Source organism: Streptomyces sp. NPDC005393 (assembly GCF_040606675.1).
Lineage (GTDB): Bacteria > Actinomycetota > Actinomycetes > Streptomycetales > Streptomycetaceae > Streptomyces.
In genome coordinates, this window is record NZ_JBEXFG010000020.1 from 1 (window position 1) to 55,913 (window position 55,913).

General features: G+C 72.2%; 56 protein-coding genes and 1 pseudogene (1 of these 57 running past the window's edge). 29 read left to right on the forward strand and 28 right to left on the reverse strand.

The genetic code is table 11. The features are described 5' to 3' along the window. Positions 1-1,125, reverse strand: a 1,125-nt coding sequence (locus tag ABZS71_RS18345; RefSeq protein ID WP_356211456.1) for a TerD family protein, incomplete at its 3' end; no start/stop codon positions are given. A gap of 256 nt (positions 1,126-1,381) precedes the next feature. Between ABZS71_RS18345 and ABZS71_RS18350 the strand changes: the two genes are divergently transcribed. Further along, positions 1,382-1,882, forward strand: a complete 501-nt coding sequence (locus tag ABZS71_RS18350; RefSeq protein ID WP_355848677.1) for a DUF6643 family protein — start codon at positions 1,382-1,384, stop codon at positions 1,880-1,882. Between the two features lie 409 nt (positions 1,883-2,291). On the opposite strand, the gene ABZS71_RS18355 is transcribed toward ABZS71_RS18350, so the two are convergent. Both ABZS71_RS18355 and ABZS71_RS18360 read right to left on the reverse strand, forming a co-directional pair. Continuing rightward, a complete protein-coding gene (locus ABZS71_RS18355) occupies positions 2,292-3,008 on the reverse strand; it encodes a response regulator transcription factor (RefSeq protein ID WP_356211254.1) in 717 nt (238 codons plus the stop codon). Positions 3,009-3,134: 126 nt separating this feature from the next. Further along, the gene (locus ABZS71_RS18360) at positions 3,135-3,584 is read right to left on the reverse strand and encodes a cyclic nucleotide-binding domain-containing protein (RefSeq protein ID WP_355848683.1); all 450 of its coding nucleotides are present in this window, start codon (positions 3,582-3,584) and stop codon (positions 3,135-3,137) included. A gap of 246 nt (positions 3,585-3,830) precedes the next feature. On the opposite strand from ABZS71_RS18360, the gene ABZS71_RS18365 reads away from it, so the two are divergent. From ABZS71_RS18365 to ABZS71_RS18385, 5 genes are all read left to right on the forward strand, one after another. Next, positions 3,831-4,256: an ATP-binding protein gene (locus tag ABZS71_RS18365; protein WP_355848686.1), complete on the forward strand. Its 426-nt coding sequence runs from the start codon at positions 3,831-3,833 to the stop codon at positions 4,254-4,256. A gap of 101 nt (positions 4,257-4,357) precedes the next feature. Next, positions 4,358-5,239, forward strand: coding sequence for a universal stress protein (locus ABZS71_RS18370; protein WP_355848688.1), 882 nt, complete (start codon positions 4,358-4,360; stop codon positions 5,237-5,239). A 575-nt stretch (positions 5,240-5,814) separates the two neighbouring features. Beyond that, positions 5,815-7,563 (forward strand): GAF domain-containing sensor histidine kinase, encoded by a 1,749-nt coding sequence (locus ABZS71_RS18375; RefSeq protein ID WP_356211257.1) that lies wholly within the window; start codon positions 5,815-5,817, stop codon positions 7,561-7,563. An 88-nt stretch (positions 7,564-7,651) separates the two neighbouring features. After that, positions 7,652-8,254 carry a hypothetical protein gene (locus ABZS71_RS18380; protein ID WP_356211259.1) on the forward strand — a complete coding sequence of 201 codons (603 nt, stop codon included), beginning with the start codon at positions 7,652-7,654 and terminating at the stop codon, positions 8,252-8,254. A gap of 202 nt (positions 8,255-8,456) precedes the next feature. Continuing rightward, positions 8,457-10,892, forward strand: a complete 2,436-nt coding sequence (locus ABZS71_RS18385) for a right-handed parallel beta-helix repeat-containing protein (protein ID WP_356211261.1) — start codon at positions 8,457-8,459, stop codon at positions 10,890-10,892. On the opposite strand, the gene ABZS71_RS18390 is transcribed toward ABZS71_RS18385, so the two are convergent. After that, positions 10,862-13,108, reverse strand: coding sequence for a hypothetical protein (locus ABZS71_RS18390; protein WP_355848891.1), 2,247 nt, complete (start codon positions 13,106-13,108; stop codon positions 10,862-10,864). The genes ABZS71_RS18385 and ABZS71_RS18390 overlap by 31 nt on opposite strands. 323 nt (positions 13,109-13,431) lie before the next feature. Between ABZS71_RS18390 and ABZS71_RS18395 the strand changes: the two genes are divergently transcribed. After that, positions 13,432-14,277 carry a DeoR/GlpR family DNA-binding transcription regulator gene (locus ABZS71_RS18395; protein ID WP_355848699.1) on the forward strand — a complete coding sequence of 282 codons (846 nt, stop codon included), beginning with the start codon at positions 13,432-13,434 and terminating at the stop codon, positions 14,275-14,277. 24 nt (positions 14,278-14,301) lie between these two features. Further along, complete coding sequence (locus ABZS71_RS18400; RefSeq protein ID WP_356211459.1) at positions 14,302-14,772, forward strand: SRPBCC family protein; 471 nt, start codon at positions 14,302-14,304, stop codon at positions 14,770-14,772. Here ABZS71_RS18400 and ABZS71_RS18405 read toward each other — a convergent pair. Next, positions 14,769-15,893, reverse strand: a complete 1,125-nt coding sequence (locus tag ABZS71_RS18405; RefSeq protein ID WP_355848702.1) for a PLP-dependent cysteine synthase family protein — start codon at positions 15,891-15,893, stop codon at positions 14,769-14,771. The genes ABZS71_RS18400 and ABZS71_RS18405 overlap by 4 nt on opposite strands. Before the next feature lie 172 nt (positions 15,894-16,065). Here ABZS71_RS18405 and ABZS71_RS18410 point away from each other — a divergent pair, with 172 nt between their 5' ends. Next, the gene (locus ABZS71_RS18410) at positions 16,066-16,404 is read left to right on the forward strand and encodes a hypothetical protein (RefSeq protein ID WP_355848704.1); all 339 of its coding nucleotides are present in this window, start codon (positions 16,066-16,068) and stop codon (positions 16,402-16,404) included. Positions 16,405-16,589: 185 nt separating this feature from the next. After that, on the forward strand, positions 16,590-17,189 hold the full coding sequence (locus ABZS71_RS18415) for an ATP-binding protein (RefSeq protein ID WP_356211264.1): 600 nt from the start codon (positions 16,590-16,592) through the stop codon (positions 17,187-17,189). 183 nt (positions 17,190-17,372) lie between these two features. Here the strand turns inward: ABZS71_RS18415 and ABZS71_RS18420 are convergent, their stop codons facing one another. Beyond that, the gene (locus tag ABZS71_RS18420) at positions 17,373-18,602 is read right to left on the reverse strand and encodes an ROK family protein (RefSeq protein ID WP_355848710.1); all 1,230 of its coding nucleotides are present in this window, start codon (positions 18,600-18,602) and stop codon (positions 17,373-17,375) included. A gap of 74 nt (positions 18,603-18,676) precedes the next feature. On the opposite strand from ABZS71_RS18420, the gene ABZS71_RS18425 reads away from it, so the two are divergent. The 5 genes from ABZS71_RS18425 (at position 18,677) to ABZS71_RS18445 (ending at position 22,394) form a co-directional block, all read left to right on the forward strand. Further along, positions 18,677-19,852, forward strand: coding sequence for an MFS transporter (locus tag ABZS71_RS18425; RefSeq protein ID WP_356211266.1), 1,176 nt, complete (start codon positions 18,677-18,679; stop codon positions 19,850-19,852). A gap of 80 nt (positions 19,853-19,932) precedes the next feature. Next, complete coding sequence (locus tag ABZS71_RS18430) at positions 19,933-20,667, forward strand: maleylpyruvate isomerase family mycothiol-dependent enzyme (RefSeq protein WP_356211269.1); 735 nt, start codon at positions 19,933-19,935, stop codon at positions 20,665-20,667. A gap of 53 nt (positions 20,668-20,720) precedes the next feature. Further along, entirely contained in the window at positions 20,721-21,221 is a 501-nt protein-coding gene (locus ABZS71_RS18435; protein ID WP_356211271.1) for a DUF4442 domain-containing protein, read from the forward strand. A gap of 22 nt (positions 21,222-21,243) precedes the next feature. Then, positions 21,244-21,489 carry a DUF6332 family protein gene (locus ABZS71_RS18440; RefSeq protein WP_355848720.1) on the forward strand — a complete coding sequence of 82 codons (246 nt, stop codon included), beginning with the start codon at positions 21,244-21,246 and terminating at the stop codon, positions 21,487-21,489. Next, the gene (locus ABZS71_RS18445) at positions 21,471-22,394 is read left to right on the forward strand and encodes a DUF2797 domain-containing protein (RefSeq protein WP_356211273.1); all 924 of its coding nucleotides are present in this window, start codon (positions 21,471-21,473) and stop codon (positions 22,392-22,394) included. Before ABZS71_RS18440 ends, ABZS71_RS18445 begins: the two co-directional genes overlap by 19 nt. A gap of 36 nt (positions 22,395-22,430) precedes the next feature. On the opposite strand, the gene ABZS71_RS18450 is transcribed toward ABZS71_RS18445, so the two are convergent. The 3 genes from ABZS71_RS18450 to ABZS71_RS18460 all read right to left on the reverse strand — a co-directional run bounded on the left by ABZS71_RS18450 (position 22,431) and on the right by ABZS71_RS18460 (position 25,196). After that, a complete protein-coding gene (locus ABZS71_RS18450; protein ID WP_356211275.1) occupies positions 22,431-23,096 on the reverse strand; it encodes a response regulator transcription factor in 666 nt (221 codons plus the stop codon). 9 nt (positions 23,097-23,105) lie between these two features. Then, positions 23,106-24,362 carry a sensor histidine kinase gene (locus ABZS71_RS18455; protein WP_356211277.1) on the reverse strand — a complete coding sequence of 419 codons (1,257 nt, stop codon included), beginning with the start codon at positions 24,360-24,362 and terminating at the stop codon, positions 23,106-23,108. A 102-nt stretch (positions 24,363-24,464) separates the two neighbouring features. Beyond that, a complete protein-coding gene (locus tag ABZS71_RS18460; protein WP_356211279.1) occupies positions 24,465-25,196 on the reverse strand; it encodes a TetR/AcrR family transcriptional regulator in 732 nt (243 codons plus the stop codon). Positions 25,197-25,325: 129 nt separating this feature from the next. Here ABZS71_RS18460 and ABZS71_RS18465 point away from each other — a divergent pair, with 129 nt between their 5' ends. Further along, positions 25,326-25,781, forward strand: a complete 456-nt coding sequence (locus ABZS71_RS18465; RefSeq protein WP_356211281.1) for a nitroreductase/quinone reductase family protein — start codon at positions 25,326-25,328, stop codon at positions 25,779-25,781. 36 nt (positions 25,782-25,817) lie between these two features. Here the strand turns inward: ABZS71_RS18465 and ABZS71_RS18470 are convergent, their stop codons facing one another. Next, positions 25,818-27,023 carry a geranylgeranyl reductase family protein gene (locus ABZS71_RS18470; protein ID WP_356211283.1) on the reverse strand — a complete coding sequence of 402 codons (1,206 nt, stop codon included), beginning with the start codon at positions 27,021-27,023 and terminating at the stop codon, positions 25,818-25,820. Between the two features lie 148 nt (positions 27,024-27,171). Between ABZS71_RS18470 and ABZS71_RS18475 the strand changes: the two genes are divergently transcribed. Next, positions 27,172-28,533, forward strand: coding sequence for a dipeptidase (locus ABZS71_RS18475; RefSeq protein ID WP_356211285.1), 1,362 nt, complete (start codon positions 27,172-27,174; stop codon positions 28,531-28,533). Positions 28,534-28,739: 206 nt separating this feature from the next. On the opposite strand, the gene ABZS71_RS18480 is transcribed toward ABZS71_RS18475, so the two are convergent. From ABZS71_RS18480 to ABZS71_RS18495, 4 genes are all read right to left on the reverse strand, one after another. Beyond that, a complete protein-coding gene (locus ABZS71_RS18480) occupies positions 28,740-29,774 on the reverse strand; it encodes an NUDIX domain-containing protein (protein WP_355848738.1) in 1,035 nt (344 codons plus the stop codon). Positions 29,775-29,935: 161 nt separating this feature from the next. Next, entirely contained in the window at positions 29,936-30,853 is a 918-nt protein-coding gene (locus ABZS71_RS18485) for a carbohydrate ABC transporter permease (protein WP_355848741.1), read from the reverse strand. Next, the gene (locus ABZS71_RS18490; protein ID WP_356211287.1) at positions 30,850-31,764 is read right to left on the reverse strand and encodes a sugar ABC transporter permease; all 915 of its coding nucleotides are present in this window, start codon (positions 31,762-31,764) and stop codon (positions 30,850-30,852) included. Before ABZS71_RS18490 ends, ABZS71_RS18485 begins: the two co-directional genes overlap by 4 nt. 12 nt (positions 31,765-31,776) lie before the next feature. Further along, positions 31,777-33,060, reverse strand: coding sequence for an ABC transporter substrate-binding protein (locus ABZS71_RS18495; protein WP_355848747.1), 1,284 nt, complete (start codon positions 33,058-33,060; stop codon positions 31,777-31,779). 211 nt (positions 33,061-33,271) lie between these two features. On the opposite strand from ABZS71_RS18495, the gene ABZS71_RS18500 reads away from it, so the two are divergent. Then, positions 33,272-35,341 carry an NPCBM/NEW2 domain-containing protein gene (locus tag ABZS71_RS18500; RefSeq protein WP_356211290.1) on the forward strand — a complete coding sequence of 690 codons (2,070 nt, stop codon included), beginning with the start codon at positions 33,272-33,274 and terminating at the stop codon, positions 35,339-35,341. A 162-nt stretch (positions 35,342-35,503) separates the two neighbouring features. Here the strand turns inward: ABZS71_RS18500 and ABZS71_RS18505 are convergent, their stop codons facing one another. Beyond that, positions 35,504-36,478 (reverse strand): ROK family protein, encoded by a 975-nt coding sequence (locus tag ABZS71_RS18505; protein WP_356211293.1) that lies wholly within the window; start codon positions 36,476-36,478, stop codon positions 35,504-35,506. A 131-nt stretch (positions 36,479-36,609) separates the two neighbouring features. Between ABZS71_RS18505 and ABZS71_RS18510 the strand changes: the two genes are divergently transcribed. Next, positions 36,610-37,683 (forward strand): LacI family DNA-binding transcriptional regulator, encoded by a 1,074-nt coding sequence (locus ABZS71_RS18510; protein ID WP_356211295.1) that lies wholly within the window; start codon positions 36,610-36,612, stop codon positions 37,681-37,683. 90 nt (positions 37,684-37,773) lie between these two features. Beyond that, the gene (locus tag ABZS71_RS18515) at positions 37,774-38,226 is read left to right on the forward strand and encodes a hypothetical protein (RefSeq protein WP_356211298.1); all 453 of its coding nucleotides are present in this window, start codon (positions 37,774-37,776) and stop codon (positions 38,224-38,226) included. Between the two features lie 21 nt (positions 38,227-38,247). On the opposite strand, the gene ABZS71_RS18520 is transcribed toward ABZS71_RS18515, so the two are convergent. After that, positions 38,248-38,631, reverse strand: coding sequence for an SHOCT domain-containing protein (locus ABZS71_RS18520; RefSeq protein ID WP_356211300.1), 384 nt, complete (start codon positions 38,629-38,631; stop codon positions 38,248-38,250). A 184-nt stretch (positions 38,632-38,815) separates the two neighbouring features. Here ABZS71_RS18520 and ABZS71_RS18525 point away from each other — a divergent pair, with 184 nt between their 5' ends. Beyond that, complete coding sequence (locus tag ABZS71_RS18525) at positions 38,816-39,448, forward strand: GAP family protein (protein ID WP_356211303.1); 633 nt, start codon at positions 38,816-38,818, stop codon at positions 39,446-39,448. Between the two features lie 22 nt (positions 39,449-39,470). On the opposite strand, the gene ABZS71_RS18530 is transcribed toward ABZS71_RS18525, so the two are convergent. From ABZS71_RS18530 to ABZS71_RS18560, 7 genes are all read right to left on the reverse strand, one after another. Then, positions 39,471-40,682: a hypothetical protein gene (locus ABZS71_RS18530; protein ID WP_356211307.1), complete on the reverse strand. Its 1,212-nt coding sequence runs from the start codon at positions 40,680-40,682 to the stop codon at positions 39,471-39,473. A 76-nt stretch (positions 40,683-40,758) separates the two neighbouring features. After that, positions 40,759-42,054 (reverse strand): aldolase/citrate lyase family protein, encoded by a 1,296-nt coding sequence (locus tag ABZS71_RS18535; RefSeq protein WP_356211310.1) that lies wholly within the window; start codon positions 42,052-42,054, stop codon positions 40,759-40,761. Between the two features lie 149 nt (positions 42,055-42,203). Beyond that, on the reverse strand, positions 42,204-43,166 hold the full coding sequence (locus ABZS71_RS18540) for an electron transfer flavoprotein subunit alpha/FixB family protein (protein WP_355848775.1): 963 nt from the start codon (positions 43,164-43,166) through the stop codon (positions 42,204-42,206). 54 nt (positions 43,167-43,220) lie between these two features. Further along, positions 43,221-44,006 (reverse strand): electron transfer flavoprotein subunit beta/FixA family protein, encoded by a 786-nt coding sequence (locus tag ABZS71_RS18545; protein WP_356211312.1) that lies wholly within the window; start codon positions 44,004-44,006, stop codon positions 43,221-43,223. 213 nt (positions 44,007-44,219) lie between these two features. Continuing rightward, positions 44,220-44,726 (reverse strand): flavin reductase family protein, encoded by a 507-nt coding sequence (locus ABZS71_RS18550; protein ID WP_355848781.1) that lies wholly within the window; start codon positions 44,724-44,726, stop codon positions 44,220-44,222. 55 nt (positions 44,727-44,781) lie between these two features. Beyond that, positions 44,782-44,922 carry a putative leader peptide gene (locus tag ABZS71_RS18555; protein ID WP_356211315.1) on the reverse strand — a complete coding sequence of 47 codons (141 nt, stop codon included), beginning with the start codon at positions 44,920-44,922 and terminating at the stop codon, positions 44,782-44,784. After that, a complete protein-coding gene (locus tag ABZS71_RS18560; RefSeq protein WP_356211317.1) occupies positions 44,919-45,278 on the reverse strand; it encodes a thioredoxin family protein in 360 nt (119 codons plus the stop codon). Before ABZS71_RS18560 ends, ABZS71_RS18555 begins: the two co-directional genes overlap by 4 nt. Positions 45,279-45,486: 208 nt before the next feature. On the opposite strand from ABZS71_RS18560, the gene ABZS71_RS18565 reads away from it, so the two are divergent. Beyond that, positions 45,487-46,218, forward strand: coding sequence for a lysophospholipid acyltransferase family protein (locus ABZS71_RS18565; protein WP_355848786.1), 732 nt, complete (start codon positions 45,487-45,489; stop codon positions 46,216-46,218). A gap of 40 nt (positions 46,219-46,258) precedes the next feature. On the opposite strand, the gene ABZS71_RS18570 is transcribed toward ABZS71_RS18565, so the two are convergent. The 3 genes from ABZS71_RS18570 to ABZS71_RS18580 are packed head-to-tail and all read right to left on the reverse strand — an operon-like array spanning position 46,259 to position 49,568. Further along, entirely contained in the window at positions 46,259-47,323 is a 1,065-nt protein-coding gene (locus tag ABZS71_RS18570; protein ID WP_356211319.1) for a low specificity L-threonine aldolase, read from the reverse strand. After that, positions 47,320-48,105, reverse strand: coding sequence for an SDR family NAD(P)-dependent oxidoreductase (locus tag ABZS71_RS18575; protein ID WP_356211321.1), 786 nt, complete (start codon positions 48,103-48,105; stop codon positions 47,320-47,322). The genes ABZS71_RS18570 and ABZS71_RS18575 overlap by 4 nt, the downstream gene beginning before the upstream one ends. 47 nt (positions 48,106-48,152) lie before the next feature. Further along, a complete protein-coding gene (locus ABZS71_RS18580; protein WP_356211323.1) occupies positions 48,153-49,568 on the reverse strand; it encodes a DUF6421 family protein in 1,416 nt (471 codons plus the stop codon). A 264-nt stretch (positions 49,569-49,832) separates the two neighbouring features. On the opposite strand from ABZS71_RS18580, the gene ABZS71_RS18585 reads away from it, so the two are divergent. Then, positions 49,833-50,516, forward strand: coding sequence for a glycerophosphodiester phosphodiesterase family protein (locus ABZS71_RS18585; RefSeq protein WP_356211325.1), 684 nt, complete (start codon positions 49,833-49,835; stop codon positions 50,514-50,516). 6 nt (positions 50,517-50,522) lie between these two features. Here the strand turns inward: ABZS71_RS18585 and ABZS71_RS18590 are convergent, their stop codons facing one another. Beyond that, a complete protein-coding gene (locus ABZS71_RS18590) occupies positions 50,523-51,080 on the reverse strand; it encodes a GNAT family N-acetyltransferase (protein WP_356211327.1) in 558 nt (185 codons plus the stop codon). Positions 51,081-51,198: 118 nt separating this feature from the next. Here ABZS71_RS18590 and ABZS71_RS18595 point away from each other — a divergent pair, with 118 nt between their 5' ends. After that, positions 51,199-51,585: a VOC family protein gene (locus ABZS71_RS18595; RefSeq protein ID WP_355848805.1), complete on the forward strand. Its 387-nt coding sequence runs from the start codon at positions 51,199-51,201 to the stop codon at positions 51,583-51,585. A gap of 333 nt (positions 51,586-51,918) precedes the next feature. Here ABZS71_RS18595 and ABZS71_RS18600 read toward each other — a convergent pair whose 3' ends face one another. Next, the gene (locus ABZS71_RS18600; protein ID WP_356211462.1) at positions 51,919-52,338 is read right to left on the reverse strand and encodes a PPOX class F420-dependent oxidoreductase; all 420 of its coding nucleotides are present in this window, start codon (positions 52,336-52,338) and stop codon (positions 51,919-51,921) included. 362 nt (positions 52,339-52,700) lie between these two features. Here ABZS71_RS18600 and ABZS71_RS18605 point away from each other — a divergent pair, with 362 nt between their 5' ends. The 5 genes and pseudogenes from ABZS71_RS18605 to ABZS71_RS18625 form a co-directional block, all read left to right on the forward strand. Further along, on the forward strand, positions 52,701-53,456 hold the full coding sequence (locus tag ABZS71_RS18605) for a DUF5134 domain-containing protein (protein WP_356211329.1): 756 nt from the start codon (positions 52,701-52,703) through the stop codon (positions 53,454-53,456). 85 nt (positions 53,457-53,541) lie between these two features. After that, entirely contained in the window at positions 53,542-54,477 is a 936-nt protein-coding gene (locus tag ABZS71_RS18610; RefSeq protein ID WP_356211332.1) for a M56 family metallopeptidase, read from the forward strand. Between the two features lie 59 nt (positions 54,478-54,536). Further along, complete coding sequence (locus ABZS71_RS18615; protein ID WP_356211335.1) at positions 54,537-55,220, forward strand: phosphatase PAP2 family protein; 684 nt, start codon at positions 54,537-54,539, stop codon at positions 55,218-55,220. Beyond that, positions 55,217-55,360: pseudogene (locus ABZS71_RS18620) on the forward strand (pirin family protein); the annotation flags it as partial. The gene ABZS71_RS18615 and the pseudogene ABZS71_RS18620, both read left to right, overlap by 4 nt. A 445-nt stretch (positions 55,361-55,805) precedes the next feature. Then, on the forward strand, positions 55,806-55,913 hold the 5' end (the start) of the coding sequence (locus ABZS71_RS18625) for a helix-turn-helix domain-containing protein (protein WP_356211338.1). Its footprint extends 519 nt past the window's final position; only the first 108 of its 627 coding nucleotides appear in the window; the start codon lies at positions 55,806-55,808; the stop codon falls past the right edge of the window.

A 55,913-nucleotide genomic window follows, 5' to 3' on the forward strand; every position in this document is an offset into this window, starting at 1 on the left:
GAAGACGAGGATGCGCCGGAACGCCTCCTTGTGGTCGAGGTTGATGGTGAGGTTCTCACCGTCCGCCCGCGCACCGGTCCGGTCGTCGGCGTCGAGCTGGATGAACGGCGGCTGGTGCAGGGAGCCGAAGGAGTTGCCGAGCGCCTGCACCACGCCCTTGCTGCCGTCGGCGAGTTCGAACAGCGCCCCGAGGTCGAGATCGAGATCGCTGTGCATGGCCATGGCCCTGCCGAGCTTGGCGCCCCACCCCTTGAACTGCTTGTGCACCTGCCAGTTGAGGTTGACGCGCATCGCGCCCGAGGTGCCGCCCTGTTTGCTGAGCGAGACGGCGGGCGCCTCCTTGGTCAGCGTGACCTTGCTGAGGCTCACGGGCGCCGGGGCCGCCGCGGGACCCGGGGCAGGGGCCGCCGGAGCCGCGGGCGGCGGGAACGGCGTGGAGACGGCGGAGGGCGGGGGCGGGTACGACCCCGTCGGCGGCCCGGACGGTGGAGGAGGTACGGGCGGCACGGGGACCGGCGCCGGGGCGGCGTACGGGGACGGCGCCGTATACGGAGCCCTACCCGGCGGCGGGGCAGGAGCAGCAGGGGCCGGGGCCGGCGTCTGCTGCGGCTCGTCGACGCTGATGCCGAAGTCCGTGGCGAGCCCCGCGAGCCCGCTGCTGTAGCCCTGGCCGACGGCGCGGAACTTCCAGGCGCCCTGCCTGCGGTACAGCTCGCCGAGGACGAAGGCGGTCTCCACCGTGGCGTCCTCGCTGTCGAAGCGGGCGATCTCGGCGCCGCCCGCCGCGTCCACCACCCGGATATGCAGACCGGGCACCTGCCCAAACGTTCCGCCATCCGCGGACCCCGCGAGCACCACCGTCTCGATCTGGGGCTCCACCCGGTCGAGGTCCACCGACAGGGTGTCCGTCACGGCGTCACCCGCGGTCCGCTTCCCCTCGTGGCGCACCGCGCCCGAGGAGTGCGCCGCCTGGTTGTAGAACACGAAGTCCGCGTCGGAACGGACCTTTCCGGACACAAGCAGCAGCGCCGAGGCGTCCATGTCCGGCACCCCGGGGCCGGTGCGCCAGCCGAGCTCGATCCGCACCGTGGCCGCCGGTACCGGCGTGTTGCTGCCCTTGCGCATCGCCATCCTGTTTCCCCCTGCCTTCCCGTCTCACTCGGTCACCGGGTCACTCGGCCGCCGGACGCACCCCTCGGGACGCGTCCATTGAACCGCGGGTAACCCTCTGAAAACCCGCTCTTTACACGATCTCAACGTACCCTGACGACCGTTTTTCCCGGGTTCGCTCTGATTGGTGATACACGACCGCTCCGAACACTGAAAACAACCCTCCTACCGGACTCCCCAATGAGCACATGGTGGGCTTAACTTATGGTCTATGACCTCCCCCCGCAGCACCTACGGCGGCGGCTACTACTCCTCGCCGTCCTTCCCGGACACCCCCATCTACGACAGCCTCGTCGCCGAGCGGGGAACACCGCAGATCGCACCCATCCGGGTGCCCTCCGCATACGACACCGGAAGTCATCTTCCAGCGCTGCCCTCGGCGCTTCCCGCGCTGCCGCCCGGCCCCTCCCACCAGCCCCCGCCGCACGGCTATCAGCAGCCCATGCCGCAGCCCGCCGGGCTGCAGCAGGCGCACGCCCCGTACATCCCGCCGCAGGCGACGGGGCCGCGGGGCTACCCGGGGGCGCAGCAGCAGCAACAACAGCCGCGCCAGAACCCGGCCGCGCCGATGGGATACGAGGCGATGCGCCCGGCGATGACGCGCCCCGCGGCGCCCCGTCCGGCGGCCCCCGCGCCGTCGCCGTACGAGGACCCGTACGGGCGTCAGCAGTACCCGGGCGGCCGACCGCCGCAGCCAGGGGGCGGCTACTGAACTCTTTCGGGAGGTGCGCGGCCGGGGCTTGGCCCCAGCCATGGGAAGGACTGGGCCGGATGGGACATTCCCATCCGGCCCCTGACCTGAGGGGCCCTGACCTGAGGGGCCCTGACCTGAGGGGCCCTGACCTGACGGGCCTCTGATCTGAGGGCCGTTCGGCCCCTCGCGGGCGGGTACGCGCACCGCGATGCCGGACCGAACAGTTCCGCGAGCCATCCCGGCCACCGGGGGCGGACCGGACTCTCACTCCACCGCGGTGACGAGACTGCGGTGACGAGCGCTATGACCGGCCCCGCCCACCCGGCGTGGGGTGCGAGGCCGGAAGGGGAGCCGGCCTCGCGCTCCACGCGATGCGCAACTCCCCCTCATACGCGCCCCTCAGGCGCCGGCTCCGGCAGCCCCGGGCCTACTGGCCCGTCTCCCGCTCCCTGATCCGCTCGGCGATGACCGCGGCCTGAATGCGTCGTCCCACCCCGAGCTTCGACAGGATCGAGGAGATGCGGTTCTTGACGGTCTTCTCGGCCAGGAACAGCCGCTCGGCGATCTGGCGGTTGGTCAGCCCCTCGCCGATGAGCTGAAGGATCTCCCGCTCGCGCGGTGACAGCCGCTCCAGCTCGACGGGCCCGCTGGGCTGCGGACCGCGCAGCCGGGCCATCACCCGCGCGGTCGCGCCGGGGTCGAGCATGGACCGGCCGCCCGCCACCGTCCGTACGGCCGACACCAGGTCGGAGCCGTTGATCTGCTTGAGCACATAGCCCGCGGCCCCGGCCATGATGGCGTCGAAGAGCGCCTCGTCGTCGTCGAAGGACGTGAGCATCAGACAGGCGAGTCCGGGCAGCCGGGCCCGCAGCTCCCGGCAGACCTCGATGCCTTCGTGGTCCCCGCCCGCGCCCGAGGAGCCGAGCCGCACATCGAGCACCGCGACCCGGGGCCGTACGGCGGGGGCGCGGGCGATGGCCTCGCGGGCGTTCCCCGCCTCGCCGACCACCCGGAGATCGGGTTCGGCGTCGAGCAGGTCACGCAGTCCGCGCCGCACCACCTCGTGGTCGTCGAGCAGGAACACCCCGATGGGCTCGGCCGGCTCGGCGGCGTCGGACCCGGCGGGGTCGGCTGTCTCGGGCACTGCAGTCCTCCATGGCGCACGGGGCGCCGGTCGTCCGGCTGCCCAGCTTTACGTCCCGCCGCGGGAAGCGATAAGGGGCCATTCGGCCCCCGTGTGGCGCGACGACGGTACGCGGTGCGCCCTCGCTCACGGCGACATGCCGCCGGCGTACGGCCCGTACAGGTCCAGCAGCCGGGTGCGGGCGCTCTGCAGCCGGCGCCCGATCACCTGGGCACAGGCGAGCGCGAGGGCGTAGCCGAGCTCCGGGTCCTCGTCGCACAGCCGGCGCACCGCCTCGGCGTCGAACTCGTGCGCGCGCACCGGGCTGAGCGCCTCCGCTCCCAGATGCCAGGTGTCCGGCGGGAAGAGCCAGGACCAGCCGATGAGCTCGCCGGGGCCGAGGGTCTCGATCACCGCGGCCCGCCGGCCCGGGACATGCAGATCGAGGGTGACCGCGCCGGTGCGGATGATCCAGAAATGGTCGGCCTTGCGGCCCTCCTCGAAGATGCGGCCGCCCGACGGGAAGGACACGTCGCGGGCGAGGGCCATCAGCCGCTCGCGGTGGTCGGTCTTCAGCGCGCCGAGAAGTCCCATCATGTCCTCACTCTGCCGTTTCCTCTCCCCCCTCGCCGCTCAGCGATGACCGTGCGTGCGAGAGGCGGTCGATCCCAAGCGATACGCCGATAAACAGGTGTCGACTCACCCTTACCCATTTCCGGTCACGTTCCTGATATGACACGTCATTTATGGTCGCGATCCATGATGAGGGGCTGGTCCCCGTACCCTCGGCTGCTTCACCGACCCTGTGATGTCGCTCGTCCTTGTCACCAACGGGAGGCACTGGTGCTAGCCGACCCTCGTCGTCGGTCCGCCGATCGAGCCGGAGAACACCTGCTCCTGCGCCGTTTCACCGCCCGCGAGCTGCCCCGGCTGCGGGTGCAGGTCGAGGAGTGCGCGGCCCTGGCCGGGCTCAGCGAGTCCCGCCGCGGCGACTTCGTGCTGGCCGTCGACGAGATCGCCAGCAACGCCATCGAGCACGCGGGCGGCACCGGCTCCCTGCTGCTGCGGCGGGTCGGCGACGAGCTGGAGTGCCGGATCAGCGACTCCGGCCCCGGCTTCTCCGAAGACGTCATCCCGCAGATCCTCCCCGGCCTGGACGGCGCGACCAACGGCCGCGGGCTGTGGCTGACCCGCCTGGTCACCGACCGGCTCGTGATCAGCGCGGGGGCCGTCGGCGCCGTGGTGACGCTCGCCATGAGGCTGCGCTGAAACCGACCCGGAGACCGTCGACCGGATCCCTCGGCCACCGCCTGGGCAGGACAATAGGCAAGGAACACATCCATGTGCCGACATGAGAGGCGGTAGGCACGGTGGAACTTCCCGTGGTCGTCGGGGTCGACGGTTCGGACGCTGCCTCCGACGCACTGGACTGGGCGGCCGGGATGGCCGGGCGGCGCGGGCTGCCGCTGCGCATCGTGCACGCCTCCCTGTGGGAACGGTACGAGGGCTACATCCCGCAGACCGCCGCCGACCGCCCCGCCGAGCGCCTCCACAGCGAGACGGTGCTGGCCACCGCGGCCGAACGGGCCGGGCGGCGCGCACCCGCCGTCAAGGTGATGACCGATCTGGCGGCCGACGACGCGGTCACGGCCCTGCTGCGCGCCGGGCAGAGCGCGGAGGCGATGGTCGTCGGATCGCGCGGGCGCGGTGAGTTCGCCTCCCTGCTGCTCGGCTCGGTGGGGCTGGGCATCGCGGCCCGGGCGCACTGCCCTGTGGTCGTGGTGCGCGGCCGCCCGGAGAGCATGCGCGGCGAGATGAACCGGGTGGTCGTGGGGATCGCCGAGCGCGAGCGCCCGGGTGAGCACGAGCCCGCCCCGCCCTCCGCCGCCGTCGCGTTCGCCCTCCGAGAGGCGCGGCTGCGCGGCAGCGAGCTGGAGGCGGTGCACGCGTGGCGCTGCGCGGGCGCCGACGACCACGGGGCGCGCGAGGACCATGGACAGCACGCCGCGGAGCTGCTGGACGAGGCGCTGGGCGGCGCGGCGGCGGCCGGGCTCCCACCGGTTCCGGTCGCGCACCGCCCGGTGGAGGCGCCCGCCCGCAAGGCGCTGCTGGACGCCTCCGCGCACGCCGATCTGCTGGTCGTGGGGGCACGGCGGCGGCAGGGGCACTTCGGGATGCAGCTGGGGCTCGTCAATCACGCCGTACTGCACCACGCGCGGTGCCCGGTGGCAGTGGTGCCTGCTTCTCTTTAAGGGCTCGGTTCGCCTCTTTTAGGGCTCGGTTCGCCTCCGGGGCGCTCAAGCCACTGTCGACGGTCGACCGTGCTCGACCCCTCGTTCCTCGGGGCCTCCGCGCGCTCTCCCTTTCGACAGCGGCTCGCCCCTTCGGCTCACTCGCCGCCGGGCACCCCAAACCGATGGGAACCCGAGGGGCCTCCGCGCGCCCTTACGACTGCGGCGCGACGACAGCGGCTCGCCCCCAGCCACTGCTGGGAGGTGCCCCCAGCCGGGGGCCGGGGGCACCCCAAACCGGATGGGAAGCCGAAGGGCCTCCGCGCGCTCTCCCTTTCGACAGCGGCGCGCCCCTTCGGCTCGCCCCCAGCTACCGCTGGGAGGTGCCCCCAGCCGGGGGCCGGGGGCACCCCAAACCGGATGGGTACCCGAGGGGCCTCCGCGCGCCCTCCCTTACGACTGCGGCGCGACGACAGCGGCGCGCCCCTGCGGCTCGCCCCCAGCCGCCGCTGGCCGAGTTCCGCCGATGGCCGTCACGACGGGACTCGGCCCCGGCTACCCTGCTGGTGAGGGGCGCATAGGGGTATGGAGGGCACGTGTCGGGCACCGGGCATCAAGGGCGCCATCCGGCATTGCCCCAACTCCGGCTTGACCAGCTGCTCGATGAGCTCCAGGCGCGGCTCGACGCCGCCCGGGCCACTCAGGACCGGATGCACAACCTCCTGGAGGCCGTGCTCAGCGTGGGCCGCGAGCTGGATCTGGAGCAGGTGCTGCGGCGGATCGTGGAGTCCGCGGTGGTGCTGGCCGACGCGGAGTACGGCGCGCTGGGCGTGGTGGACCGGCACCGGCTCTCGCAGTTCCTGCCGGTGGGCATATCCGAGGAACAGGCGCACCGCATCGGCCCGTTACCCAGCGGCCACGGTCTGCTCGGGGAGCTGATCCGCCATCCGCAGCCCCTGCGGCTGACCGATCTGTCCGAGCATCCGGCGAGCCACGGCTTCCCCGAGCACCATCCGCCGATGCGGTCGTTCCTGGGGGTGCCGATCCGGGTCCGCGACGAGGTCTTCGGCAATCTCTATCTGACCGAGAAGCGCGGCGGCGCCCAGTTCGATCCCGATGACGAGGCGGTGCTCACGACCCTGTCGGTCGCCGCCGGGGTGGCCATCGACAACGCCCGGCTGTACCACGAGAGCCGCCGCCGCGAGCAGTGGCTCGAGGCACTGGGCGTCATCACCCGTACGCTGCTGGCGGGCACCCCGTCGGGCGAGGCGCTGAGCCTGATCGCCCGGCTCGCCCTCCAGGTGGCCCTGGCCGACTCGGCGGCGATCCTGCTGCCCGCCGCGGGCACCGACTCCCTGGTGGTGGAGGTGGCCGAGGGGCATGACGCGGAGCGCATCGAAGGGCTCGTGGTGCCGTCCGACGGCTCGCTGGCCGGGCTCGCCGCCCGCACCGGACACCCCGCTGTCGCCACGGACGTACGGATCGACTCCCGGGCGCGGTCCTGGCCGCTGCCGGCCCAGGAGAGCGAGTTCGGCCCGCTGGTCGCCGTACCACTGGTGGCGAACGAACGTTCCTCGGGCGCGCTGCGGCTGTACCGGCTCGCCGGGCGGCCGCCCTTCGACGACAACGAGGTCCATCTGCTCTCCGGCTTCGCCGCCCAGGCGGCGCTCGCGCTGGAACTGGCCCGGCACCGCGCCGAGTCCGAGCACATGGCGCTGCTCCAGGACCGCGACCGGATCGCACGGGACCTTCACGATCTGGCCATTCAGCGGCTCTTCGCGACCGGGCTCACGCTGCAGAGCGCGGGCCGGCTGATCGAGCGCCCGGAGGCGGCCGAGCGGGTGGGGCGGGCTGTCGACGACCTGGACGAGACCATCAAGATCATCCGCTCCACGATCTTCGCCCTGCGCGCGGTCGGGGACGAGGACGGCGAGCCCACCGGTCTGCGGCGGCGTCTGGTGAAAGCCGTAAGGTCGGCATCGGACGCGCTGGGCTTCGCGCCCTCGCTGCTGATGGACGGTCCGGTCGACACCGATGTGCCGGACGAGACCGGCGATCAGGTGCTCGCGGTGCTCGCCGAGGCGCTCAGCAACACCGTGCGGCACGCCCACGCGCAGCGGGTCGATGTGCGGCTCACCGTCGGCGCCGACATCACCCTGACGATCACGGACAACGGCGTGGGCCTCGGCGGCGCCACTCCCAGCGGCGGGCTGGTGAATATGCGCTCCCGGGCCGAACTCCTGGGCGGCACGCTGGACATCGAGGCGCCCGAGGCGGGCGGCACGCGGCTGGTCTGGCGCGTGCCGCCGGCCGCTGACGGCCCGCCGGTCCCGGGAAGGACCTGACCCCGTGATATTGCTCTCTCTTCACCGAATGAGCGCATATCCGGCCCGCTATGCGGTATTCACGGACGGGGAAGGGGGTGCGTGACACATGCGAATGATCCGGGGGCTCTGGCGATGGCGGCACAATCCGTTGCGCCGTAAGACCGACGTCGTGGAGTCGTGTGCGGCGCTGATCGCGGCGCTGATCATCCTGCTCGCCGCCCCGGCCGTCGGCTGGGCCACGGGGTCCCTCGCCCAGGGGGCGCTGGTGAAGGCCGCGCGCGAGCAGCGCGCCGAGCGCCACCTGATCTCGGCGACCGTGGTGAAGGTGCTGCCCCATCCGCCCATCGACTCCGACCCCGAGACCGCCACCGCCTCGGACGCCCACCGCCGCGTCTTCGCCCACTGGACCGGGCCCGACGGCAGCAGACACGTGGGGGCGCTCGGTACCCACCCCGGCGCCGACCCCGGTGAGCGGTTCCACCTGTGGACCGACGGCCACGGCCGCCCGATGAGCCGCCCCCTCGACACGGCCACGGCCACCACCCACGCCGTGCTGGCGGGCATCGGCGCGGGCGCGGCGACGGCCGGCCTGGTGGACGGCGCCCGGCGGCTGGTCGTATGGCGGCTCATGCGCCGGCGCTATGCGCAGTGGGACATCGCATGGGAGCGGGCCGGTCAGGACTGGGGCCGGGCGGACGCCGACAGCTGACGCGCCGATACCTCGCACAGCGTACGTATACGTTTTGTCATATGGCCACCGGGTCCATTGTCATAAGAACACCAAGTCCAGGTGGGCCTCACGGGGAGGTCAACTCCTCGCGCCGCGCGCACGCTACGGTGGGGCATCCACATGCGCAGCGCCACAGTCGCGCACATCCGGCTTGACCACGAGGTGGGGGCACAACAGCACCATGGCACAGGGCTCGGTCGTCCAGGTGACGCACAGCGGAACGTCGCGGTGGCGGCGCCGCACCGGAGAGTACGCCTCCCTCACGGCGGCCCTGGAGGCCGCCGGGGACGGCGATGTCCTCTCCATCTCGCCCGGCACCTACCGCGAGAATCTGGTGGTGGGCCGGGCCGTCACCCTGCGTGGCCCCGAGGGCTCCTCGCGCGGTTCGGTGCGGATCGCGCCGGCCGACGGAGTCGCCCTGACGATACGCGCGTCCGCGGTGGTTCAGGATCTGCATGTCGAGGGCCAGGACTCGGCCGCCCCCGCGCTGCTGGTCGAGGACGGTACTCCGGAGCTGACGGATGTGCGGGTCGCGACGCGCTCGGCGGTCGGCATCGAGGTGCGCGGCGGCGCCCGGCCGACCGTGCGGCGCTGCACCGTGGACAATCCGGCGGGCATCGGGCTCAGCGTGCTGGACGGCGCGGGCGGGGTGTTCGAGGAGTGCGAGGTGGTGGCGGCCGGACAGTCCGGGGTGGCGGTCCGCGGCGGTGGCCGCCCGCGCCTGGAGCGCTGCCGTATCCACCACACCTCCGGCGCCGGGCTCTCGCTGACCGGCGAGGGCAGCTCGCTGGAGGCCATCGGCTGTGAGGTGTACGAGATCAGGGGCGCCGGGGTTCAGGTCTCCTCGCGCGCGACCGGCCATCTCACCGACTGCCGGGTGCACCGCACGACGGGCGACGGGGTGAATCTGGACACCGACGCGGTGCTCACCCTCGCCGACTGCGAGATCCATGACGTCCCGGAGAACGCGGTGGACCTGAGGTCGCGTTCGGTGCTGACCATGACCCGCTCGACGGTGCGCCGGTTCGGGCGCAACGGGCTGTCGGTGTGGGACCCGGGCACCCGGGTGGACGCCAACCAGTGCGAGCTGCACGAGAGCACGGGCGACTATCCGGCGGTATGGGTGAGCGACGGCGCGACGGCCGTCCTCGACTCGTGCCGGCTGCGCGATGTACCGGACGCGCTGTTCGTCCTGGACCGCGGCTCGCGCGTCGACGTCGTCGACAGCGATCTGTCCCAGGTGCGCAACACCGCGGTGTCGGTGAGCGACGGGGCCACCGCCCAGCTGGACGACTGCCGCATCCGGGAGGCAGCCACCGGGGCGTGGTTCCGCGACCACGGCAGCGGCGGCACGCTCGCCAACTGCACGATCGACGGCGCCGCGACCGGGGTGATCGTCACCAAGGGCGCCGATCCGACGGTCGAGCGCACCACGGTCTCCGGGCCGACGGAGGCCGGGTTCTATGTGTCCGCCGAGGGCCGCGGCACCTTCAACGGCTGCCGGGTGACGGGCAGCGGGGGCTATGGCTTCCACATCATCGACGGCTGCCGCTCCACCCTGACCCGGTGCCGTACGGAGCGGTGCGCGCGCGGCGGCTACGAGTTCTCGGAGACCGGCCCGGTCGTCGAGGACTGCACCAGCGACGAGAGCGCGACCACGGCCCTCGCCGCCCCCGGCGTACCGGGCCTGCCGGCCGCCACCACGCCCGCCGTGGAGACCGCCACCGCGACGGGCGGGCTCCTGGGCGGGGTCCCCGCGCAGCGCGCCGTCCAGACCCCGGCGCCGGCCGAGCCACCAGTGGCCGTCCGCCCGTCCCCGGCCGTCCTGGGCGAACTCGACGCGCTGGTCGGGCTGGAGAGCGTCAAGCGCGAGGTGCGGGCCCTCACCGACATGATCGAGGTGGGCCGGCGCCGTCAGGAGGCCGGACTCAAGGCCGCCTCCGCCCGCCGCCATCTGGTCTTCACCGGCTCCCCCGGCACCGGCAAGACCACGGTCGCCCGGCTCTACGGCGAGATCCTGGCCTCCCTCGGGGTGCTGGAGCGCGGCCATCTGGTGGAGGTCTCCCGGGTCGATCTGGTCGGCGAGCACATCGGCTCGACGGCGATCCGTACCCAGGAGGCGTTCGACCGGGCGCGCGGCGGGGTGCTGTTCATCGACGAGGCGTACGCGCTCTCGCCGGAGGACTCCGGCCGGGACTTCGGCCGCGAGGCCATAGACACCCTGGTGAAGCTGATGGAGGACCACCGGGAGGCGGTGGTCGTCATCGTCGCCGGGTACACCGCCGAGATGGAGCGGTTCCTGTCCGTCAACCCCGGTGTGGCGTCCCGCTTCTCACGCACCATCACCTTCGGCGACTACGCCCCCGAGGAGCTGCTGCGGATCGTCGAGCAGCAGGCCGAGGAGCATGAGTACCGGATCGGCGAGGGGGCGGCCGAGGCGCTGCTGAAGCACTTCACGGCGCTTCCGAAGGGCCCGGCGTTCGGCAACGGCCGCACCGCCCGGCAGACCTTCGAGGCGATGGTGGAGCGGCACGCGGGCCGGGTCGCCCAGCTGACCGACCCGACCACAGACGATCTCACCCTGCTCTATCCGGAGGATTTGCCGGAGCTGATCTGACCGGCTTCCCGCGGAGGCGAGCACTTCTGCTCCGGGAGCCGGGCCAGCAGTCCGGCCCGCTCCCGGGCGAAGGCGGGGTCGGCCTGGTACTCCGAATGCCCCAGGATCGGCGCGGGCAGCGGGTGTTCGGGCGTACGGCCGTAGGCGAGCGGATCCTTGAGCGCGCCGCAGTCGACCTCGGGCCCGGTGCCGTCGGGCAGCCGGATGGGGCCGCCGATCGGGTCGGTGTACCGCCACAGATTGCGCCAGCACCGCACCTCGCCATGGAGCGAGAGCAGCTGCGCGGGGCCGAAGTAGGCGGGGAACCAGCGCCCGTAGAGCCGCTCCAGCGGTGAGCCGTAGGTCAGCAGCGCCACCTGGCCGCGGGTCCGTGGATCCAGCTGCCACACCGCGGCGGCGGCCAGCACGCTGCCCTGGGAGTGGCCGGAGATGACGAGCCGGCCGCCGTACTTACGGGTCCAGGTCTCCATCCGCCAGGTCAGATCGGGGACCGCCCGCTCGGCGTAGCACGGGGGCGCGAAGGGGTGGGCTGCGCGTGGCCAGAAGGTGCCGACGTCCCACAGGATGCCGATGGTGCGGCGGGCGGCGGGGCTGCGGTAGGCGCGGCGGGCCCAGGTGACCAGCGCCAGGAAGGCCAGCCCCATCAGCCAGGAGCCGAGTGCCTGCGCGGTCTGGGCGGCGGCGTCCACGATGCCGGGGGTGTCCTCGGCGGCCCGGCCCGGGACCTCCTTGGTGAGCCAGGCCCCGGTGACGGCGAGACCGCCGAGCAGCAGGATGAACAGGGAGACGGGGCCGACGAGCCACGGGGTGGAGTCGGTCAGCCCGGCGCGGGCGATGGTGCCCGCGATCCGGCGGGTGCGCACGGCGTCGGGCCGCTCCCCCGGATAGCCGTCCATGATGGTGGGGAGCAGCCGGTTGCGCACCCGCCACACCCGGGCGGTGAAGATCAGGGCCAGGCCGAGCAGCACGAGCAGTATCGCGGGGATGGCCGTGGCCAGCCAGGACAGCAGGACCGGCGGTGCGACGCCCGTCCCCTCACCGGGGGTGGCGCCGCCGTCCAGCCAGTCGGCGATGCGCTGGGCGACGCCGCCGGAGAGCACCGCGCCGAGCCCGCAGGCGAGCATCGCGACGGCGGGTCCGGCGAGCCCGTACAGCGGCGTCCGGCCCCGCGGCGCGGCCCGGTAGAGGAGCAGGGCGCAGACGGCCATGGCGACGATCAGCACCCCCTCCCCTATGGCGATGACGCAGAAGGTCTGGTTGCCGGGCAGCTTTCCGCCGGAGACCCAGCCGGGGCGGGACCAGCCGGCGTGCACGACGGAGAGCGCGAGCACGCCGAGCGCGGCGCCGGGCAGCGCGGTGACGGTGACCCGGTCGAGCTTTCCGTCGACCGTCGTCTCACTGCGGCCGCGGTGGCACACCACGAACACCACCGCGATCGCGCCCAGGACCAGCAGCGTCAGCAGCGCCCAGCCGAGGGCCTCCAGGATGCCGCTGCCGCCGGGCTCGCGGTCGTAGGTGGTGGTGGCCGCGGTCACAGCCGCCGCGATGGTGAGGAAGCCCGCGGCGGTGTGCGCGGCGCGCAGCCGGGCGACGAGCCTGCGGCCGTACCAGAAGCCGGGCAGGCACAGCGCGGGGCGGTTGCCCGCCTCGGGCGCGGACTCGTCCACCGGCCGCTCCATCGGCGGCTGCGACTCGTACGCGCTCCAGGTGCGGTTGGACAGGTACCACAGCAGCCCGGTGAGCGCAGCGGGCAGGAGCGCGGCGAGCGCGAGCCGGCGGCCGGGCCGGCTCCACCAGCCGTGGTTCCCCGGGGACAGAAAGCCGAGCCAGGACGTATCGCCCGAGCAGTCGTCCGAGCCCGCGCACTGCCAGGCGATCAGGTCGAGGGCCACCTCGCAGGCCCCGGCGATCAGCAGCACGGTCAGGCTGAGCGCGACCAGCCGGACGAACAGGCCGTAGGTGCGCACCGTCCGCTCGCTCCGGTCGGCCGCGGGCCGCATCCAGTGGGCGAGGTTGGCGATCATGAAGGGCAGTAACAGCAGCCACAGGGCGCGGGAGCTGTTGCCGGAGGTCAGATTGCACCAGACATACGCCTCGGGGACCGGGCGCTCGCGGTAGTCCTGCGGGCGGTCCTCGGCGTCGGCGTCCTCGACCCTGCGGTAGACCCCCGCGGTCTCGTCGCCGGTGACCCGGGTGGTGCGCGGATCGTCCAGCATCTCCGGGGGCGTGGTCCCGCCGACGCCGTGGACGAGGAGCTCCAGATCGGGTGGCGGCGCCCCGCCCCTCCCCGTCTGCTCGGCCGTGTCCGTCGCGTCGGCCGGCGCGCCTGTGCCCATCGTCGATGCCACCGTGTCCCCCGATCCCGGTGTGGTGCGGTCGTTCTGCTCCAGGATTGTGCCCAGGGACCCGGGGGCCCGACCCTGACAGGCCGCCCGTGGCGAAATCGTGACCCTCGGACGCTCCTCCGATCGGGTGTGCTTCCCGCATGCGAAGATGAGCGCGCGGGTGACGCGGGCCGGACGGAGGGAGACGAGGCAGGGTGAGCGACAACCAGAATCTCCTCGCGGAGCAGCGGCGCGCCCTGATCCTCGATGAGGTCAGGCGGCGTGGCGGGGTGCGGGTCAACGAGCTCACGCGCAAGCTCAATGTCTCGGACATGACGGTCCGTCGCGATCTGGACGCGCTGGCCCGGCTGGGTGTGGTGGAGAAGGTGCACGGCGGCGCGGTGCCGGTCGCCGAGGCGAGCACGTACGAGCCGGGGTTCGAGGCCAAATCGGGTCTTGAGCTGAGCGCCAAGGAGGACATCGCGAAGGCGGCGGCGGCGATGGCCACGCCGGGCACCGCGATCGGCCTGGCGGGCGGCACCACGGCCTTCGCGCTGGCCCAGCAGCTGCTGGACGTTCCGGATCTGACCGTGGTGACGAACTCGGTCCGGGTGGCCGATGTGTTCTACAGCGCGCAGCGGTCGGCGGCGCTCGGCGGTCCCGGTCCGCGCCCGGGGGCGGCCACCGTCGTGCTCACGGGCGGAGTGCGGACCCCCTCGGACACGCTGGTGGGGCCGGTCGCGGACGCCGCGGTGCGCTCGCTCCACTTCGATGTGCTGTTCCTGAGTGTGCACGGCATATCGGTGGAGGCGGGCCTGTCGACGCCGAATCTGGCCGAGGCGGAGACCAATCGCCACTTCGTGCGGGCCGCGCGGCGGGTGGTGGTGGTCGCCGACCACACCAAGTGGGGCATGGTGGGCCTGAGTTCCTTCGCGACGCTGGACGAGGTGGACGCGCTGGTGACGGACCCGGGGCTGCCGGAGCAGGCGCGGGCGGAGATCTCGGAGTATCTGCCGGAGCTGGTGGTGGCGGGTGCGCCGGCCGCGGCCGCAGACATCTGACGGCCCGACAGTTATCGTGTGTCCATGACACACCGGCTGCGTTCCGTCGGGCTGGACTACACCGAGACCGCCCCGGTGCGGCTCGTCTTCACCGCCGAGGCGTCCGCGGCGCCGGAGGCGGTGTTCCACGCCCTAGCCGATGTCGAGGGCTGGCCGCGGTGGTACCGGCAGGTGACCGAGGCCCGGTCCACGGACGGTGGCAAGGGCAGGGAGATCCGCCTCAAGGGCGGCACCCGCTTCCGCGAGACGGTCATGGCGGCGGATCCGTGCGAGCGCTACGCCTACCGGATCGACGAAACGAACGCGCCGGGGCTGCGGGCGCTCCTGGAGGAGTGGACGCTGAAGCCGTCGGGCCCGGGCACGCTGGTGCGGTACGTCTTCGCGGTGGACGGCACGGCGCTGCTCCGCGGCGCGGTGCGGGCGCTGCGCCCGGGCCTGCGCCGGGCGTTCGGCGACGCGGTGCGAAGGCTGGACCGGCAGCTGACGGCGGCCTAGCTGTCGGGCCAGTGGCCCGTCGTGAGGAAGATGTCGAGCGTCTTCGCGTACGGCTCGATGTCCAGGCCCTGCTCCTCCAGCCACGCGTCCGAGTAGTACTTGTCCAGATACCGGTCACCCGGATCGCACAGCAGCGTCACCACGCTTCCGGTCCGGCCCTGCTCGACCATCTCGGCGACGATCCGCAGCGCGCCCCACAGACCGGTCCCCGTGGAGCCGCCCGCCTTACGGCCGATGGCCCGCTCCAGGGCGCGTACGGCCGCGACGCTCGCCGCGTCCGGGACCTTCATCATCCGGTCGATCGCGCCGGGCACGAAGCTGGGTTCCATACGGGGGCGGCCGATGCCCTCGATGCGTGAGCCGTGGTCGCTGGAGGCGTCCGCGTCGTGGTGGACCCAGCCGTCGAAGAAGCATGAGTTCTCGGGGTCGGCGACGCACACCCGGGTGTCGTACTGCATGTAGTGGACGTAGCGCGCGAGGGTCGCGGAGGTGCCACCGGTGCCGGCGGTCGCGACCACCCACGCCGGTTCGGGATAGCGCTCCAGACGGAGCTGCTGGTAGATCGACTCGGCGATGTTGTTGTTGCCACGCCAGTCGGTCGCCCGTTCGGCGTAGGTGAACTGGTCCATGTAGTGGCCGCCGGACTCCGCCGCGAGGGCCGCGGACGCCTCGTACATCGTCCGCGGGTCGTCCACGAAATGGCACTGGCCGCCATGGAATTCGATCAGGCGGCACTTCTCCCGGCTGGTCGTGCGCGGCATCACCGCGATGAAGGGCACGCCGATCAGCTTCGCGAAGTACGCCTCGGATACGGCGGTCGAGCCGCTGGACGCCTCGATGACCGGCTTGCCGGGCCGGATCCAGCCGTTGCACAGCCCGTACAGGAACAACGAGCGGGCCAGCCGGTGCTTGAGGCTCCCTGTGGGGTGGGTCGACTCGTCCTTGAGGTAGAGGTCGATCCCCCACCGCTCGGGCAGCGGGAAGCTCAGCAGATGCGTATCGGCCGAACGCTGGGCGTCGGCCTGCACCCTGCGGACGGCCTCCTTCAGCCACCCCCGGTAGCCGTGGTCGCTGCGGTCCACGTCGACCGTGCCGACGCCCCCGCGCGCTGTGCTGTCCAAGGCCGCTCCTCGTACTCGTGCCCGGCCCGGGTTGCGCACCCGGGCCATTTCGATCCTAAGTGGACCCTGGTGCGCCCTGGTGCCCCGGGCCCGTCCCGGGCACACTGCGCAGCAGGGAGAATGAGAGGCAGCGGCACGCGTGCCAGTCGGAGCCACCGGGGAGGCGGTCGTGATGGCCGATACCGAGTTCAACGCCACGGGAGTGCGGATCGAGCGGTTTCTGCGCTCGGTGACCCGCGCCGGACAGGTCTTGATCAAGGACGGCAGGCTCCAGTTGCTGACCAGCTACGGCAGCGAGATCGACAGCGCCCCGGTGCAGTCGGTCCGCGCCAGCAAGCCGTGGTTCGTGGACGGCGACCAGGCCATGGCCACCGTGAACGGCACCCGCTACCGCCTCACCCTCGGTGAGCAGGACGCCGCGGCCACGCCGGCCAAGTCCAGCGGATCCGGCGCCGCCGGCCGTTTCCTCGACGCCGTCCGATCCGCTCGGGGGCATGTCCAGAAGAAGTGAGGCGGCCGAGTTGCGCATGCGCGCGGGGGGACCGACCCTGGACGAGTATCAGTATCACTGAGGGTCAACGAGCGGTGACGCTGAGAACCGGCCCACCGGTCGCGCACAGCAGCCACCACTGCTGAACGTGTTCGTCGCCCGCATCTGAATCAGGCTAGCCCCAACTTCTTCAGGGAGTCGCAGCCGTGATCAGTCGTCCTAGCAGGCATTGCACGGTGGAGCTGCAAGCCCTGCCGTCGCGGATCGGTCAGGTCCGCAGAATCGTGTCGGCGCAACTGCGCTACTGGCATATGGATCCGCTCATCGACCCGGCGGCGCTCGGTGTCACCGAGCTGCTCACCAATGTGCACCGGCATGCCGAGCCGGACAAGCAGTGCACGGTGGAGATCGTCCTCATGCTGGACCGGCTGACCGTCTCGGTCCGCGACCAGGACCCCCGGCTGCCCCGGCTCCGCGCCTGTGATCCCGTCTCCACGCACGGCAGGGGGCTCGCGCTGGTCGCGGCGGTCAGCCAGAGCTGGGGAATGCATGCCCGGGACGACGGCAGCGGCAAGGTCGTATGGTTCACGCTGGCCGTGCCGCAGCCCACCTCCACCGCCAAGTCGCCCTTCGCGGCGTACGGAGCGGGCCGCACCGCGCCGCCGCACCGCGCGGACCTCACCCGCCCGGCGCCCGCGCCTGCAACCCCCGCACCCGCCCCCGCGCTGGCGCCCGCTCCGGCTCCGGCGCCCGCGCCCGCGCTACGGGAGCGGGCACCCGTCGCCCGGTCGGCCGTACCCCACTGATGTCCGGGCCGTCCCGCCTCATGACAGGCGGGGCGGCCGTCCTGCGCGCTATACCGACTGCGCCCCCGGCTGGAACTGACCCTGGGCGCGGACACCGTTCGCCACATGCTCACGGTCAACCCCGCCCGGGCCCTGTCGGTGAGCTGGCGCCCCGGCCAGGCACGGCCGCCGGGTTCGCCTGCGCTACCCCGCCGCCCCCAGCGCCGCCAACGGGTCGTCCAGCACGGCCTGCCAGGCCAGCTCCGCCGCCCCCACCAGGCTGTTGTGGTCCAGCGTGCACGGCAGGATCGGCACGCCCCCGCTCCGCCCCCACAGGCTCCGCTCCGCCACGACCGCCCGCAACCGCTCCGGATCGGACTCGAGAAGCTCGCGGTGCAGACCGCCGAGAATGATGCGGTCCGGGTTGAGGATGTTGACGAGGCCGGCGAGGCCGAGGCCGAGGCGGTCGATGAGGAGGTCGGCGGCGGCCCGTACGGAGGGGGCGGCGTACTCGTCGCGCAGCAGGTCGCGGGCCTGCTGGAGCAGGGAGACCTCCGGGCCCGGCTCGCGTCCGGCGGCGGTGAGGAAGGCGAGCGGATCGGCCTCGATGTCCAGGCAGCCTCGGCTGCCGCAGTGGCAGGGCGGGCCCTCGGGGTTGACCGTCAGGTGGCCGAGCTCGAGGGCGAGGCCCGCGCTGCCCGTGTGCAGCCGTCCGTCGAGGACCAGCGCGCCGCCGACGCCCCGGTGCCCGGTGGCGACGCACAGCAGGTGCTGGGCGCCGCCGCCGGCGCCGTGGCGGTGTTCGGCGAGGGCGGCGAGGTTGACGTCATTGCCCGCCAGGCCCGCCACCGGCTCTCCGTCCGCGCCGCGGATGCCCGCCTCGGCCAGGCTCCGGGTGAACAGCTCGCGCACGGGCGCGCCCGCGGGCCACGCGATGTGCAGCGGGTTGAGCGCGGTGCCCTCCGGTTCGGCGACCGCGGACGGGACGGCCAGACCGGCGCCCACACAGCGGCGGCCGGTCTCGCGCAGCAGTTGGGCCCCGGCCTCGACGACCGCGTCGAGGACATGGGCCGGGTCGGCGGGCACGGTCATACAGCCGGGGGCGGTGGCGACGATCCGGCCGCCGAGCCCGACGAGCGCGGCACGGAATCCGTCGGTGTGCACCTGGGCGGCGAGCGCGACGGGCCCGCGGGGCGCGATCGTGAGCCGGTGCGAGGGCCGGCCCTGCGATCCGGCGGAGCCCAGCGGCCGCGAGTCGACCTGGATCAGGCCGAGCGCCTCCAGTTCGGCGGCGACGGCGCCCGCGGTCGCGCGGGTCACGCCGAGTTCGGCTGTGAGCACCGCGCGGGTGGGGGCTCGGCCGGTGTGTACGAGCTCCAGTGCCGGGCCAAGAGCGCTTCGGCCGCGCTCGAGCCTTGTCCGTGTCTGGGTCACGCCCCTATTCTCACTTTGTGCCGACGCCAAACAAAACACGGACGGCCATTCCGGGGAGGCGGCGCTCCGGCGCCATGGATCGCGACCTCACCCAACTCCGTGCCGCCATCACCGCCTTCTTCGCCCTCGACGGCTTTGTGTTCGCCGGGTGGGTAGCCCGTATTCCCGCGATCAAGGACCAGACCGACGCCTCCGCCGGTGCGCTCGGGCTGGCTCTGCTCGGCGTGTCCGCGGGCGGGGTGGCCACCATGATGGCCACCGGACGGCTCTGCCGCCGCTTCGGCAGCCATCCGACGACGGTGGCGGCCGGGATGCTGTTCTCGCTCAGCGTCGCGCTGCCTCCACTGGCCCACTCCGCACCGGCCCTCGGCCTGGTGCTGCTCGTCTTCGGCACGGGGTTCGGCGCGCTCAATGTCGCCATGAACAGTGCGGCCGTCGACCTCATCGCCGCGCTCCGCCGCCCCGTCATGCCCGGCTTCCACGCGGCCTTCAGCCTGGGCGGCATGGCCGGGGCGGGGCTGGGCGGGATGATCGCGGACCAGCTCTCCCCCACCCGCCATCTGGTGCTGCTCGCGGCCGTCGGGCTGGCGCTCGCGGCGGTCGCGGGCCGGACGCTGATCCGTCTGCCGGTGCCCGTGCCGTCCGAGGCGGGTGCGCCCCCGGCGGAGGGACCCCGGTCCGCGTCCGCCACGAACCCCGGGCGCCGGCTCGTCGCCGTCTTCGGTCTGATCGCGCTGTGCACGGCGTACGGCGAGGGCGCGATGGCCGACTGGGCCGCGCTCCACCTCCACCAGGACCTCGACGCCTCCGCGGGGGTCGCCGCCGCGGGCTACTCGGTCTTCGCCCTGATGATGGCCGTCGGCCGGCTGTCCGGCACCGCCCTGCTCGAACGGCTCGGCCAGACGCGGGCGTTGATCACGGGCGGCGCCACGGCCGCGGTCGGCATGCTGCTCGGCTCGCTCGCGCCGACGATCTGGCTCGCGCTCCTCGGCTTCGCGGTGACCGGGCTCGGGCTGGCCAATCTCTTCCCGGTCGCAGTCGCGCGGGCGGGCGCGCTGACCGGGCCGGGCGGGGTCGCGGCGGCCTCCACGCTCGGCTACGGCGGAATGCTGCTCGGCCCGCCCACGATCGGCTTTCTCGCGGACTGGTTCTCGCTGCCCGCCGCGCTCACCACGGTCGCGGCGCTGGCGGCCGTGGCGGCGATCGTCGCGTACGGAACGCGCAACGCCACACGAGCGACCGGAGGCTGAACTTCTCGTTCGCTCTTTCCTGTTCGGACTTTCTTGTTCGCCGGGCCCCGGCTGTCAGTGGCGGCTGGCAGACTTCCGGCATGGAGACCGCTGAGCTGATCGAGATCGTGGACCGCGAGGGCCGGCTGCTGGCCGACACCGCGGCCAAGGCCGGGGTGGCCGCCCCGGTGCCCACCTGTCCCGACTGGCGGGTCCGTGACCTGCTGTCCCACCTCGGCCGAGTACACAGCTGGGCCGCCCGGTTCGTCGGCGAGGGCCTGACGGACCCGGTTCGGCCGTCCGTGGAACCGGCGCCGGCCGACGCCGAGCTGGTGCCGTGGTACCGGGAGACCCATCGCCGGCTGGTCGAGACCCTCACCGAAGCCGATCCGGAAGTGGAGTGCTTCACCTTCCTGCCCGGGCCCGCTCCCCTGGCGTTCTGGGCCCGGCGGCAGGCCCATGAGACGGCCATCCACCGGGTGGACGCGGAATCCGCGGCGGGCATGGACTTTTCGCCCCTCGACCCGGCCTTCGCTGCGGACGGGATCGATGAGCTGCTGTCCGGCTTGCACAGCCTGGAGCGGAGCCGGTTGCGTACGGACACCCCGCGCACCCTCCGCTTCCGGGCCACCGACCAGGACGCGGTCTGGACGGTATGGGTGTCGGACGGCGTGCCGCGGACCGAGCTCAATGACGACGGGGTGGCGGACTACGAGCTCAGCGGGCCGGTCGCCGATCTCTACCTCGCCCTGTGGAACCGGCTGCCGCACTCCGCGCTGAGCGGTAAGGGCGATCTGGAGCTGGCCGCGCTGTGGCGTGAGCGGGGAGCCATCTGAGGCCCCGGCCGCTGCGGTTACCAGCGAGTAACAAGTCGTGTTAGCTTCACACCATGTCTCGACGAACGATGTCCGCGCGGACCCTGCGCCGCGCCATGAACTGGTGGCCGCCGTATCTGTTCGCCGGCGTACGAGTGCTGCACCTCGCCGACGACTGGAGCAGCGCCCGGGTCCGGCTGCGGCTGCACCGCTTCAACACCAACTATGTGGGGACCCACTTCGGCGGCTCGCTCTTCGCGATGGGCGACCCGTTCTGGATGCTGCTGACGATGAACCGGCTCGGCCGGGAGTACGTGGTGTGGGACAAGGCCGGCGAGATCGAGTTCGTCTCGCCCGGCCGCGGCGATGTGTTCGCCGACTTCAAGCTCACCGAGGACCGGCTGGAGGAGATCCGCGAGGCGACCGAGGACGGCGGCAAGGCGCTGCCGTGGTTCGAGAACGACGTGGTCGCCGCGGACGGCACGGTCGTGGCGCGGGTACATAAGCAACTCTATGTGCGCCGCAAGCGTCTGGACGGACAGCAGGACAGGGCCGAGAGGACCACGACCGGCTGACCAGACAGAGGGCTGATGCCAGATGACCGGACCCCGCTCACAGGCCGACCGTGACGCGCTCACCGTCGAGATCGTCTTCGCCGTCGTCACGGCCGGTCTGCTGGCGGCCGTCCTCTTCTTCGCCATCGCGAGCCCCGCGCTCTTCGGCGATCCGGGCCGGACCCAGGAAGCGGCCTGGCTGACAGCGGCCACCGCCGCGGCCACCGCCGGATTCGCCCTCCGCATCGTGCACGTTCTGTGGTATCTCCCGTGGAAGAGACGCGAATGACCATGGACCGGCGGCAGGGGCCATGGCAGTGCGCGGGGGTGCGCTGGGACCCCCGCTCCGGGCCCGCGCTTATCTGGCGCCATCCGGTCCGCGGTGAGCGGGTCTCCCCGCTGGCACCCGACCGCCCGCTCGCCTTCACCACCGGACCACGGCGCACGTGCGTCGGCGTCCGCAGGGGCGCCCGGCATACGCCCTGTCCGGCCGGGGCCGAGGTCTCGGCGTCCGCCGTCTCGGCCCAGTGCCCGGACTGCGCCCGGCTGGACCGCTCGTACTCTGTCGCCGCCGACACCCGCACGGACGATCCGCGCCCGTACGACGTCTATCTCGCCTGGTTCGGCCCGGAGCTGATCAAGGTCGGCATCACCGCGGCCGAGCGCGAGGGCGCACGGCTGCTCGAACAGGCCGCGCTCTCCTACGCCCTGCTCGGCCGCGGCCCGCTGATGGCCGCGCGCCGCGCGGAGGCCGTGCTGGGCGCCGCGCTCGGCGTCCCGGACCGCTTCCCCTACGCCGCCAAGCGCGGCGCCCGAGAGGCACCGCCGCCCCTGGAGCGCCGCGCGGCCGAGCTCGCCGCGCTCCATGAGCGGGCGCGCGCCCTGGGCGTCCTGCCGGAGTCGCTGACCCGCGCGGCGTTCGAGCCGGTGCACCACGACGCGGCGTTCCATCTGGACCGGGTGCGCCCCGCGCACGGGGTGATCCTGCTCGCCGCCGAGAGCACGGTGGCGGGCCGGATCGAGGCGGTGGCGGGCCCGGACATCCATCTGACCGCGACGGACGGCCGGACCCTGCTGCTGGACGCCCGCCGGCTGGCGGGCTGGCCGCTGGCGGCCGCCACCGCGGACGCCGTGACGACGGCGCCGGTGGCCGTACCCGAGCGGGCGCCCGAGGGCCCCGACGCGCTGTTCTGACGATCGGGGCCCCCACCGCGGGATACCCGGCCCGGGTCAGCCGAGCCAGCCCGGCCGCACCAGCCCCGTCTCATAGGCGAGGACGACGAGTTGGGCACGGTCACGCGCGCCCAGCTTGACCATCGTCCGGCTCACATGGGTCTTGGCGGTGAGCGGGCTCACGACGAGCCGCCGGGCGATCTCCTCGTTCGACAGGCCCATGCCGACCAGGGCCATCACCTCCCGCTCGCGCTCGGTCAGTCCGGCGAGCACCGACGCGGGCGCGGGCGCCTTCGAGCGGGCCGCGAACTCGGCGATGAGGCGGCGGGTGACCCCGGGCGACAGCAGCGCGTCTCCGTCGACGACGGCGCGCACGGCGCGCAGCAGCTCCTCCGGCTCGGTGTCCTTGACCAGAAAGCCGGAGGCGCCCGAGCGGATCGCCTCGAAGACGTACTCGTCGAGCTCGAAGGTGGTCAGCATGACCACCTTCACCGCGCCGAGCGCCGGGTCCTCGGTGATCCGGCGGGTCGCGGCGAGGCCGTCGAGCAGCGGCATACGGATGTCCATGAGGACGACGTCGGGGCGCTGTTCGCGCACCATACCCAGCGCCTGCTCCCCGTCGGCGGCCTCGCCGACCACCTCGACATCCGGCTGGGCGGCCAGCAGGGCACGGAACCCGGCCCGGACCAGGATCTGGTCATCGGCGAGCAGTACGCGCATCACGTTGTCTCCTCACACTTCCTCCCTGTTCACCCGGGTCACCAGCGGAATCCTCGCGCGGACGCGGAAGCCGCCGTCCGGGCGGGGGCCCGCCTCCACCGTGCCGCCGAGGGCGGCGGCTCGCTCGCGCATGCCGACCAGGCCGTTGCCGCCGCCCGTCGGACCGTCCGCGGTCGCCGGGCCGTCGTCGTCCACCCGCAGCTCCAGCTCGCCCGGGGCGTAGCGCAGCAGGACGCGGGCGGTCCGGGAGCCGGAGTGGCGGACGATATTGGTCAGCGCCTCCTGGACGATACGGAAGGCCGCGAGGTCGGTGCCGGGCGGCAGGGCGGTGCGTTCGCCCGCCACCTCCACCCGCACCGCGAGCCCCGCGCTCGCCGCCTGTTGGGTCAGCTCCTCCAGACGGTCCAGACCGGGCGCGGGCGAGCGCGGCGCGGCGCCGGACGACCGCAAAGTGTCGAGCACCTGGCGGACCTCGCCCAGCGCCTCCTTGCTGGCCGCCTTGATGGTGGTCAGCGCGGTACGGGCCTGCTCGGGGTCCTGGTCGAGGAGAGCGAGGCCGACCCCCGCCTGCACATTGATGACCGAGATGCTGTGGGCGAGCACGTCGTGCAGCTCACGGGCGATCCGCAGCCGCTCCTCGTCCGCCCGGCGCCGCGCCGCGGCCGCCCGCTCGGCCCGGTCGCGGGCCCACTGTTCACGCCGTACGCGGACGAGTTCGGCCGCGGCGACGACCGCCACCGCCCAGGCCGCGATCCCCAGCTCCTGCCCCCACGCGGCGGGCCCGTCGCCCGCCGGGGGGAGTCGGCGGTAGAGCCAGTGGCCGATGAGCAGATGGCTCAGCCAGAGCAGTCCGAGGGCGCTCCAGGCGGCGATCCGCTGCCCGGCGGCGACGGCGGCCACGCACGCGGCGACGAGGCTGAGGAAGACCGGGCCGTACGGATATCCGGCGGCGAGGTAGACCGCGGTCACCGCCGCCGTACCGAACACGGCGATCCGGGGGTGGCGGTGGCGTACGAGCAGCAGCGCGGGCCCGGCGAGGAGCAGCGCGTAGCCGTACGGGGCGAGATGCGCCCGGGCGGGCTGGCCATGGGCGGCGAACTGGGTTCCGACCACTTGGAAGACCGCGAGGGCCAGCGACGAGCGCCAGGGCGGCCGGGCGGTGGCCGGCGGCTCGGCGCCCTCGCCGCGCCACGGAGCGCGGGCCGGCCACCGGCGCCGCCGGTCCGGCCCGACGCACCACTGTGCCCGCAGGGCCGGGAAATCGCGCATACCCGTAACGCTAGACGGCCCCGGGCGGCGCGGCGTCCGCCCGCGGCGGTGGCCGGGCGTACTCCCGGCGGAGTAACCCGCGACGATCCCGCCGGACAGGGCTCAGCCCCGGTCCGCCGCGCCGCCCAGCCCGGCGGCGCGGGCCAGCGCGGCGGCGGCCTGGCCGAAGAACTCCTCGCGCGCCTCGACCACCTTGGTGAACTGTCCGAAGAGCTCAAAGCTGATCAGGCCGAAGAGCTGCGCCCAGGCCGCGACGAGCGGTGCGAACACGGCGGCGGGCAGGTCGGCGGCGGGCAGGTCGGCGCCGACCGCGTCCGCGATGTTCCGTGCGTCGTCCCGTACGGCCTCCGGCAGGTCCGCCTCCTCGGGTACGCGCAGGGCGCCGGCGGCGTGGGCGTCGCGTGCGACGGAGATCAGGGCGAGGCCGACGCGGGAGGCGGGGGCGATGGTGTCCTGGGGCGCGGCGTAACCGGGCACCGGGGAGCCGTAGATGAGCGCGTACTCATGGGGGTGGGCCAGCGCCCACGCCCGGAGCGCCCGGCAGACCGCGGTCCACCGCTCGACGGGGTCGCCGCCCGGGTCCGTGCGCGCGAGGGCCTGCTCGGCTGCGGCGCCGATCGCGTCGTACGCGTCCACGATGAGCGCGGTCAGCAGCTCGTCCCGGCTGGGGAAGTAGCGGTAGAGGGCGGAGGAGGCCATGCCGAGCTCCCGGGCGACGGCCCGCAGCGACAGCTTGGCCGCGCCCTGGTCCGCGAGCTGGCGGCGCGCCTCTTCCTTGATGGCGGCGGTCACTTCGGTACGGGCCCGTTCCCTGGCCCCTCGGATCGCACTCATGCGGACAGTCTGCCATCCCTGAGGAGCACCGACCAAGAACGAGAGCGTTGCTCTTGCAGTGTTGCTATCGGAGGTGCACACTGCTCTTGAGTGAGAGCAGCGCTCTCAAACGCATCACAGGAGGACCCCATGCCGTCACAGCACTCCATCAAGCCCCGCGGCTTCGAGTCGTCCGTCCACCGCGGTGTGGCCTGGCTCGCCCGGCATGGCGTCAGCCTCTTCGGCACCGCCGAGCTGTCGGTGCTCGGCCGCTCGAGCGGCGAGTGGCGGCGCGTCCCGGTCAACCCGCTGACGCTGGACGGCGAGCGCTATCTGGTGTCGGCGCGCGGGAACGCGCAGTGGGTGCGGAACATGCGGGCGGCGGGCGGCGGACGGCTGCGCAAGGGGCGCAGGACCCAGCCGTTCACCGCCGCCGAGCTCCCCGAGGGCGAGGAGAAGGCGGCGGTGCTCCGTGCCTATCTGGTGCGCTGGGGCTGGGAGGTCGGCGCGTTCTTCGACGGCGTGACCGCCAGGTCCCCCGAGGGCGAGCTCGCCCGGATCGCACCGATGCATCCGGTGTTCCGCATCACGGCGACGGACGGGTGAGCGGTGGCGCCGGAGGCTCCGGCGCCGATGGGGCGTCTACCCCCGGTCCATCGCCGCCAGGGCCCGGCGGGCCGCCGGATGGGTGCGGACGAGGTCGCCCAGGGTCGTGGTGCCGCGGGTGATCTTCGTGAAGGCCCGCCACGCCGGGCGGAAGCCGGTGATCGCCGCGTGGAAGACCCCGGGGCGGCGGGCGAACGCCGCGTACAGCCGCCGCCCGACGCCCATCTCCACGCCCAGCCCCGCCTTGATCGCGAAGGCGTAGTTCAGGGCCTGGCGGCGGGCGTCGACCGCGTCGTGCGCCTCGGCGATCCGCACCGCCCACTCCCCCGCGAGCCGGCCCGAGCGCAGCGCGAAGGAGATCCCCTCACGCGTCCACGGCTCCAGCAGCCCGGCCGCGTCGCCGCACACCAGCACCCGGCCGCGCGACAGCGGCGAATCGTCCGAGCGGCAGCGGGTCAGATGGCCGGAGGAGATGCTCGGCTCGAAGCCGGCGAGGCCGAGCCGGGCGATGAAGTCCTCCAGATAGCGCTTGGTCCCGGCGCCCTCGCCGCGCGCCGAGATGACGCCGACGGTCAGCGTGTCACCCTTGGGGAACACCCAGCCGTAACTGCCCGGCAGCGGGCCCCAGTCGATGAGCACCCGGCCCGCCCAGTCCTCCGCGACCGTCTGCGGAACCGGGATCTCCGCCTCCAGGCCCAGGTCGACCTGGTCGAGCTTCACCCCGACATGCGCCCCTATCCGACTGGCGCTGCCATCGGCGCCGACCACCGCCCGCGCCAGCACCGTCTCGCCGTCCGCGAGCACGACGGCGACCGTGCGCCGGTCGGGCACGGACGGGCCGTGCTGCTCGACGCGGGTGACCGCGGCGCCCGTACGGACGCGGGCGCCCGCGTCCTTGGCCGCCTCGACGAGGCCGGCGTCGAACTCCGGCCGGTTGATGAGCCCGAAGAGCGCGTGCTTGGAGCGGCGGGTACGGGCCAGCCTGCCGTTCATCGAGAAGGTCACCGCGTGCACCCGCTCGCGCAGCGGCAGTTCGAATCCGGGCGGCAGCGCCTCGCGCGAGGGACCGATGATGCCGCCGCCGCACGTCTTGTAGCGCGGCAGCTCGGCCTTCTCCAGCAGCAGCACCCGGCGCCCGGAGCAGGCGGCGGCATACGCCGCGGAGGCGCCCGCAGGGCCCGCGCCCACCACCACGACGTCCCATACCGTCTCATTGTCCGGGGCTGCGTTGTCGCTGCTCACGTGTGGATCCGCTCCCAATCGACCGACCTGATGCGCCTACCGGGCATCCTACGGCGCACCGGCACGCGAACCCGCTGTGGGATGATCGGCCGCACGGACTCAAGCCGTACATAAGTGCCAACGCCGCGCATCCCAGGAGCGTTCCCCCATGGAACAGGCCCTCGCCGCCACCGTCGCCGCCCTGCAGCCCCGCGCCAGAGCCGAACTGGCCGAGCTGGTGGCCTTCAGGTCGGTCGCGGACCCGGCGCAGTTCCCCCGGAGCGAGTGCGAGGCCGCCGCGGCGTGGATCGCGGACGCGCTGCGCGCCGAGGGGTTCGAGGACGTGGCGCTGCTGGACACCCCCGACGGCACCCAGTCCGTCTACGGCTTTCTGCCCGGCCCCGCCACCGATGCCCCGACGGTCCTGCTCTACGCGCACTACGACGTACAGCCGCCGCTCGGCGAGGACGCCTGGCTCACCCCGCCCTTCGAGCTGACCGAGCGCGACGGCCGCTGGTACGGACGCGGCACCGCAGACTGCAAGGGTGGCCTGATCATGCACCTCACCGCGCTGCGCGCGCTCAAGGAGCACGGCGGCGTCCCGGTCAACGTCAAGGTGATCGTGGAGGGTTCGGAGGAGCAGGGCACGGGCGGTCTGGAGCGCTACGCGGAGGCGCATCCCGAGCTGCTGGCGGCCGACGCGATCGTCATCGGCGACGCGGGCAACTTCCGGGTGGGGCTGCCGACGGTCACCGCGACGCTGCGCGGTATGACGCTGCTGCGGGTCTCGGTGGACACCCTGGAAGGCAATCTGCACTCCGGCCAGTTCGGCGGGGCGGCCCCGGACGCGCTGGCCGCGCTGATCCGCATGCTGGACTCGCTGCGCGCCGAGGACGGCACGACGACGGTCACCGGCCTTATGGCGGACGCGGCGTGGGAGGGCCTCCAGTATCCGGAAGAGGGCTTCCGTAAGGACGCCAAGGTGCTCGACGGGGTCGACCTGATCGGCTCGGGCACGGTCGCCGACCGGATCTGGGCGCGCCCCGCGGTCACCGTGCTCGGCATCGACTGTCCACCGGTCGTCGGCGCGACCCCGTCCGTCCAGGCGAGTGCGCGGGCGCTGGTCAGCCTGCGGGTGCCGCCGGGCGTGGACGCGGCCGACGCGAACCGGCTGCTGGCCGCGCACCTCGAGGCCGCCGCGCCGTGGGGCGCGCGGGTCGCGGTGGAGCAGATCGGCCAGGGCCAGCCGTTCCGGGCGGACACCGCGAGCCCGGCGTACGCGGCGATGCGCGAGGCCATGCGCACGGCGTACGACGGCCAGGAGATGGCCATCGCGGGGCAGGGCGGCTCGATCCCGCTGTGCAACACGCTCGCCTCGCTCTATCCGGACGCGGAGATCCTGCTGATCGGGCTGAGTGAGCCGGAGGCGCAGATCCACGCGGTCAACGAGAGTGTCTCCCCGCGGGAGTTGGAGAAGCTCTCGCTCACCGAGGCGCTGTTCCTGGGGAGGTACGCGGCGGGCAAGGGCTGAGCTGATCCCTCCGGGGGCGGGAGAAGGCTCGGAACGGAGCCGCACCACCGGAGCCGCGCCGGTCCTCGGGGGCGGTCCGGCCCCATGGGGGCCGCCTCCGCCCGCACGGCGACGCCGACCGGGCTCGGCCGATCGCTGCGCGGTCGAGCCGGACCGTGGGCCACAGCCGGTCGTCCGGAGCGACCGGCCGGCCAGGGACGGACCGGTCAGCCCACGGGGACACCGGCTTCGAGATACAGCGGGCGGCCCTGTTCGCGGGCGCGCAGCGCCCATCGCAGCCGGCTGAAGCGCACCGGGGGCAGGAGTTCGGCGGCCTCGCTCTCGGTGACGAACCGCCAGCCGCGCAGTTCGGCGCCGGGCAGCAGCACCTCCCGCGCGTCCGCGGCGGTGAGCCGGCCGCCGTCGAACAGCAGCCGCAGGCCCCCGTAGCCGGGCGGTTGGGGCCGCTCCCAGTCGGCGACGAGCAGCCGCAGCGGCTCATCGAGCCGTACGCCCAGCTCCTCGGTCACCTCGCGCAGCCCCGCGCACATCGGGGGTTCGCCGGGTTCGACGACCCCACCGGGGAACTCCCAGCCGGGCTTGTAGGTCGGGTCGACGAGCAGAACCCGGTCGTCCTCGTCGAAGAGCAGGACCCCGGCCGCCAGCGTCTCCGCCGTCGGCTCCGGGGTCTGCACGATGTCGCAGCTCCCGGCGCCCTCGCGGACGGCGTCCGCGATGTGTTCGGCGGTCTGGCGCGGGGTGAGCCCGGTGGTGTCCACGACATGCGCGTCGGTGGTCAGCCAGTCCAGGGCCGCGTGGTAGGGCGCGAGGTGATCCAGGCACCACCGGCGGACGGACTCACTCGCGTCCGCGTCGCCGGGGATCTCCTCGCGCTCGGCTATTCGCTCGCGAAGGATCGTTTCGTCGGTATGCAGCAGAACATGCCGCACGGGGATCCTGCGGGCGGCGAAGCCACCGAAGATCTCATCCCGGTACTCCTGTCTGAGGACCGTCATCGGGACCACGAGCGGGCCGCCGACCTCCGCGATCAGCGCCGCTCCGGTGTCCACCACCAGCCGTCGCCAGGAGGGCAGGTCCTGATAGTCGGACACCTGTTCAAGGCGCTTGCGCGGCAGCATCATCCGCAGACCGTTGCCGACCAGCTCCGGGTCGTAGAAAGTGCTGCCGGGCATGAAGTCCACCAACTCGCGGGCCGCGGCGGTCTTACCCGCGCCGAACGCACCGTTCAGCCAGACGATCACTTTTCCCCCTATTCCATCGCCTCCTGACAGTTGCCCGCATCACCCTGCCGCGGAAACGCGCGAACGCGGGGGAAGCCCGGATCGCGCCGCCGCCAGGCGGCGGCGCGGGGTCCTCGCGTCAGGGGGCGCGGCGGTCACGGGCCCGGGTGACCGGCGCGGTGTCAGCCCTTGCTGGCGCCGAGGGTGAGTCCGGCGATGAAGTGCCGCTGGAGGAGCAGGAAGACCAGCACCGTGGGAAGCGCCACCAGCACCGAGCCCGCCGCGAGCAGGTTGTAGTCCGTGAAGAACTGGCCGCGGAGATTGTTGAGCGCGGAGGTGACGGGCAGCTTGTCGCCGTCGGAGATGAAGACGAGCGCCCACAGGAAGTCGTTGTACATCCAGGTGAATTGCAGCGTGGCGAGGGCCGCGAGCGCCGGGCGGCACAGCGGAAGGGTGATGCGCCAGTACTGCGTCCACACCCCGGCGCCGTCCACCCGCGCCGCCTCGATGATGTCCCCGGGAAGGGTACGCATGAAATTGGCGAGGACGAAGACGCAGAAACCGATCTGGAAGGCGACCTGCACGGCGATCACCGCCCAGTAGGAGTCGTACATCGTCATCGAGTCCGACATCCAATAGGGCAGGTTGATCTTGGTGAAGAGCACATAGAGCGGGGTGACGATCACCTGCTGCGGCAGCAGATTCCCCGCCGTGAACACCATCAGCAGGACCAGTCCGCCGCGCATGTTCAGCCGGGTGACGGCGAAGGCGACGAAGGAGGCCAGAAACAGCGTCAGCAGCACCCCGGGCACCGCGATGATGAGCGAGTTGACGAAGTACTTGCTCATTCCGGAGTCGCTGAACGCCTGCTTGTAGTAGTCGAACGACAGATGGCGCGGCAGCGAGAAATAGCCGTACCTGGCGGTCTCCTGATACGGGCGCAGTGAGGCGTAGACGGCGAGCAGCAGCGGGGCGAGAAAGGCCAGCGAGACGGTCATCAGGAAGGCGTGCAGCCCGAGCCGTCCGGGCCGCACCCGGCGCCGGCCCGGTGCGGCCGCCGGGGCCACCGCCCGTACGGGGGCGGTCTGGGTGACGGTCATCCCTTCTTCTCCCCTCGCAGCTCCTGGACCAGATAGGTCACGATGAATCCCAGGGACACGGTCAGCAGGACGACGGCGATGGCGGAGCCGAAGCCGATCCGGCTGGCCTCGCCGACGATGTTGTCGGTGACGAGCACGGAGAGCAGCTCGAGTCCGTTACGGCCGTGGTTGATGGCGTAGACGATGTCGAAGGCGCGCAGCGCCTCGATCACCGTGATGACGCCGACGATGACATTGACCGGCCGCAGCGTGGGCAGGACGACCCGGAAGAAGATCTGGGTCTCGCTCGCGCCGTCGATCGCGGCGGCTTCCTTGAGTGAGGGGTCCACGGATTTCAGCCCGGCCAGATAGAGGATCATCACATATCCGGTGTGCCGCCAGGCCGCGGCGATGAGCACCACCCAGATATTGAGGTCGGGGTCGCCGAGCCAGTCCACCGGGTTGTTCTTGTCGGCGAGAATCGCGTTGAGCGCACCCTGGTCACGGGAGAAGACCAGCTGCGCGATAAAGCCGACGATGGCGAGCGAGAGCACCACCGGCATATAGAGGGTGGACTGGTAGAAGCGGCTGAACCGGACGCCCTTGTCGAGGAGCACGGCCAGCAGCAGTCCGAACGGTGTGGCGACGCAGCCGAGAAAGGCCACCCACAACAGGTTGTTGCGGACGGCGGGCCAGAACGGCGGATAGTCGGTGAAGAGGGTCTTGTAGTTGTCGACGCCGACCCAGTGGAGATCGCCGATCCCGTCCCAACTGGTGAAGGAGAGACCGATGGAGGCCAGGGTCGGGCCCCAGACCAGGGCCAGGTCGAGCAATACGGGTATGCCCAGCAGCACGCCGATGACGGCGAGGTCGCGGGAGGTGAACCTCCGCGGCCCCCGCCGTCCGGCACGCCGCACGCGGATGAGCGGCACTGCGCGGATCTCCTAGTCGCCGGCGAAGATGGTCTTCTTCTGGGATTCGATGTCCTTGGTCAGGGAGTCGATGTCGTCCGGCTTGTTGATGAACTGCTGGATCGCCCGGATCATGACCTGCGACGCGAAGTCGGGCCGGGTGTCGCGGTCCATGAACTGCGAGATCTGCTTGGCGCCGGAGACGAGGTCGACGGCCTTCTTCTGGAGCGTGTTGTACGAGGAGGTGGACGCCTTGCTGTTGACCGCGATGTTGTTCGGGTCCCGCTTCAGGTAGATCTCCTCGGCGGCCGGAGTGGCGAGGTACTTGAGCAGCTCCTCGGCCTCCTTCTGCTTCTTGGACTTCTTCGCCAGCAGAAAGCCGTCGATCGGTGCTTCCACCGCGTCCTGGCCGTAGGCGGAGTCGATCTCGGGGAAGGGGAAGAAGTCGAGATCCTCGCGGTCGGCCTCGGCGAACTGCTGGCCCGGGTGGGGAAGCCCGAACACCGCCATGCCCGACTTCTTCTGGGCGAGGCTCTGTGCCGCCTCCTGCCAGGTCCGTCCGTTGGCGCCCTTCTGGTGGTACGGCATCAGGCCGCGCCACAGGTCGAAGACGTGTCTGACCCTGCGATCGGTCCAGGACTCCTTGCCGCCCATCAGCGAAACATGGAAGTCGTAGCCGTTGGCCCGCATATTGAGATAGTCGAAGGTCCCCATGGCGGGCCAGCCGTCCTTGTCGCCGAAGGCGATGGCGTCGAGCCCGTCCTTGTCCATGCGCTTGGCGAGCGCCCGGTACTCGTCAAAGGTCGTGGGGATCTCATAGCCGTGCTGCTTGAAGACGCTCTTCCGGTAGAAGACCGCCCACGGGTAGTAGTAGTACGGCACGAAGTACTGTTTGCCGTCCCTGCCCGTGGACTGCGCCTTGAGCGCGTCGGAGAAGCCGTCGAAGCCCTTCCAGAGATCGCTGATCTCGGCGAGCTGCCCCTGCTGGGCAAAGAACTGCATGCGGTAGCCGGCGAACCACATGAAGACGTCGTCCGGAGTGCCCTTCAGATAGCGGTTGATGCCCTCCTGAAAGGCCTCGTGATTGACGGTGTTTACCTTGAGCTTCTTGTCCGACTTCTTCTCGTACGCGTTGAACACCTCGGCGAACGCCTTGCGCGGCACGGCGTCCGAGGCGTTGGAGCCGATCTTCACTTCCTTGCTGGGCCCACCGCAGGCGGTGAGCAGCGCCGGGAGGGCGACCGCCCCGGCTCCGACCGCACTGCCCCGAAGCAGAGCACGGCGGGAGATCCGATGTCCTGACGATGACTGTGCCATGGCCCCCTCCACAGAGGTTCAATCAAACACAACCGAACGCGGGTGAGTGGATCTCACCCGCCGAATGGGCCTACCGTCAAGGGTTTTGACGAGGTATCGAACAACTGTTATCGCTTCTCTTCCAACAGACTCCAACAGGGTCTACCGTAAACGCTCGCATGTGACGCTTCCATGACGCTGCGTCACCCGTTGAGAACGGAGGACCCGCACCATGCGCCACCGCTCTTTGCGTACCGCGAGACAGAGAATCATCGGAGGGCTGAGCGTCGGCTTGCTCGCCACGCTCGGCCTTGCCGTCCCGGCCGCCGCCCATGCGCCCCGTACGACCGAGGCCACCGCGCCGGCCTCCGCCCCGGCCTCGGCATCGAGGGCCGCATCCGGCGAGGGGTCCGCCCTCACCCCTCCGATGGGCTTCAACAACTGGAACTCCACCCACTGCCGGGCGGAGTTCAACGAGGCGATGGTCGAGGGCATCGCCGACATCTTTGTCGCGAAGGGGCTGAAGGACGCCGGATACCAGTACGTCAACCTCGACGACTGCTGGGCGCTGCCCCAGCGCGACGCCGACGGCAAGCTCGTCCCGGACCCCGCGCGCTTCCCCAGCGGCATCAAGGCCGTCGCCGACTATGTCCACTCCAAGGGGCTGAAGCTCGGCATCTACACCAGCGCGGGCACCAAGACCTGTGACAGGGCCGGCTTCCCCGGGGCGCTCGGCCATGAGAGGTCCGACGCCCAGCAGTTCGCCGACTGGGGCATCGACTACCTCAAGTACGACAACTGCAATAACCAGGGCGTCGACGCCAAGCAGCGCTATCGCGCCATGCGCGACGCCCTCAAGGCCGCCTCCGAAACCACCGGCCGTCCGATCGTCTACAGCATCTGCGAATGGGGCCAGAACAAGCCCTGGGAGTGGGCCGCGGACGTCGGCCACCTCTGGCGCACGACGGGCGACATCAGCGACAGCTGGGGCAGCATGCTGTCGATCGCCAAGCAGAATCTGCCGCTCGCCCCGTACGCCGGGCCCGGCCACTGGAACGACCCCGACATGCTGGAGGTGGGCAACGGCGGTATGACGGACACCGAGTACCGCAGCCACTTCTCGCTGTGGTCCGTCATGGCCGCACCGCTGCTGATCGGCACCGATCTGCGCAAGGCCACCCCGGAGACCTATGAGATCCTCGGCAACCGCGAGGTCATCGCGGTCGACCAGGACCCGCTGGGCAAGCAGGGGACCGTGGTCTCCTCCGAGGGCGGGCGCTGGGTCATCGCCAAGCAGCTCGCGGACGGCAGCCGTGCCGTCGCCCTCTTCAACGAGACCGACCGGGCGCGGCACATAGCCACCACGGCCGCCGCGGTCGGCCTGGACCACGCGCCCGCGTACCGGCTGCGCGACCTGTGGCGGCATCAGGACTACAACACCGCCGGAGCCGTGACGGCCACCGTCCCGGCCCATGGCACGGTGCTCTACCGCATCTCCCCCGACCGGCGCTGGGCCTCCTACCCGCCCGCTGTCGAGCTCGGCGGCGAGGGTGCGTCGTTGACCGAGGCCGGGGCCACGGCCCAGGTCGATACGGTCCTCACCGACCTGGGCCGCACGCCGGCCCGCCGGGTCGCGGTCCGGCTCACCGGCCCCGACGGCTGGCGGATCCGGGCCGTCTCCCCGACCCGGGCCGGTTCGCTGCCCACCGGCAAGAAGCTGACGACGCGCTGGCGGATCACCGCGCCCGCCGACGCCGAGCCCGGTGCGTACGATCTGACGGCCGGCGCCGACTACCGCTCGCCGAGTGGCGCCAAGGCCACCGCGCGGCTGGTCTCGACGGTCCATGTGGTGGTGCCCCCGCCCTCCGGCACCTCGTACGCGAGCGATCTGCCGTGGCTGAGCGCCCTCAATGGCTGGGGCCCGGTCGAGAAGGACACCAGCGTCGGCGAGAGCGCGGCGGGTGACGGTCATCCGATCACCCTCGGAGGCACCGTGCACGCCAGGGGCCTGGGCGTGCACGCGCCCAGCGAGGTCACGTACTACACGGGCGGCCGGTGTACGGCCTTCACGGCCCGGGTCGGCGTGGACGACGAGGAGGGGGCCGCCGGGACGGTCGCGTTCGAGGTCTGGGCCGACGATACGAAGGTCGCGTCGACCGAGGCGCTGACCAACACCGATGCCGCCAAGGCCGTCACGGCCGCCATCGCCGGGGCCAAGACGGTCCGGCTGGTCGTCACCGACGGCGGGGACGGGGTCACCAGCGACCACGGGGACTGGGCCGACGCGGCCTTCCGTTGCTGAAACCGCTGACGCGCCCCTTATGGCCGGCCCCTTCCCCCACCGCCCTCAGCACTCGGGCAGCCCGGGAAGGGGCCGGTCGTTGTCCCCGCCCTTGGCATAGGCACACCCCGCTGTTGCCGTTGTGGCGCCGGACAGGACGTGGGGCCAGGGTGACAGCGCGGCTCAACCACCGGTCGGGGGCGGGCCGGCCGGGCCGAAACCCTCCAGCCGCATCTCCTGGGCCGCCGCGGCGGCCGCGCCGACGAGCCCCGCGTCGGTGCCCATCTGCGCGGGTACGACGTCCAGTCCCTGGACGAACGACAGCGTCGCGTAGTCGCGCAGGGCGCGCCGCAGGGGCGCGAAGAGCACGTCCCCGGCGCCCGCCACCCCGCCGCCGATGACCGCCACCTCGATCTCCACGAGCGTCGCGGTCGCGGCGATCCCGGCGGCCAGGGCCTGTGCGGCGCGCTCGAAGGAGGCCCGTGCGACCGGGTCGCCGTCCCGCGCGGAGACGGCGACGGCCTCGGCGCTGGTGTCCCCGTCCGGGCCCGGGAGCCAGCCGTCGCGCAGGGCGCGGCAGGCAATGTTGGGGCCGCTGGCGATGCGTTCGACACAGCCACGCCCGCCGCACGGGCACAGGTCCCCGTCCAGGTCGACGCTGATGTGGCCGATGTGCCCGGCGTTGCCGGTCGGGCCGGGGTGCAGCCGGCCGCCCAGCACCAGCCCGCCGCCCACCCCGGTGGACACGACCATGCACAGCGCGTCCGTACGCCCGCGTGCCGCGCCCTGCCAGTGCTCCGCGGCGGTCATCGCCACCCCGTCGCCCACCAGCGTCACCGGCAGCGTGCCGGTCGTCTCCCGGACCCCGGCGACCAGGGGGAAGTCGCGCCAGCCGGGGATGTTGACGGGGCTTACGGTGCCCACGGAGGCGTCCACCGGGCCCGCGCTGCCGATCCCTACCGCGGCGACCCGCGACCAGTGGGCGGTGCCCGACAGCTCCTCGAGGACCGCGGAGACCTGCCGCATCACCGTCGCGCCGTCCTCCTGGGCGGGGGTGGCGCGGCGGGCCCGTGCGACCAGCTTGCCGCTGCCGTCCACCAGGGCGCCCGCGATCTTGGTACCGCCGATGTCCAGCGCGGCGATGAGGTCACGTGGCATGCTGTCGACTCTCCTGGTGGGCCTGGGTGCCATCGGTGTGCGACAACAGTCTTCCTGCCGCTGACAACGTTGTCCAGCAGCTATGCTCGACACCCTTCCCCCATGCCGACCAGCGACGGGACGAGCGCACCGTGACCGACACCGCCCCGGGTACCGCCAGCCGCACCCCCGCACGCCGCTACGGCACCCGGCCCACGATGAAGGATGTCGCCGCGCGCGCCGGGGTCGGCCTCAAAACCGTCTCCAGAGTCGTCAACGGCGAGGCGGGCGTCACCCCCGACACCGAACGGCGCGTCCAGGAGGCCATCACCGCGCTGGGCTTCCGCCGCAACGACAGCGCCCGCATCCTTCGCAAGGGCCGCACCGCGAGCATCGGCCTGGTCCTGGAGGATCTGGCCGACCCCTTCTACGGACCGCTGAGCCGCGCCGTCGAAGAGGTCGCCCGCGCCCATGGCGCGCTGCTGATCAACGGCTCCAGCGCCGAGGACCCCGAGCGCGAGCAGGAGTTGGTGCTCGCCCTGTGCGCGCGCCGGGTCGACGGTCTCGTCGTCATCCCGGCCGGCGATGACCACCGCTATCTGGCCCCCGAGATTGCGGCCGGGGTCGCGACCGTCTTCGTCGACCGCCCGGCGGGCCGGATAGACGCCGACGCGGTGCTCTCCGACAGCTTCGGCGGCGCGCGCGACGCCGTGGCCCATCTGATCGCCCACGGCCACCGCCGGATCGGCTTCCTCGGCGACCAGCCGACCATCCACACCGCCGCCGAGCGGCTGCGCGGCTACCACGCGGCGATGGGCGACGCCGGGCTGCCGGTCCATGACGCCTGGGTCTCGCCCGGCCCCACCGACCCGGAGCGGGTACGGGCCGCGGCCACCGCCATGCTGGACGCCGCGGAGCCGGTCACCGCGCTCTTCGCGGGCAACAACCGGGTGACGGTCACCGTCGTACGGGTGCTCGCCGAGCGCCCCGAGCCCGCTCCCCCCGTCGCCCTCGTCGGCTTCGACGACTTCGAGCTCGCCGATCTGCTCTCCCCCGGCATCACCGTGATAGCCCAGGACTCGGCCCGGCTCGGCCGCACCGCCGCCGATCTGCTCTTCCGCCGGCTCGACGGCGCGGGGGGCGACCCGCGGCGGGTCGTGCTGCCGACCCGGCTGATCGCCCGAGGCTCCGGCGAGCTCCCCCCGGCGGCGCCCTCCGCGCCCTGAACGGACCCGCCCCGGTTGCCCCGGTGCCCGGCCGCCCGCAGGGTGGGTGCGGAGGGCCGGGACCCGAAGTGGCGGAACGAGGGAGACGCGATGGGCGGGCGCCGAATGCGGACGATCTGCGCGGTGAGCCTCATGGCCGTGCTGGCGCCGGCGGCGGCCGGCTGCTCGGACGGCGGTGGCGAGCCGTCGTCCGCGGTGTCCCGGGCCTCCGCCGCCATCCGGTCGGCGGAGGCCTCCGCGAAGGCCGGGCTGAAGAAGATCAAGGGCGGGGCCAACGCCAAGGGCGACGTGAAGGCCGGGTCCGTCTCGCTCGACAAGAGCGGACGGGCCATGGCCCGGATCACCATCACCAACAAGAGCCATGACACGGCGGACTACGCGATCGAGGTCAACTTCCGCGATGCGGACGGGGACCTGGTGGACGCCACACTCCTGCGGGTCCCCTCGGTCCGCCCGCACACCCCGAAGAAGGCCGTCGCCCGCAGCCACCGCAAGCTCACCGGCCACATCACGGCACAGATCGGCCACGCGGTGCGCTACTGAGCACCGCGCGGCCGAACCTTCTCAGGCGGCGAGCACCTTGGCCTTGGCGCGCTCGTACTCCTCGGCTGTGAGGTCGCCGTGATCCTTCAGCTCCACGAGCCGCGACAGTTCCTCCGCGCGACCGGCCCCGGCGGTCGTGCGCACGAACTCCCGGAGCTCCTCCTCGGCCTGCTCGGCCCGCTTCATCTCGCGCCGGCCCATCTCACGGCCCCGTGCGATCAGGTACACGAAGACGCCGAGGAACGGCAGCAGGATGACGAAGGCCGTCCAGCCCGCCTTGGCCCAGCCGCCCAGCGAGTCGTCGCGGAAGAGATCGGTGAACACGCGGAAGAGCAGGAACAGCCACAACACCCAGAGAAAGACCCACATCGTGGTCCAGAAAACATTCAGCAGCGGGTAGTCCATCGTGTGCCTCCCGTCGGACACGCCCGGCGGGTCCGCAAGGCCCCGCCAAGGCCCCACGTCTTCAGCCTACGTCGCCGGAGTACTGCCGCAGGCGACGTGAGGGCCCGGTCGGCGCAGCACCGGATGCCGTGCGGCGACCGGTGCGTACGAATGGAGACACCTCGGACGGTGGGAAGGGCGGGCCATGGATCTCCAGATTCTCCCGCTCGCCATCACCATGATGGCGGGCCCGCAGATCGTGGCCGCCGTCGTTCTGGTGACCACCGCGCGGCCGGTCCGCGTCTCCCTGGCGTTTCTGCTCGGGGTGGCGTTCGCGACGACGCTGGGGGTCGCCATCGCACGGCGGATCTTCGGGCTGCTGGGCAGCGTGGTCGCGCCGGGCAGCCCGTCCGACCGCGGGGCGTTCGAAACCGTCCTCCAACTGGTGCTGGTGGGGCTGCTGGTGGTGGTCGCGGTGAAGAACTATGTGAAGCGGGAGACGGTCGAGCCTCCGAAGTGGCTGGGCTCGCTGATGAGGGCGGGCCCCTACAGGGCGTTCATGACGGGTCTTCTGATCATCCTGGCCATGCCGTCCGACATCGTGGTCATGCTGACCGTGGGAGCGTCCTTGCGGCAGCACGGGGCGGGCCTGGTGTCGGCGGTGCCGTTCATCGCCGCCACCGTGCTGATCGCCGCACTGCCGCTGCTGGTCTATCTCCTCTTCCGGAAGCGGGCACGGCGGGCGATGCCCCGGGTCCGCGAATGGCTCACCACCCACAGCTGGGCGGTCAATATCGCCGCCTGCCTGATCTTCATCGTGCTCATCCTGAGCCCCTGACGACCACCCCTGACAACCGCCCCTAACGACTGCCACGGGCCGCCCCGGTGCGGCCCGTGGCGGCCAATAGCGCGATCAGCGCGAGCGCGGCGAGCAGGACCAGCACCAGGAAGAGCACCGTCAGCGCGGTGGGGTGGTTCCACAGGGCGAACACCCCGGCGGGCACCAGCAGCGCCGCGGTCGTCAGCCCCCGCCGGTGGTCCGCGGTCCAGGTCCCGGCCCGTCCCGTCCGCATCCCATGGGCCGCGCCCCAGCACGCCGCGCTGTCGGCCGCCCGCTCGGCCGTGCCCCGTACGGCGCGCGGCAGCCGGCCGGGGCCCGTCAGATAGGCGCCGAGCGCGACGACGAGGCCGAGCACCAGCACGGTCAGCACGGTGACGCGCAGAAAGCGTGTGACGGTGTCGAAGATGACCGAGGCGGCCGCCCGGGACAGCACGCTCGGCGGCACATGGTCCAGGTAGTACCGGCGGCCGACGGCCAGGGCGAGCGCCAGGGCGAGGGAGGCTGCCGCGGCGCCGAGGGCCGCGCGGGCGAGCGCGCGGCGGCGCCGGCGGGCGAGCAGCACTCCGGTGCCGCCGAGGGTCACGGTCAGCGCGGGCATCCAGTTGCCGGCCAGGTCGAGCAGGCGCGCCCCGTGCCGAATGGTGTCGAGCCGGTGGGAGTGGAAGAGGACGAGCCGCTGGTGGATGTCGGGGATGCCGCTCGCCGAGGGGAATCCGGCGTCCACCAGCTGCCGTCTGACCTTGTCCACGGCGGCGCCGACGTTGAGCGTGACGGTGTCGCCCTCCGCCCCGACCGGGCCGCCGCCCTTGCCCGTGAGGGCGCCCACGACGGCCGTATGGGCGGCACGGTTGGCGCCGGTCCACACGGCGACGAACTGCTCGCTGTGCACGATGTGCGTCGCCACCTTGCGCACCGCCTGGTCGAGCGCCGAGTCCAGCTGCGGGGCCAGCCCCTCGATGGTGTCGGCGGCCTTGGCTGGGAGGCCGTGGGAGCGCAGCCAGGCGGCGATGTCGGCGGTGACCTCCCGGCTGTTGCGGCGCATGTCGACGGCCTCGCCGACGCGGTCCACGGCGGCGTTCTGGATCGCCGGGTCCCTCGCGAGCGGCGCGACCGTCGCCACATAGCGGTCGGTGTCCAGGACGTTGTCGTGGACCCACACCGTCAGCACGGACACCGGTACGAGGAGGCACCCGAGCAGGATCAGCAGGGCCGAGACGGCGCTTCTGGCCATGACAACATCTCCCGCCCTCCCGGGCGGTGCCGCATCCCGGGTGACACGTCCGGGTGAGCGGATGTGGCCAGGCGGCTCAGGTCGTGGTCACGGGGCGCCCCGCCAGCGCGTCGAGGCCGGCCCGGGACAGCCCGGTCAGCCGCTCGACCTCGGCGCCGTCGAGGGCCCCGCAGTCCAGGCCGCGCAGCAGATGACCGCTCAGCGCCTTGGCGGTGGCGGGCTCGTCGGCGATGCCACCGCTGCCGCTCGTGGCGGTTCGGTCCACGTACGCCGCGAGCCGCGCCGCGGCCGCCTCCAGCCCCTCGCGGTAGAAGGCGTAGACGGCCGCGTAACGGGTGGGCAGATGGCCGGGGTGCATGTCCCAGCCCTGGTAGTACGCGCGCGCCAAGGACCGCCGGACGAGGCGGTGGTGGAGCCGCCAGGCGTCGTGGACCCGCTCGGTGGAGCCGACGGGGAGGACGTTCGTCGAGCCGTCGGAGAGCCGTACGCCGGTGCCCGCGGCGGCGACCTGCATGACGGCCTTGGCATGGTCGGCCACGGGGTGGTCCATGGACTGGTGGGCCGCGCTGACGCCGCAGGAGGCGCTGTAGTCGAAGGTGCCGTAGTGCAGTCCGGTGGCCCGCCCGTCGGCGGCGTCGATCATACGGGCGACGGTGGCGCGGCCGTCCGGGCCGAGGATGGCCTGGGTGGTCTCGATCTGGATCTCGAAGCCGATGCGGCCGGCCGTGAGCCCGCGCGCCCGCTCGAACTCCTCGCACAGCCGGACCATAGCCCTGACCTGCTCGGGGTACGTCACCTTGGGGAGGGTGAGCATCAGCCCGGCCGGGAGCCCGCCGGCCTCCATCAGCCCGGTGAGGAAGATGTCCAGGGTGCGGATGCCGCGGTCGCGCACCGCGGCCTCCAGGCACTTCATCCTGATGCCCACATAGGGCGGCGCGGTGCCCGTCGCGCAGGCGGCCGCGACGAGGGAGGCGGCGCGGGCGGCCGCGGCGTCCTCCTCGGCGTCGGGGCGGGTTCCGTAGCCGTCCTCGAAGTCGATGCGCAGGTCCTCCACGGGCTCGCGCTCCAGTTTGGCGCGCATCCGCGCGTACACGGGCCCGGCCACATGGTCCGGGATGTTGAGGATCGCGGCGAGGGCGGCGGCGTCGGGGGCGTGTGCGTCGAGGGCGGCCAGCGCCTGGTCGCCCCAGTCGCGCACGGTGTCGGCGGTGACGAGGTCACCGGGGACATAGACGGTGTGGACGGGCTGGCGGGTCCCGGGGTCGCCGGGGTAGCGGCGGGCGAGTTCGGCGTCGACGGCGGCGAGGGAGGCGGCGATGGATTCTCGTACGGCGCCCGGAAGGCTGGTCTCCACCGTCTCGCGCCGCGCCATACCCGCACCTCCGCCTTTCCGCTGTACGGAATCAACAATCCGTTGAGCGAAGTTATCCGGGGCCCGACCGCGGGTCAACACCCCCTGGGCACGCGCGAGGCCCCGTACGCGGGGAGCGTACGAGGCCTCGCGGACGTCGCCCGGTCAGGTCAGCCCTTGCGGGTCTTGACCTCCTCGGTCAGCTGCGGGACGACCTCGAAGAGGTCGCCGACCACGCCGTAGTCGACCAGGTCGAAGATCGGGGCCTCAGCGTCCTTGTTGATGGCCACAATGGTCTTCGACGTCTGCATACCGGCGCGGTGCTGGATCGCGCCCGAGATGCCCGTCGCGATGTACAGCTGCGGGGAGACGGACTTGCCGGTCTGGCCCACCTGGTTGGTGTGCGGGTACCAGCCCGCGTCCACCGCGGCGCGCGAGGCGCCGACGGCGGCACCGAGCGAGTCGGCCAGCGCCTCGACGACGGGGAAGTTCTCCGCGCCGCCCACACCACGGCCGCCGGAGACCACGATCGCGGCCTCGGTCAGCTCCGGGCGCCCGGTGGACTCGCGCGGCGTGCGCGAGACGACCTTGGTGCCGGTGGCCTTGTCGCCGAAGGAGACCTCCAGCTGCTCGACGGCGCCCGCGGCCGGAGCGGCCTCCGGGGTGGCCGAGTTCGGCTTGACGGTGATGACCGGCGTGCCCTTGGTGACCCGGGACTTGGTGGTGAACGCGGCGGCGAACACCGACTGGGTCGCCACCGGGCCCTCCTCGCCGGCCTCCAGGTCGACGGCGTCGGTGATGATGCCCGAGCCGATCCGGACCGCGAGACGGGCCGCGATCTCCTTGCCCTCCGCGGAGGACGGGAACAGGACGGCGGCCGGGGAGACGGCCTGGTACGCGGCCTCCACCGCGTCCACCTTCGGGACCACCAGGTAGTCGGCGAACTCGGGCGCGTCAGCGGTCAGCACCCGCACCGCGCCGTGCTCGGCGAGCACCGGAGCGGCGGTGTCGGCGCCGGAGCCGAGGTGGACCGCGACCGGCTCGCCGATCCGGCGGGCCAGCGTCAGCAGTTCAAGGGTGGGCTTGCGGACGGCGCCGTCCACGTGATCGACGTAGACGAGGACTTCAGCCATGGGAATCGCTCTCCTGCGAATGCGAGATGTCTGGGGGCGGTGGGGCGGCGCGGCTCAGATGAACTTCTGGCCCGCGAGGAACTCGGCGAGCTGCTTGCCGCCCTCGCCCTCGTCCTTGACGATCGTGCCCGCGGTGCGGGCGGGGCGCTCCGTGGCGCCGTCGACCGCGGTCCAGGCGCCCTCCAGGCCGACCTCGTCCGCCTCGATCTCCAGGTCCTCCAGGTCCCAGGAGGTCACCGGCTTCTTCTTGGCGGCCATGATGCCCTTGAAGGACGGGTAGCGGGCCTCACCGGACTGGTCGGTCACCGAGACCACCGCCGGCAGCGACGCCTCCAGCTGCTCGGTCGCGGTGTCGCCGTCACGGCGGCCCTTGACGGTGCCGTCCTCGACCGAGACCTCCGACAGCAGGGTGACCTGCGGAACGCCCAGCCGCTCGGCGAGGACCGCGGGCAACACGCCCATCGTGCCGTCGGTGGAGGCCATACCGCAGATGACCAGGTCGTAGCCGGTCTTCTCGACCGCCTTGGCCAGCACCAGCGAGGTGCCCAGCACATCGGTGCCGTGCAGATCGTCGTCCTCGACGTGCACGGCCTTGTCCGCCCCCATGGACAGCGCCTTGCGGAGCGCGTCCTTGGCGTCCTCCGGGCCCACGGTCAGCACCGTGATCTCGGCGTCATCGGCCTCGGCGGCGATCTGGAGGGCCTGCTCGACCGCGTACTCATCCAGCTCCGAGAGCAGGCCGTCCACATCGTCGCGGTCGACGGTCAGGTCTTCGGCGAAGTGCCGGTCGCCTGTGGCGTCGGGCACGTACTTCACACAGACAACGATCCTCAAGCTCACGCCGGCTCTCCTACTGCATCGTCTCTTCCGAGCTGCCTTGTTGCTGGCAGCATAGGCGCCTTCGGGGCGCGACCCGGGCGGTTCCCAGGGCGGTTTTCCGGTCGGGGCGACCCATGCGCCGAACGAAATATTACTCGTCAGTACACCCAGCACTTTCCCCGGACGCAACCCACGTGAACTGTGACCTAGCCAACGGGCGATCAGCGGGACTTCTCAGTCGCGCAGCGCGTTGAAGCGACCCTGGTGGTACAGCAGCGGCCGGCCGGCCCCGGACGGATCGCCGGCGGTCACCTCGCCGATCACCACGTGGTGGTCCCCGGCGGGTATCCGGGCCACCACCCGGCACACCAGCCACGCCACCACCCCGTCCAGCACCGGCACCCCCTGCGGCCCCGAGCGCCAGCCGGTGTCGGATCCGAAGCGGTCCGCCCCGCTGCGCGCGAAGGTCGCGGCCAGCTCTCGCTGGTGTTCGCCCAGGATGTGGATGCCGACGTGCTCGACGTCCCGGAGCACCGGCCAGCTGGAGGAGCCGGTACCGACGCCGAAGGAGAGCAGCGGCGGCTCGGCGGCGACGGAGGCGAGCGAGGTGGCGGTGAAGCCGACGGGGCGGGAGCCCCGCGCGGTGATCACGGCGACGCCGGCGGCGTGCTGCCGGAAGACGGAGCGGAGGATGTCGGAGGCGACGAGCGATGACGTGCCGAGATCGTGTGTTGCCGTCATGGAATTGTCCTTCTGCCAAAGGTACGGGTGGGGGGAGCCGTGCTGTCGTCGTCGCTCACCCGCTCGCACACCGCGCGCTCGCGGTCCGCAGCAGATCCACGTGCACCCGTCCGTAGAGAAGGAGTCCAGGCCGCGTGACGTCACCCTGACGACGCCCGGAGCACACCGTCAAGTGCGGGCGGATGTGGGAGATCACACCGCATCACCGAGGGCCGCGATGACATCCGCCCGGCGCGGCTGCCCGACGGCGCGCCGCACGATCCGTCCGGACGCGTCGACCACCAGCACGGTGGGGGTCCGGGCGATCTCCAGGGTCCGTACGAGCTCCAGGTGCGCCTCGGCGTCGATCTCGACATGGGCCACGCCCTCCACCATCGCGGCGACCTCGGCCAGCGTTCGCCGGGTGGCCCGGCAGGGCTGGCAGAAGGCGCTGGAGAACTGGACGAGCGTCGCCCGCTCCCCCAGCTCCGCGCCGAGCTCGGCGGCGCTCAGCCGCCCGCTCGCCGCCACGCCGCCGCCCCCGTCGTCCCGCCCGTCTCGCCCGTCCCGCACCTGTGTCCTCCCGATCGGCCGTTTCCCGTGCAGCCTCCCGGCGCACCTGAAGATTCCCTGACGTGATGAGGATCTCTCGGCCGGGCGGGGCCCCGCAGTAGCACAGAGAGGCGACATCGGGCACCATCTGCCAGAAGCCGGAAACCTACGGCTGCGTAACTTCCGCCGGGAGAGAGCCCTCCCAGGGAAAACGAAGAAGGGTCCCTCTATGGCAGAGCTCGTCTACCCGCCGGTGATCGGCGTCGCCCGCACCATGTTCAAGGCGCTCGATCTGCGCTTCGACATCAAGGGCACCGAGAATGTCCCGCAGCGGGGCGGCGCGGTTCTGGTGAGCAACCACATCGGCTACCTCGACTTCGTCTTCGCCGGGCTGACCGCCCTGCCGGCGAAGCGGCTGGTGCGGTTCATGGCGAAGGAGTCGGTCTTCCGGCACAAGGTCTCCGGGCCGCTGATGCGCGCGATGAAGCACATTCCGGTGGACCGCGCGGCCGGCATGGACGCGTACAAGCACGCCCTGAAGGCGCTGCGCTCCGGTGAGATCATCGGCGTGTTCCCGGAGGCGACCATCTCGCGGTCCTTCACGCTCAAGACCTTCAAGTCGGGTGCGGCGCGGCTGGCCCAGGAGGCGGGCGTACCGCTGCTGCCGATGGCACTGTGGGGTACGCAGCGGCTGTGGACGAAGGGCCAAAAGCGGGCGCTGGGCCGGAACCACTTCCCGATCACGATGCGGGTCGGCGAGCCGATCGAGGCCGATCCCTCGGAGCCGTCGGAGACCCTGACCGACCGGCTGCGGTCGCGGGTGCAGGAGCTGCTGGAGGCGGCGCAGCGGGCCTATCCGGTGCGCCCGAAGGACGCGGACGACACCTGGTGGGTCCCGGCCCACCTGGGCGGCACCGCCCCCACTCCGGCCGAGGCCCTCGCCCTCGACCGCGGACGCTAGGACGCCCGGGGCGGGCCGGAACCGGCCCGCCCGTTCGCGGCTACCCGCGGCCCATCTCTTCCTTCAGCGCCGTGACGAAGCCGTCGACGTCCTCCTCCGTGGTGTCGAAGGAGCACATCCAGCGCACATCGCCGGCCGCCTCGTCCCAGAAGTAGAAGCGGTACCGCTTCTGCAGGCGCTCGCTCACGTCGTGCGGGAGGCGGGCGAAGACCGCGTTGGCCTGCACCGGGTGGAGGATCTTCACCCCGTCCACCCCGCGGACGCCCTCGGCCAGCCGCTGGGCCATCGCGTTGGCGTGGCGGGCGTTGCGCAGCCACAGATCGCGGGCGAGCAGGGCCTCCAGCTGTACGGAGACGAACCGCATCTTGGACGCCAGCTGCATGGACAGTTTGCGCAGATGCTTCATGGCGCGCACCGCGTCCGGGTCGAGGACGACGACGGCCTCGCCGAAGAGCATGCCGTTCTTCGTACCGCCGAAGGACAGCACATCCACGCCCGCCACATTGGTGAACGACCGCATCGGGACGTCCAGCGATGCGGCCGCGTTGGCTATCCGGGCGCCGTCGAGATGCACCTTCATCCCGCGCTCATGGGCGTGCTCGCAGATGGCGCGGATCTCGTCGACCGTATAGACGGTGCCCAGCTCGGTGTTCTGGGCGATGGAGACGACCTGCGGCATCGCGCGGTGCTCATCGTCCCAGCCCCACGCCTGGCGGTCGATGAGCTCGGGGGTGAGCTTGCCGTCCTCAGTAGGTACGGTGAGCAGCTTCAGCCCGCCGACCCGCTCGGGGGCGCCGCACTCGTCCACGTTGATATGCGCGGTGTCGGCGCAGATCACCGCGCCCCAGCGGTCGGTGAGGGCCTGCAGGGCGACAACGTTGGCGCCGGTTCCGTTGAAGACCGGGAACGCCTGCGCGTACGGGCCGAAGTGGCTGCGCACCACATGCTGCAGATGCGCGGTGTAGTCGTCCTCGCCGTAGGCGACCTGATGGCCGCCGTTGGCGAGGGCGAGCGCGGCGAGGATCTCCGGATGGGCGCCCGCGTAGTTGTCACTGGCGAAGCCGCGTATCTGGGGGTCGTGGTGACGCCTGGCGTCGGTTCTCACGGCTTGGGGGTCAGCCACAGGCGGGTTCCGTTCACTTCCCGGGCGGGCCGGTCCCAGACTTCGGTGATGGCCTCGGCCAGCTCCCTGACGTCCGTGAAGCCCGCGAACTTCGCGTTGGGGCGCTCCGCGCGCATGGCGTCGTGCACCAGCGCCTTGACCACCAGGATGGCAGCGGCGGCGGCCGGGCCGCCCTCGCCCCCCAGTTTGCGGAAGGAGTCGGCGAGCGCGAGCGTCCACGCCTCGGCGGCGGCCTTGGCGGCGGCGTACGCGGCGTTGCCGGCGGTGGGCTGCGACGCACCCGCCGCGCTGATCAGCACATAGCGTCCGTTGCCACTGCGCAGCAGGGCGTCGTGGAAGGCGAGCGAGGTGTGCTGGGCGGTCCTGATCAGCAGATTGTGGAGGGTGTCCCAGTCGGCGAGCGGGGCGTCGGCGAAGGTCTTGCTGCCGCGCCAGCCGCCGACCAGATGCACCAGACCGTCGATCCGGCCGAACTCCTTCTCGGTGCGGTCGGCCCAGGCCCGGGCGGCGTCCAGGTCGAGCAGGTCGACCGTCTCCCCGGTGACACTGGCGCCGCCGTGGGCGTACCGCGCCGTGTCCACGGCCTCGGCCAGCCGGGCGGGGTCGGAGTCGGAGGCGACGACCGTCGCCCCGGCCTCGGCGAGGCGGAGCAGCGTGGCGCGGCCCGCCGGGCCGGCCGCCCCGGCCACCGCCACCACCGCGCCGTCCAGCGGCCCCTTGTCACCCGGCTCGTTCGGGGTCGGGCTCGACGTCGGTGTGGTCATAGTCGTCTCCTCGTCGTCCATCCCTGCCGGCTGCCCCGCCAGGGGGCTCACGCCGCCGCTCGCACGTCGTCGTTTCCGCCGCCGTCGGCGCCGACGGTGATTCCCTTGGTCGAGGCGACCACATCGCGCAGCTTCTTGGCCAGCGCCTCGTAGAACATGCTCAGCGGAAACTCGTCGGGGAGCACGTCGTCGACGAGTTTGCGCGGCGGCTGGGTCAGGTCCAGGGCGTCGGGGCCCTTGGCCCAGACCGAGCCGGGGTGGGGTGCGAGATAGGTCGACACCAGCTCGTACGCCTTGAACCAGTGGACGAGCTTGGGGCGGTCGATGCCGTCGCGGTAGAGCTTCTCGATCTCACCGCACAGCTGGTTGGTGACCTGCGAGGCGCGGGACCAGTCGATGTGCAGGGTGTTGTCCGTCCAGCGTACGACGTCGTGCTGGTGAAGATAGGCGAAGAGCAACTGGCCGCCGAGCCCGTCGTAGTTGCGGACCCGGTCGCCGGTGACGGGGAACCGGAACATCCGGTCGAAGATCACCGCGTACTGGACGTCGCGGGCCTGCGCGATCCCCTCGGCCTCCAGCTTCACGGCCTCCTTGAAGGCGGTGAGATCGCAGCGCAGCTCCTCCAGGCCGTACATCCAGAACGGCTGGCGCTGCTTGATCATGAAGGGGTCGAAGGGCAGATCACCATGGCTGTGGGTGCGGTCGTGGACCATGTCCCACAGGGCGAACGCCTCCTGGCAGCGGTGCTGGTCGGCGAGCATGTCCCGGATGTCGTCGGGGAGTTCGATGCTCAGGGCCCGGACGGCGGCCTCGCTGACCCGGCGGAAGCGGGCCGCCTCACGGTCGCAGAAGATGCCGCCCCAGGTGAACCGCTCGGGGGCCTCGCGGACGGCGATGGTCTCCGGGAAGAGGACCGCGGAGTTGGTGTCGTATCCGGAGGTGAAGTCCTCGAAGGCGATGCCGATGTAGAGCGGGTTGTCGTACCGGGTGCGCTCCAGTTCGGCCAGCCAGTCCGGCCAGACCATGCGCAGTACTACGGCTTCCAGATTGCGGTTCGGGTTGCCGTTCTGCGTGTACATGGGGAAGACCACGAGGTGCTGGAGGCCGTCGGCGCGCGACCGCGCGGGCTGGAAGGCGAGCAGCGAGTCGAGGAAGTCGGGGACGCCGAAGCCGCCGTCGGCCCAGCGGCGCAGATCGGCGACGACCGCCCGGTGGTACTCGGCGTTGTGCGGAAGCAGCGGGGCCAGCTCCCCGACGGCCTCGATCACCCGATCGGCGGTGGCCCGGACCCGGTCACGGGTCGGCGCGCCCTCGGCGTCGAAGTCGATCGAACCGTCCTTGGACTGCCAGGGGCGAATCGTTTCGACAGCGTCCTTCAGGATCGGCCAGGCCGGGTGTTCGATCACACGCTCTGCAGGCAGAACGCCACCGTCCGCTATCGCGGGCGAAAGGATTTCCGTCATGACCACTCCTTCACCGGAGAAACTCGCATTAAGACACCGTAACTACGGACGCTTCCCTTGCTCAAGTGACGGTACGGGAAATTATCCTGCACCACACCCACACGGCCGCTGTTTTTCCTGCCCCATCGGGGTCGAACCATGCCATGGGCGCGCCCCGGCGGTCCTGTCACCCGCGGCCGTTAGGCTGTGCGCCGGTCCGGGCAGCCTGCCTCCACAGACCCGTCGGAGAGCCCCGACAGAGGCCGACAGAAGAGCGAGACAGCGTTGACTTTTCTCACCATCGGACACCGCGGCGTGATGGGCGTCGAGCCGGAGAACACCCTCCGTTCCTTCGTCCGCGCCGAGCATGAGGGTCTGGACGTCATCGAGCTGGACCTGCACCTCAGCAAGGACGGCGCGCTCGTGGTGATGCACGACGCCGAGGTGGACCGCACGACCGACGGCACGGGCCCGATCAGCGACCTCACCCTCGCCGAGCTGCGTGAGCTCGACGCCGGGGAGGGCGAGCGGATCCCGGTCTTCGAGGAGGTCGTGGACGCCGTACGGGCACCGCTCCAGGCCGAGATCAAGGACACGGCGGCCGCGCGGGCGCTGGCGGAGGTGCTGAGCCGCCGCGCCCTGCTGGACCGCGTGGATGTGCTCTCCTTCCACGACGAGGCCCTCGCCGAGATCCGCCGTCTGCTGCCGAGCGCGCGCACCGCGCTCGTCGCCAGCCGCTACGGCCTCGATGTGATCGACCGGGCGCGGGCCGTGGCCGCCGGGATGCTGGTGCTCAACATCCGCCGGCTGACCCTGGAGCTGGTGGAGCGCGCACACGCCGCCGACCTCAAGGTCATCGGGTGGACGGTGAACACCCCCGACCATCTGAAGCTGGCCCGCGGGCTCCGTCTCGACGGCGCCACCACCGACTTCCCGGAGATCCGGCGGGCGGCCCGCTACACGGCGTGACCGTGGTCAGCCCAGGGCCTTGACCAGCATCTCGAACTCGAGACCGGGGCGGCGCGGCACACCGAAACGCTCATCGCCGTACGGGAACGGCGTCATGTTCCCCGTACGGGCATAGCCGCGCCGCCCGTACCAGGCGATCAGCTCCTCACGGGCGGAGATCACCGTCATACGCATCTCGCGGACGCCCCACTCGGTGCGCGCGAACCGCTCCGCCTCGCCGAGGATCACCTTCCCCAGCCCACCGCCCTGCAGCTCGGGCCGCACCGCGAACATCCCGAAGTAGGCATGGTCGCCCCGGCGCTCCAGCTGACAGCACGCGATCAGCTCCCCGCCCTGCTCGACGACCGTCATCCGGCTGCCCTCGTCCCGTACTACGGCGCCCACGCCCTCCGGATCGGTGCGCTGCCCGCCCAGGATGTCCGCCTCCGTCGTCCATCCCGCCCGGCTGGCGTCCCCGCGGTACGCCGACTCGATCAGCGCGACCAGCGCCGCCACATCGGCCTCGGTGGCCGCGCGGAAGGTGAGCGGGGCGGTGGGGCGTACGGTGGCGTCCGCGGTGTGCATGGCGTCGGCGTCCTCTCCAGCGGTCTGTCGCGGCTCACCCGGTCGGCTTACGGCGGCCCGCGATGGATGTAGACCCTAACCCGGCCCCCTACCGGACAAGGTGCGTAGGGTCGCGGACATGGTGCACGTACTGAGCAGCCGCACGCTTCTGCGGCCAACGGACCCCGAGCGCTCCCGGACCTTCTACGGCCAGGCCCTCGGCCTCGCGATCTACCGCGAGTTCGGGACCGGCCCCGAGCGCGGCACGGTCTACTTCCTCGGCGGCGGCTTCCTCGAGCTCTCCGGCCGCTCCGACACCCCGCCCGCCCCGGGCCTCCAGCTGTGGCTCCAGGTACCGGACGCGACGGCGGCGCACAAGGAGCTCATCGCCCAGGGCGTCGAGATCCTGCGCCCGCCGAAGCAGGAGCCGTGGGGCCTGGTGGAGATGTGGATCGCGGACCCCGACGGATGCAAAATCGTTATCGTGGAGGTCCCCAAGGACCACCCCCTCCGCTACCGGCCATGACCTCCGCGGCCAGCAGTAACCGCAGGTCGCCGAGCATCTGCCGAGCTGTCTCACGCGCAACGGATGTCGTTGTCCTACCAGGGTGGTTCGCAACGGATCCGCGGAAACCGTACATTGCATCGAACATCGGGCTGTGTGCGCCGCGCGCACCCTTTCCGACGACAACGCCACGGCCACCGCGCGATTCGACATTGACACCCGCCAACGTTCCCGCTGTGTGGCTCCGGCGCTCCGGCGCCGGCTGCGGCGGCATTGCCGCCGCAGCCGGCCGTGAGGAGCCCGCGAGGGCGACACCGACGCCGTAGTCAGACGCCGTGTAGTGAGGGGAGCGCGTCAGCCGGGCTGAGTGTTCTCCTTGTGGGTGCCCCAGCCGTGCCAGCGGTCGATCTCGATCCAGGCGCTGACCCGGTGGCGGTCCCGCTGCGGGTACGGCTTGCCGAGGTACTGCTGGGACAGCCGGTCGATGTCGGTGAAGTCCTTGTCCTCACGCACCTCGCCGACGTGCCCGATGATGCTGACGTGGTTGTACCAGTTCTGCTCGTCGAGCACGGTGAGCGTGACCCGGGGGTCGTTGCGGATATGTTCGAGCCGCTTGCGGCCCTCATCCATATTGACGAGGATCCGGCCGTCGTCCCAGAGGTACCAGGTGGCCGTGGACACCGGCTGGCCGTCGGCCCGCAGCGTCGCGATGACGGCCGGGTTGGGCTTCTTCAGCATGGCGACCGCGGCCTCGCTGAGCGGTGGATTCGACACGGAATCTCCTCCTCGGTGATCCATTCTCGGTGATCCATTGGGCTGCAGTTCACGGTGCCACATGACGGCGTGCCGTATGCCTCTTGCCCCGTCGGACCGTCCCCGCGCGCCGCCCGCCTCCGGGCCACCGTCGGACCGCTGGTTCTCGCTCAGGGTCCGGGTGACGCCCGCGAGGACGGCCGTGGTGAGCATCCAGCCGGCGGCGATCAGCACATAGGACAGCCACTGGCCCCCCGTACCGCTCGCCGGCTGCTCGGTATCAGGGCACCGATTGCGCTCCCCCACTGCGCCTGTGCGCTCCCGTATGCGGCATCAGGTCGGGGGATATCTCCCGGTATAGGTCCCCTCCCGGGAGGTGTGCCGTGCACGGACCTCCGTTTGTCGGCTGGTTGGTGGTCGCGCTGTGCGCGGCCACGGGAGCGTACTGTCTGCTGCAGATGCGCGGCGAGCCGCCCGGGCCGGGGCGGCGGGTCGCGGGCGCCGAGGCGTTGATGGCATGGGGCATGGCGGTGATGGCGGTGCCGTCCGCCGTGCTGGATCCCCGGCCGTGGGGGCCGCCCGCCTTCGCGGCGGTGTTCGGTGTGGCCGCCGTACGGGCGCTGCTGCCCGCCTGGCGCGGCCAGGGGTGGCCGGGGCACCATCTGCACCACGCCATAGGGGCCTTGGCGATGGTCTATATGGCGCTCGCGATGATGGTGAGCACCGCAGGCGGCCACCACGACGCCGACCATATGGCGATGCGGTCGGGGCGGATGGCGGGCGGGGTGCCCCTGCTGACCGGGGTGCTGCTCGCGTACTTCGCGGTCTATGTGGTGCGGTGCGGGCTGCGGCTGGTGCCGATGACGGACGGCGCGGTGGACGGTGTGATGGGTGGCGCGGTGGGGCCCGATGCGGTGGGACCCGATGCGGTGGGACCCGGTATGGGGCCCAGCGCGGTGGGACCCGGTGCGGTGGGGCCCGGTGCGGTGGGGCCGGGTGCGGTGGGGCCGGGTGCGGTGGGGCCGGGTGCGGTGGGGCCCGGTGCGGTCGGCGGCGGCTGGTCGCGGCGGCCCGAGCTGAGACATGCGTGCAGATTGTCGATGGGCATAGGGATGTTCGCGATGCTGCTGACCCTCTGAACCGGTCCGCGCGCGCAGCGTGGCATGCGTCACTTCGTCCGCGCGACCGTACCCGCCCCAGCACCGCGATCATAGGCTGACCGCCATGATGGTCCCCCTCGCGCTGATGGGCCTCGGCGCGCTGGCGGCGGCAATGGCGCCGCGCCTGATGTCCCGCTCCACCTGGGTCGACCGCGAACCCGTCCTCGCCCTCTGGGTGTGGCAGTGCGTCGTCCTCGCCGTGCTGTTGTGCTGCGCGCTCACCATGGCGCTCACCGCGGCGGCCGCCTCGGAGGCCGTGCGCGGGAATGTCTTCGCCCCCGCGCCCAAGGGCGTGGTGGAGGCGTACGCGCTCTCCGGTTACGGGTCGTGGGCCGCGCCCGTCGCTCTCGTGCTCGCCTGCGGGGCCGTCTGGAGCGCGGTGATGCTCACCCGCGAGGTCGGCCGCGCCCGTGTGTGGCGCAAGCAGCACCGCGCCGAACTCCTCGTCCGCTCCCCCGTGTTGCCCGGCGAGGAGCCAGCCGGGGACCGTCTGGTCGTCCTGGAGGGCGACAGGCCGGACGCCTGGTGGCTGCCGGGTCCCACGCCGCAGCTCGTCATCACCACGGCGGCGCTGCGCCGCCTCAAGGGCCGCCGGCTGGACGCCGTCATCGCCCATGAGCAGGGCCACGCCCGTGCCCGCCACCACTGGCTGCTGCACTGCTCGGGCGCGCTGGCCACCGGCTTCCCGCAGGTGCCGGTCTTCGCGGCCTTCCGCGGCGAGGTGCACCGGCTGGTCGAACTGGCCGCCGATGACTCCGCCTCGCGGCGCTTCGGCCGTACGACGACCGCGCTCGCGCTCGTCGAACTCAATGAGGATCGCGGGGTGTTCGGCCCCTGCCCCAGCGCGCTCACGCAACTCCCCCAGCGCGTGGACCGGCTGCTGGCCCCCGCGTCCCGTCTCCCGACGGCGCGACGGTGGCGGCTGACGGCCGCGGCGGTCCTCGTCCCGGTCGTCCCGCTCCTGGTCACGCTGGTGCCCGCGCTGCGGGTGCTGGGGTAGCGAGGATCTCCCACCGGCCTGCTGGCCTCGGCCCCCGCCCGTCCGCGATCATCGACCGCATGCAGCCGCCGACCCTCCACCCCGCCCGCATCGCTGCCGCGCTCCTCACCCTCTTCCTCGCACTGCTCGCCCTCGTGGCCGCCCACTGGGGACCGCTGGAGAGCGCCGACCGGGACATCGCCGCCGCCCTGCACCGCTCCGCCGTGGCGCACCACAGCTGGACGAGGACCAGCAGAGTGCTGACGGACTGGGTCTGGGACCCCTTGACAATGCGTGCGCTACTGGCCGTGGTGGCCGGGTGGCTGCTCTGGCGCCGGGAGTGGCTGCTCACGGTGTGGATCGTCGGCGCGGCGGCCGTGGGCACCGCCCTGCAGCAAGGGGTGAAGGCGGCGGTCGACCGGCCGCGTCCGCACTGGTCCCACCCGGTGGACTCGGCCCACTACACGGCCTTCCCGTCCGGTCACGCCCTCACCGCGACCGTCGCCTGCGGACTGGTGCTGTGGGTGATGACCCTCCACGGGGTGGGAGCGAAGTGGCTGCGGCTCGCGACCGCCGTGGCCGTCGTATCGGTGCTGGGCGTCGGGTTCACCCGGCTGTACCTCGGCGTTCACTGGCCCAGCGACGTACTGGGCGGCTGGCTGCTGGGCGCGGCCCTGGTGTGCGGGGCGATCGCCGCGTACCCGTACGCGGCGCACCGTAAGGACGAGCGCACGGCACCCCCCGATGGGAGAGTTCGGTCATGAGCGACCTCGACCAGAGGCCCACGGCGACCGTATGCGGCGGTCGCGACGACGTCACCGCGCGGCCGGTTCGCGAACTGCTGGCCGCCAACCAGCTCCCTTTGGGCGAATCCACCATGGTGCGGCGGCTGCTGCCGAACCTGTCGCTCGCCCGTATGCCCGCCTCGTCGAGTCCGACGCCCTGAGGGTGATCTGCGACCTGGGCCCGCGAGGAGCTGGTGTCGGGTGGGAGTGCCTGGGTGAACAGCGCGGTCAAGGACCCCATCGCCGAGAGCGGCTCCCGGATGAGCGGAGGTGCCCTTGCGTACCTGCCCCCTCCTCCAAGGATGCGACCGGCAGAGATGCGATGCGTCTCGGTGCGGGGATGGGCTGCGGTGTGGCCTGCGACGCCTTATCCCTCGCCCCGCGCCACACCAATGTGGCGCCACGGCGTCGGAAGAGCGGGTGCCACGGTGAGAACCCGCCGGTTCGGGCGATCCCCCGCGTCGCCCGAACCGGCGGAGACAGTGGGTCGTCGATCAGATCGACGGACAACCGGAAGTCGCCTGAGTATATTGGCTAGCAGCCAGCCAACGCAGGAGTTACAGCATGTCCCCCCGCAGCGCATCGGTCAATGAGGAGTTGCGCCGCCGATCCCAGACCCGTCTGCTGGAGGCGACGGTCGAGCTGGTCGGCGAGCGTGGCTATGAGGCGACG

Bases quoted from the DNA above. Each gene is read 5' to 3' on its own strand.
- ABZS71_RS18575 (WP_356211321.1), bottom strand. From the start codon at position 48,105: ATGACCACACCGACGTCGAGCCCGACCCCGAACGAGCCGGGTGACAAG.
- ABZS71_RS18390 (WP_355848891.1), bottom strand. From the start codon at position 13,108: ATGCTGGACGATCCGCGCACCACCCGGGTCACCGGCGACGAGACCGCG.
- ABZS71_RS18400 (WP_356211459.1), top strand. From the start codon at position 14,302: ATGACACACCGGCTGCGTTCCGTCGGGCTGGACTACACCGAGACCGCC.
- ABZS71_RS18505 (WP_356211293.1), bottom strand. From the start codon at position 36,478: ATGCCACGTGACCTCATCGCCGCGCTGGACATCGGCGGTACCAAGATC.
- ABZS71_RS18615 (WP_356211335.1), top strand. From the start codon at position 54,537: ATGCAGCCGCCGACCCTCCACCCCGCCCGCATCGCTGCCGCGCTCCTC.
- ABZS71_RS18475 (WP_356211285.1), top strand. From the start codon at position 27,172: ATGGAACAGGCCCTCGCCGCCACCGTCGCCGCCCTGCAGCCCCGCGCC.
- ABZS71_RS18350 (WP_355848677.1), top strand. From the start codon at position 1,382: ATGACCTCCCCCCGCAGCACCTACGGCGGCGGCTACTACTCCTCGCCG.
- ABZS71_RS18590 (WP_356211327.1), bottom strand. From the start codon at position 51,080: ATGCACACCGCGGACGCCACCGTACGCCCCACCGCCCCGCTCACCTTC.
- ABZS71_RS18525 (WP_356211303.1), top strand. From the start codon at position 38,816: ATGGATCTCCAGATTCTCCCGCTCGCCATCACCATGATGGCGGGCCCG.
- ABZS71_RS18535 (WP_356211310.1), bottom strand. From the start codon at position 42,054: ATGGCGCGGCGCGAGACGGTGGAGACCAGCCTTCCGGGCGCCGTACGA.
- ABZS71_RS18485 (WP_355848741.1), bottom strand. From the start codon at position 30,853: ATGACCGTCACCCAGACCGCCCCCGTACGGGCGGTGGCCCCGGCGGCC.
- ABZS71_RS18595 (WP_355848805.1), top strand. From the start codon at position 51,199: ATGGTGCACGTACTGAGCAGCCGCACGCTTCTGCGGCCAACGGACCCC.
- ABZS71_RS18515 (WP_356211298.1), top strand. From the start codon at position 37,774: ATGGGCGGGCGCCGAATGCGGACGATCTGCGCGGTGAGCCTCATGGCC.
- ABZS71_RS18565 (WP_355848786.1), top strand. From the start codon at position 45,487: ATGGCAGAGCTCGTCTACCCGCCGGTGATCGGCGTCGCCCGCACCATG.
- ABZS71_RS18610 (WP_356211332.1), top strand. From the start codon at position 53,542: ATGATGGTCCCCCTCGCGCTGATGGGCCTCGGCGCGCTGGCGGCGGCA.
- ABZS71_RS18465 (WP_356211281.1), top strand. From the start codon at position 25,326: ATGCCGTCACAGCACTCCATCAAGCCCCGCGGCTTCGAGTCGTCCGTC.
- ABZS71_RS18430 (WP_356211269.1), top strand. From the start codon at position 19,933: ATGGAGACCGCTGAGCTGATCGAGATCGTGGACCGCGAGGGCCGGCTG.
- ABZS71_RS18580 (WP_356211323.1), bottom strand. From the start codon at position 49,568: ATGACGGAAATCCTTTCGCCCGCGATAGCGGACGGTGGCGTTCTGCCT.
- ABZS71_RS18435 (WP_356211271.1), top strand. From the start codon at position 20,721: ATGTCTCGACGAACGATGTCCGCGCGGACCCTGCGCCGCGCCATGAAC.
- ABZS71_RS18460 (WP_356211279.1), bottom strand. From the start codon at position 25,196: ATGAGTGCGATCCGAGGGGCCAGGGAACGGGCCCGTACCGAAGTGACC.
- ABZS71_RS18425 (WP_356211266.1), top strand. From the start codon at position 18,677: ATGGATCGCGACCTCACCCAACTCCGTGCCGCCATCACCGCCTTCTTC.
- ABZS71_RS18360 (WP_355848683.1), bottom strand. From the start codon at position 3,584: ATGATGGGACTTCTCGGCGCGCTGAAGACCGACCACCGCGAGCGGCTG.
- ABZS71_RS18550 (WP_355848781.1), bottom strand. From the start codon at position 44,726: ATGACGGCAACACACGATCTCGGCACGTCATCGCTCGTCGCCTCCGAC.
- ABZS71_RS18495 (WP_355848747.1), bottom strand. From the start codon at position 33,060: ATGGCACAGTCATCGTCAGGACATCGGATCTCCCGCCGTGCTCTGCTT.
- ABZS71_RS18385 (WP_356211261.1), top strand. From the start codon at position 8,457: ATGGCACAGGGCTCGGTCGTCCAGGTGACGCACAGCGGAACGTCGCGG.
- ABZS71_RS18440 (WP_355848720.1), top strand. From the start codon at position 21,244: ATGACCGGACCCCGCTCACAGGCCGACCGTGACGCGCTCACCGTCGAG.
- ABZS71_RS18380 (WP_356211259.1), top strand. From the start codon at position 7,652: ATGCGAATGATCCGGGGGCTCTGGCGATGGCGGCACAATCCGTTGCGC.
- ABZS71_RS18520 (WP_356211300.1), bottom strand. From the start codon at position 38,631: ATGGACTACCCGCTGCTGAATGTTTTCTGGACCACGATGTGGGTCTTT.
- ABZS71_RS18500 (WP_356211290.1), top strand. From the start codon at position 33,272: ATGCGCCACCGCTCTTTGCGTACCGCGAGACAGAGAATCATCGGAGGG.
- ABZS71_RS18455 (WP_356211277.1), bottom strand. From the start codon at position 24,362: ATGCGCGATTTCCCGGCCCTGCGGGCACAGTGGTGCGTCGGGCCGGAC.
- ABZS71_RS18530 (WP_356211307.1), bottom strand. From the start codon at position 40,682: ATGGCCAGAAGCGCCGTCTCGGCCCTGCTGATCCTGCTCGGGTGCCTC.
- ABZS71_RS18540 (WP_355848775.1), bottom strand. From the start codon at position 43,166: ATGGCTGAAGTCCTCGTCTACGTCGATCACGTGGACGGCGCCGTCCGC.
- ABZS71_RS18410 (WP_355848704.1), top strand. From the start codon at position 16,066: ATGGCCGATACCGAGTTCAACGCCACGGGAGTGCGGATCGAGCGGTTT.